This window comes from Metapseudomonas otitidis (assembly GCF_900111835.1).
In the GTDB taxonomy this organism is placed as follows: Bacteria; Pseudomonadota; Gammaproteobacteria; order Pseudomonadales; family Pseudomonadaceae; genus Metapseudomonas; species Metapseudomonas otitidis.
Genome location: NZ_FOJP01000022.1, coordinates 1 through 53561, shown reverse-complemented (window position 1 = coordinate 53561; position 53561 = coordinate 1). Strand labels below are relative to the sequence as shown.

Annotated in this window: 71 protein-coding genes and 1 pseudogene (1 of these 72 running past the window's edge); 54 read left to right on the top strand and 18 right to left on the bottom strand. The window is 65.3% G+C overall.

The annotated features are described in order from the left end of the window. The 25 genes and pseudogenes from BM198_RS25165 to BM198_RS29880 form a co-directional block, all read left to right on the top strand. A protein-coding gene (locus BM198_RS25165; RefSeq protein ID WP_074973353.1) for a phage major capsid protein, P2 family crosses the window boundary here: on the top strand, positions 1-119 show its 3' portion. 901 nt of this gene lie to the left of the window's left edge; the window shows 119 of its 1020 coding nt (coding positions 902-1020); its start codon lies beyond the left edge, outside the window; it ends in the stop codon at positions 117-119. A 5-nt stretch (positions 120-124) separates the two neighbouring features. Continuing rightward, positions 125-829: a phage terminase small subunit gene (locus tag BM198_RS25160; RefSeq protein ID WP_074973351.1), complete on the top strand. Its 705-nt coding sequence runs from the start codon at positions 125-127 to the stop codon at positions 827-829. Positions 830-929: 100 nt separating this feature from the next. Then, positions 930-1394 (top strand): head completion/stabilization protein, encoded by a 465-nt coding sequence (locus BM198_RS25155; protein ID WP_074973348.1) that lies wholly within the window; start codon positions 930-932, stop codon positions 1392-1394. Beyond that, on the top strand, positions 1394-1600 hold the full coding sequence (locus BM198_RS25150) for a tail protein X (RefSeq protein ID WP_074973346.1): 207 nt from the start codon (positions 1394-1396) through the stop codon (positions 1598-1600). Before BM198_RS25155 ends, BM198_RS25150 begins: the two co-directional genes overlap by 1 nt. Then, positions 1591-2046, top strand: coding sequence for a hypothetical protein (locus BM198_RS25145; protein ID WP_074973344.1), 456 nt, complete (start codon positions 1591-1593; stop codon positions 2044-2046). The genes BM198_RS25150 and BM198_RS25145 overlap by 10 nt, the downstream gene beginning before the upstream one ends. Further along, positions 2030-2353, top strand: coding sequence for a phage holin, lambda family (locus tag BM198_RS25140; RefSeq protein WP_208610383.1), 324 nt, complete (start codon positions 2030-2032; stop codon positions 2351-2353). The genes BM198_RS25145 and BM198_RS25140 overlap by 17 nt, the downstream gene beginning before the upstream one ends. Then, positions 2350-3174, top strand: a complete 825-nt coding sequence (locus BM198_RS25135) for an N-acetylmuramidase domain-containing protein (RefSeq protein WP_074973339.1) — start codon at positions 2350-2352, stop codon at positions 3172-3174. The genes BM198_RS25140 and BM198_RS25135 overlap by 4 nt, the downstream gene beginning before the upstream one ends. Next, a pseudogene (locus BM198_RS25130) lies at positions 3069-3536 on the top strand (hypothetical protein); the annotation flags it as partial. The gene BM198_RS25135 and the pseudogene BM198_RS25130, both read left to right, overlap by 106 nt. Continuing rightward, entirely contained in the window at positions 3457-3714 is a 258-nt protein-coding gene (gene lysC / locus BM198_RS30580; RefSeq protein ID WP_240924787.1) for an Rz1-like lysis system protein LysC, read from the top strand. The pseudogene BM198_RS25130 and the gene lysC, both read left to right, overlap by 80 nt. Continuing rightward, on the top strand, positions 3711-4244 hold the full coding sequence (locus BM198_RS25125) for a phage tail protein (RefSeq protein WP_074973335.1): 534 nt from the start codon (positions 3711-3713) through the stop codon (positions 4242-4244). Before lysC ends, BM198_RS25125 begins: the two co-directional genes overlap by 4 nt. Further along, on the top strand, positions 4237-4695 hold the full coding sequence (locus BM198_RS25120; protein ID WP_074973333.1) for a phage virion morphogenesis protein: 459 nt from the start codon (positions 4237-4239) through the stop codon (positions 4693-4695). The genes BM198_RS25125 and BM198_RS25120 overlap by 8 nt, the downstream gene beginning before the upstream one ends. Positions 4696-4756: 61 nt before the next feature. Continuing rightward, on the top strand, positions 4757-5323 hold the full coding sequence (locus BM198_RS25115) for a phage baseplate assembly protein V (RefSeq protein WP_074973430.1): 567 nt from the start codon (positions 4757-4759) through the stop codon (positions 5321-5323). Further along, entirely contained in the window at positions 5320-5664 is a 345-nt protein-coding gene (locus BM198_RS25110) for a GPW/gp25 family protein (RefSeq protein WP_074973331.1), read from the top strand. Before BM198_RS25115 ends, BM198_RS25110 begins: the two co-directional genes overlap by 4 nt. Beyond that, positions 5661-6563: a baseplate J/gp47 family protein gene (locus BM198_RS25105; RefSeq protein WP_074973329.1), complete on the top strand. Its 903-nt coding sequence runs from the start codon at positions 5661-5663 to the stop codon at positions 6561-6563. The genes BM198_RS25110 and BM198_RS25105 overlap by 4 nt, the downstream gene beginning before the upstream one ends. Next, positions 6560-7177: a phage tail protein I gene (locus BM198_RS25100; RefSeq protein ID WP_074973327.1), complete on the top strand. Its 618-nt coding sequence runs from the start codon at positions 6560-6562 to the stop codon at positions 7175-7177. Before BM198_RS25105 ends, BM198_RS25100 begins: the two co-directional genes overlap by 4 nt. Next, positions 7174-8739 (top strand): phage tail protein, encoded by a 1566-nt coding sequence (locus BM198_RS25095; protein ID WP_074973325.1) that lies wholly within the window; start codon positions 7174-7176, stop codon positions 8737-8739. The genes BM198_RS25100 and BM198_RS25095 overlap by 4 nt, the downstream gene beginning before the upstream one ends. Before the next feature lie 2 nt (positions 8740-8741). Continuing rightward, positions 8742-9329, top strand: coding sequence for a hypothetical protein (locus BM198_RS30255; protein WP_083422477.1), 588 nt, complete (start codon positions 8742-8744; stop codon positions 9327-9329). A 144-nt stretch (positions 9330-9473) separates the two neighbouring features. Further along, on the top strand, positions 9474-10661 hold the full coding sequence (locus BM198_RS25085) for a phage tail sheath protein (RefSeq protein ID WP_074973323.1): 1188 nt from the start codon (positions 9474-9476) through the stop codon (positions 10659-10661). A 44-nt stretch (positions 10662-10705) separates the two neighbouring features. Continuing rightward, positions 10706-11221: a phage major tail tube protein gene (locus BM198_RS25080; protein WP_074973321.1), complete on the top strand. Its 516-nt coding sequence runs from the start codon at positions 10706-10708 to the stop codon at positions 11219-11221. Between the two features lie 45 nt (positions 11222-11266). Then, a complete protein-coding gene (locus tag BM198_RS25075) occupies positions 11267-11569 on the top strand; it encodes a phage tail assembly protein (RefSeq protein WP_074973318.1) in 303 nt (100 codons plus the stop codon). 8 nt (positions 11570-11577) lie between these two features. Further along, positions 11578-11694, top strand: coding sequence for a GpE family phage tail protein (locus BM198_RS25070; protein WP_074973316.1), 117 nt, complete (start codon positions 11578-11580; stop codon positions 11692-11694). After that, positions 11687-14266 carry a phage tail tape measure protein gene (locus BM198_RS25065; protein WP_074973314.1) on the top strand — a complete coding sequence of 860 codons (2580 nt, stop codon included), beginning with the start codon at positions 11687-11689 and terminating at the stop codon, positions 14264-14266. Before BM198_RS25070 ends, BM198_RS25065 begins: the two co-directional genes overlap by 8 nt. A 7-nt stretch (positions 14267-14273) precedes the next feature. After that, complete coding sequence (locus BM198_RS25060; RefSeq protein ID WP_074973312.1) at positions 14274-14717, top strand: phage tail protein; 444 nt, start codon at positions 14274-14276, stop codon at positions 14715-14717. 8 nt (positions 14718-14725) lie between these two features. After that, the gene (locus BM198_RS25055) at positions 14726-15997 is read left to right on the top strand and encodes a phage late control D family protein (protein ID WP_083422478.1); all 1272 of its coding nucleotides are present in this window, start codon (positions 14726-14728) and stop codon (positions 15995-15997) included. 36 nt (positions 15998-16033) lie between these two features. Continuing rightward, on the top strand, positions 16034-16744 hold the full coding sequence (locus BM198_RS29880; RefSeq protein ID WP_139233707.1) for a hypothetical protein: 711 nt from the start codon (positions 16034-16036) through the stop codon (positions 16742-16744). Here BM198_RS29880 and umuC read toward each other — a convergent pair. The 6 genes from umuC to BM198_RS25020 all read right to left on the bottom strand — a co-directional run bounded on the left by umuC (position 16692) and on the right by BM198_RS25020 (position 20227). After that, a complete protein-coding gene (umuC, locus tag BM198_RS25050) occupies positions 16692-17954 on the bottom strand; it encodes a translesion error-prone DNA polymerase V subunit UmuC (protein ID WP_074973308.1) in 1263 nt (420 codons plus the stop codon). The genes BM198_RS29880 and umuC overlap by 53 nt on opposite strands. Position 17955: 1 nt before the next feature. Further along, positions 17956-18387 carry a LexA family protein gene (locus BM198_RS25045; RefSeq protein ID WP_074973306.1) on the bottom strand — a complete coding sequence of 144 codons (432 nt, stop codon included), beginning with the start codon at positions 18385-18387 and terminating at the stop codon, positions 17956-17958. Between the two features lie 320 nt (positions 18388-18707). Next, positions 18708-18923, bottom strand: coding sequence for a helix-turn-helix domain-containing protein (locus BM198_RS25035; RefSeq protein ID WP_074973302.1), 216 nt, complete (start codon positions 18921-18923; stop codon positions 18708-18710). Then, positions 18920-19117 (bottom strand): hypothetical protein, encoded by a 198-nt coding sequence (locus BM198_RS25030; RefSeq protein WP_074973300.1) that lies wholly within the window; start codon positions 19115-19117, stop codon positions 18920-18922. Before BM198_RS25030 ends, BM198_RS25035 begins: the two co-directional genes overlap by 4 nt. 106 nt (positions 19118-19223) lie before the next feature. Beyond that, on the bottom strand, positions 19224-19865 hold the full coding sequence (locus BM198_RS25025; protein WP_139233706.1) for a hypothetical protein: 642 nt from the start codon (positions 19863-19865) through the stop codon (positions 19224-19226). A gap of 17 nt (positions 19866-19882) precedes the next feature. Further along, positions 19883-20227: a helix-turn-helix domain-containing protein gene (locus BM198_RS25020; protein ID WP_074973426.1), complete on the bottom strand. Its 345-nt coding sequence runs from the start codon at positions 20225-20227 to the stop codon at positions 19883-19885. Between the two features lie 84 nt (positions 20228-20311). Here BM198_RS25020 and BM198_RS25015 point away from each other — a divergent pair, with 84 nt between their 5' ends. From BM198_RS25015 to BM198_RS24940, 17 genes are all read left to right on the top strand, one after another. Next, on the top strand, positions 20312-20512 hold the full coding sequence (locus BM198_RS25015; protein WP_074973296.1) for a DNA-binding protein: 201 nt from the start codon (positions 20312-20314) through the stop codon (positions 20510-20512). Continuing rightward, positions 20512-21012 carry a YmfL family putative regulatory protein gene (locus BM198_RS25010; RefSeq protein ID WP_074973294.1) on the top strand — a complete coding sequence of 167 codons (501 nt, stop codon included), beginning with the start codon at positions 20512-20514 and terminating at the stop codon, positions 21010-21012. Before BM198_RS25015 ends, BM198_RS25010 begins: the two co-directional genes overlap by 1 nt. Next, positions 21009-21287 carry an Ogr/Delta-like zinc finger protein gene (locus BM198_RS25005; protein ID WP_074973292.1) on the top strand — a complete coding sequence of 93 codons (279 nt, stop codon included), beginning with the start codon at positions 21009-21011 and terminating at the stop codon, positions 21285-21287. Before BM198_RS25010 ends, BM198_RS25005 begins: the two co-directional genes overlap by 4 nt. Next, positions 21284-21637: a hypothetical protein gene (locus tag BM198_RS25000; protein ID WP_074973290.1), complete on the top strand. Its 354-nt coding sequence runs from the start codon at positions 21284-21286 to the stop codon at positions 21635-21637. The genes BM198_RS25005 and BM198_RS25000 overlap by 4 nt, the downstream gene beginning before the upstream one ends. Before the next feature lie 143 nt (positions 21638-21780). After that, complete coding sequence (locus tag BM198_RS30730) at positions 21781-21924, top strand: hypothetical protein (protein WP_341865225.1); 144 nt, start codon at positions 21781-21783, stop codon at positions 21922-21924. Between the two features lie 11 nt (positions 21925-21935). Next, positions 21936-22187 (top strand): hypothetical protein, encoded by a 252-nt coding sequence (locus BM198_RS24990; protein ID WP_074973286.1) that lies wholly within the window; start codon positions 21936-21938, stop codon positions 22185-22187. Positions 22188-22192: 5 nt separating this feature from the next. Then, positions 22193-24907 carry a toprim domain-containing protein gene (locus tag BM198_RS24985; RefSeq protein WP_074973423.1) on the top strand — a complete coding sequence of 905 codons (2715 nt, stop codon included), beginning with the start codon at positions 22193-22195 and terminating at the stop codon, positions 24905-24907. 49 nt (positions 24908-24956) lie between these two features. Beyond that, a complete protein-coding gene (locus tag BM198_RS30700; RefSeq protein ID WP_279626059.1) occupies positions 24957-25088 on the top strand; it encodes a hypothetical protein in 132 nt (43 codons plus the stop codon). Between the two features lie 58 nt (positions 25089-25146). Further along, positions 25147-25419 carry a hypothetical protein gene (locus tag BM198_RS24980; protein ID WP_074973284.1) on the top strand — a complete coding sequence of 91 codons (273 nt, stop codon included), beginning with the start codon at positions 25147-25149 and terminating at the stop codon, positions 25417-25419. A gap of 10 nt (positions 25420-25429) precedes the next feature. Next, positions 25430-26020 (top strand): hypothetical protein, encoded by a 591-nt coding sequence (locus tag BM198_RS24975; protein WP_074973282.1) that lies wholly within the window; start codon positions 25430-25432, stop codon positions 26018-26020. Then, complete coding sequence (locus BM198_RS24970; protein WP_074973281.1) at positions 26017-26370, top strand: hypothetical protein; 354 nt, start codon at positions 26017-26019, stop codon at positions 26368-26370. Before BM198_RS24975 ends, BM198_RS24970 begins: the two co-directional genes overlap by 4 nt. A gap of 68 nt (positions 26371-26438) precedes the next feature. Next, positions 26439-26921: a hypothetical protein gene (locus tag BM198_RS24965; protein ID WP_074973279.1), complete on the top strand. Its 483-nt coding sequence runs from the start codon at positions 26439-26441 to the stop codon at positions 26919-26921. After that, positions 26911-27201: a hypothetical protein gene (locus BM198_RS24960; protein WP_074973277.1), complete on the top strand. Its 291-nt coding sequence runs from the start codon at positions 26911-26913 to the stop codon at positions 27199-27201. The genes BM198_RS24965 and BM198_RS24960 overlap by 11 nt, the downstream gene beginning before the upstream one ends. Next, the gene (locus BM198_RS24955; protein ID WP_074973275.1) at positions 27194-29113 is read left to right on the top strand and encodes a DNA cytosine methyltransferase; all 1920 of its coding nucleotides are present in this window, start codon (positions 27194-27196) and stop codon (positions 29111-29113) included. Before BM198_RS24960 ends, BM198_RS24955 begins: the two co-directional genes overlap by 8 nt. Beyond that, a complete protein-coding gene (locus tag BM198_RS24950) occupies positions 29110-29490 on the top strand; it encodes an ASCH domain-containing protein (protein WP_074973273.1) in 381 nt (126 codons plus the stop codon). Before BM198_RS24955 ends, BM198_RS24950 begins: the two co-directional genes overlap by 4 nt. Continuing rightward, positions 29483-29686 (top strand): DUF7696 family protein, encoded by a 204-nt coding sequence (locus BM198_RS24945; protein ID WP_074973272.1) that lies wholly within the window; start codon positions 29483-29485, stop codon positions 29684-29686. The genes BM198_RS24950 and BM198_RS24945 overlap by 8 nt, the downstream gene beginning before the upstream one ends. Beyond that, on the top strand, positions 29679-29876 hold the full coding sequence (locus BM198_RS24940) for a helix-turn-helix transcriptional regulator (RefSeq protein ID WP_074973270.1): 198 nt from the start codon (positions 29679-29681) through the stop codon (positions 29874-29876). Before BM198_RS24945 ends, BM198_RS24940 begins: the two co-directional genes overlap by 8 nt. A gap of 6 nt (positions 29877-29882) precedes the next feature. Here BM198_RS24940 and BM198_RS24935 read toward each other — a convergent pair whose 3' ends face one another. Then, entirely contained in the window at positions 29883-31085 is a 1203-nt protein-coding gene (locus BM198_RS24935) for a tyrosine-type recombinase/integrase (protein ID WP_074973268.1), read from the bottom strand. 329 nt (positions 31086-31414) lie between these two features. Between BM198_RS24935 and BM198_RS24930 the strand changes: the two genes are divergently transcribed. After that, a complete protein-coding gene (locus tag BM198_RS24930) occupies positions 31415-31957 on the top strand; it encodes a GNAT family N-acetyltransferase (RefSeq protein WP_341865224.1) in 543 nt (180 codons plus the stop codon). Positions 31958-32130: 173 nt separating this feature from the next. Here BM198_RS24930 and BM198_RS24925 read toward each other — a convergent pair whose 3' ends face one another. Both BM198_RS24925 and BM198_RS24920 read right to left on the bottom strand, forming a co-directional pair. Then, positions 32131-32334 (bottom strand): hypothetical protein, encoded by a 204-nt coding sequence (locus BM198_RS24925; RefSeq protein WP_044400124.1) that lies wholly within the window; start codon positions 32332-32334, stop codon positions 32131-32133. Positions 32335-32337: 3 nt separating this feature from the next. Further along, a complete protein-coding gene (locus BM198_RS24920) occupies positions 32338-32517 on the bottom strand; it encodes a hypothetical protein (protein ID WP_139134056.1) in 180 nt (59 codons plus the stop codon). 271 nt (positions 32518-32788) lie between these two features. On the opposite strand from BM198_RS24920, the gene BM198_RS24915 reads away from it, so the two are divergent. Both BM198_RS24915 and BM198_RS24910 read left to right on the top strand, forming a co-directional pair. Beyond that, entirely contained in the window at positions 32789-33046 is a 258-nt protein-coding gene (locus BM198_RS24915) for a helix-turn-helix domain-containing protein (RefSeq protein WP_044400120.1), read from the top strand. Between the two features lie 184 nt (positions 33047-33230). Next, the gene (locus BM198_RS24910) at positions 33231-33485 is read left to right on the top strand and encodes a DNA-binding protein (RefSeq protein WP_074973263.1); all 255 of its coding nucleotides are present in this window, start codon (positions 33231-33233) and stop codon (positions 33483-33485) included. Between the two features lie 75 nt (positions 33486-33560). Here BM198_RS24910 and BM198_RS24905 read toward each other — a convergent pair whose 3' ends face one another. Further along, entirely contained in the window at positions 33561-33767 is a 207-nt protein-coding gene (locus BM198_RS24905) for a hypothetical protein (protein WP_044400114.1), read from the bottom strand. A gap of 218 nt (positions 33768-33985) precedes the next feature. On the opposite strand from BM198_RS24905, the gene BM198_RS24900 reads away from it, so the two are divergent. The 4 genes from BM198_RS24900 (at position 33986) to BM198_RS24885 (ending at position 38570) form a co-directional block, all read left to right on the top strand. Continuing rightward, on the top strand, positions 33986-34702 hold the full coding sequence (locus tag BM198_RS24900; protein ID WP_074973261.1) for a hypothetical protein: 717 nt from the start codon (positions 33986-33988) through the stop codon (positions 34700-34702). Between the two features lie 150 nt (positions 34703-34852). Then, positions 34853-36298 (top strand): 3'-5' exonuclease, encoded by a 1446-nt coding sequence (locus tag BM198_RS24895; RefSeq protein WP_083422475.1) that lies wholly within the window; start codon positions 34853-34855, stop codon positions 36296-36298. Then, positions 36295-36945 (top strand): DarT ssDNA thymidine ADP-ribosyltransferase family protein, encoded by a 651-nt coding sequence (locus BM198_RS24890; protein WP_074973259.1) that lies wholly within the window; start codon positions 36295-36297, stop codon positions 36943-36945. Before BM198_RS24895 ends, BM198_RS24890 begins: the two co-directional genes overlap by 4 nt. A gap of 5 nt (positions 36946-36950) precedes the next feature. Further along, complete coding sequence (locus BM198_RS24885; RefSeq protein ID WP_074973418.1) at positions 36951-38570, top strand: ADP-ribosylglycohydrolase family protein; 1620 nt, start codon at positions 36951-36953, stop codon at positions 38568-38570. 195 nt (positions 38571-38765) lie between these two features. Here the strand turns inward: BM198_RS24885 and BM198_RS24880 are convergent, their stop codons facing one another. Continuing rightward, positions 38766-39056 carry a hypothetical protein gene (locus BM198_RS24880; protein WP_074973257.1) on the bottom strand — a complete coding sequence of 97 codons (291 nt, stop codon included), beginning with the start codon at positions 39054-39056 and terminating at the stop codon, positions 38766-38768. 213 nt (positions 39057-39269) lie between these two features. On the opposite strand from BM198_RS24880, the gene BM198_RS24875 reads away from it, so the two are divergent. The 3 genes from BM198_RS24875 to BM198_RS24865 all read left to right on the top strand — a co-directional run bounded on the left by BM198_RS24875 (position 39270) and on the right by BM198_RS24865 (position 41660). Then, entirely contained in the window at positions 39270-39713 is a 444-nt protein-coding gene (locus BM198_RS24875) for a hypothetical protein (RefSeq protein WP_074973255.1), read from the top strand. Between the two features lie 163 nt (positions 39714-39876). Then, complete coding sequence (locus BM198_RS24870) at positions 39877-40587, top strand: response regulator (protein ID WP_074973253.1); 711 nt, start codon at positions 39877-39879, stop codon at positions 40585-40587. Beyond that, a complete protein-coding gene (locus tag BM198_RS24865; RefSeq protein ID WP_074973251.1) occupies positions 40584-41660 on the top strand; it encodes an ATP-binding protein in 1077 nt (358 codons plus the stop codon). Before BM198_RS24870 ends, BM198_RS24865 begins: the two co-directional genes overlap by 4 nt. Here the strand turns inward: BM198_RS24865 and BM198_RS24860 are convergent. The 7 genes from BM198_RS24860 to BM198_RS24830 form a co-directional block, all read right to left on the bottom strand. After that, the gene (locus BM198_RS24860; RefSeq protein ID WP_074973249.1) at positions 41626-42189 is read right to left on the bottom strand and encodes a PDDEXK-like family protein; all 564 of its coding nucleotides are present in this window, start codon (positions 42187-42189) and stop codon (positions 41626-41628) included. The genes BM198_RS24865 and BM198_RS24860 overlap by 35 nt on opposite strands. A 56-nt stretch (positions 42190-42245) precedes the next feature. After that, entirely contained in the window at positions 42246-43322 is a 1077-nt protein-coding gene (locus BM198_RS24855; protein WP_074973247.1) for a polyamine ABC transporter substrate-binding protein, read from the bottom strand. 192 nt (positions 43323-43514) lie between these two features. Beyond that, a complete protein-coding gene (locus BM198_RS24850) occupies positions 43515-44339 on the bottom strand; it encodes a helix-turn-helix transcriptional regulator (protein WP_074973245.1) in 825 nt (274 codons plus the stop codon). A gap of 109 nt (positions 44340-44448) precedes the next feature. Further along, complete coding sequence (locus tag BM198_RS24845) at positions 44449-45849, bottom strand: FAD-dependent oxidoreductase (protein WP_074973243.1); 1401 nt, start codon at positions 45847-45849, stop codon at positions 44449-44451. A gap of 187 nt (positions 45850-46036) precedes the next feature. Further along, on the bottom strand, positions 46037-47482 hold the full coding sequence (locus BM198_RS24840) for an efflux transporter outer membrane subunit (protein ID WP_074973241.1): 1446 nt from the start codon (positions 47480-47482) through the stop codon (positions 46037-46039). A gap of 1 nt (position 47483) precedes the next feature. After that, positions 47484-50621 (bottom strand): efflux RND transporter permease subunit, encoded by a 3138-nt coding sequence (locus tag BM198_RS24835; RefSeq protein ID WP_074973239.1) that lies wholly within the window; start codon positions 50619-50621, stop codon positions 47484-47486. 15 nt (positions 50622-50636) lie between these two features. Next, positions 50637-51704: an efflux RND transporter periplasmic adaptor subunit gene (locus BM198_RS24830; RefSeq protein WP_244165739.1), complete on the bottom strand. Its 1068-nt coding sequence runs from the start codon at positions 51702-51704 to the stop codon at positions 50637-50639. A gap of 602 nt (positions 51705-52306) precedes the next feature. Between BM198_RS24830 and BM198_RS24825 the strand changes: the two genes are divergently transcribed. Continuing rightward, positions 52307-52684: a hypothetical protein gene (locus tag BM198_RS24825; protein WP_074973235.1), complete on the top strand. Its 378-nt coding sequence runs from the start codon at positions 52307-52309 to the stop codon at positions 52682-52684. A 39-nt stretch (positions 52685-52723) separates the two neighbouring features. After that, entirely contained in the window at positions 52724-53095 is a 372-nt protein-coding gene (locus tag BM198_RS24820) for a hypothetical protein (protein WP_074973233.1), read from the top strand. Positions 53096-53561: the final 466 nt, after the last annotated feature.

Below are 53561 nucleotides of genomic sequence, written 5' to 3'. Positions count from 1 at the left end.
TCCAGGAGAACCCGGCCAAGAACCGCATCGACAACTTCGAATCGAGCAACGACGCCTACGTCGTCGAGGACTACGGCCTCGGCTGCCTGGTCGAGAACATCGAGCTGCTGGAGGCCTGACCGCCATGGCCCTGAGCCCCGCCAAACGCCACTTCATCAAGACCTCGGCCGCCATGGCGGCCGAGGCCACCCCCCACGGCGACACCGTCGAAGGCCTGCCGGCCTACGAACAGCAGCTCGCCCAGCTGCACCAGGACCGCCTGCGCCTGAGCCAGGTCCAGGGCAACGAGCGCAAGGCCGAACTCAAGCGCCAACTGGTCCCCGCGTACGCGCCGTACATCGAGGGCGTGCTGGAGGCGGGGCAAGGCGCCCAGGACGACGTGCTCGGCTACCTCATGGTCTGGCGCATCGACACCGGCGACTACCAGGGCGCTCTCGACATCGCCGAGTACGTCTTGCGGCACGGGCTCGCCCTGCCGGATCGCTTCGAGCGCTCCAGCGGCTGCCTGGTCGCCGAAGAAATCGCCGAGGCCGCCCTCAAGGCGCAGAAGACCAAGGACAGCTTCGACCTCGACGTGCTGCACCGAACCATCGCCCTCACCGACGACCAGGACATGCCCGACGAGGCTCGCGCCAAGCTCTACCTCGCCGCCGGCCGCGCCACCCTCGAAGGGCTCACCCAAGACAACCCAGGCCCGCCCGGCAAGCTCCAGGCCGGCGCCGACCTGCTCAAGCGCGCCATCGAGCTGCACAGCATGTGCGGCGGCAAGCAAGCCTTCGACGCAGCCACCAAGCTGCTCAACAAACTCGCCGCCCAGCAGGGCGGCTAACCGAGCGGTCCCCCGCAACCCGGGCGGCTCGGGGCCGATCAGCAGGACCTCCTCCCTTGCTGTGACGCCCCGACCACCGCCCTCCACGCGAGAGCAGCACATGAGCGGTTTCGTCGGCGGCGACACCACCCCCAAGGCCTTTACCCTGGTCAATGACGGTTTCTGGCCGGACATCGACGCCGACCACCTGCGCGAAGCCCAGCGCATCGCCGGCACCATCACCAACGCCCGCCTGGAGCTGGCCACCGTCAACGCCATGCTCAGCGTCAACAGCGACCTGGTCACCCGCCGGGCCGAATGGATCGCCAAGGGCTACGCCACCCTCGCCGACGTGCCCAGCCCGACGATCAACGGCATCAGCGCCAAGGTCCACGCCTACCAGCGCGCCGTGTACTGCGCCACCAGCGCCGAGATCGCCGAGCGGTACCGCAGCTACGACGCCACCAACAGCGGCGAGCAGAAGGCCGCCGAAGAGGTGGACAGCATCGCCGAGTACCGCCGCGACCAGCGCTGGGCCATCCGCGACCTGCTGGGCATCGGCCGCACCACCGTGGAGCTGATCTGATGAACAGCGTCCGCGCGCTCCAGGGCGACACCGTCGACGCCATCTGCTGGCGGGTCTACGGGCGCACCGCCGGCCTCACCGAGGCGGTGCTGGAGGCCAACCCCGGCCTGGCCGACCTCGGCCCGGTCATCCCCCAGGGCCACCGGGTCACCCTCCCCGCCCAGGCCCCGCAACCCCAACGTCAAACGGTGAACCTATGGGACTGATCTACCTCGCCCTGTACAAGGCGCGGGGCAGCCTGTTCAACCGCCTCATCCGCGTATGGACACGCTCGCCCTACAGCCACTGTGAACTGGTGATGCCCGACGGCCGCTGGCTGTCCGCCTCCGGCCGGGACGGCGGCGTGCGCGCCAAGCGCATCGAGCTCGACCTCGCCCACTGGGACCTGATCCCGCTGCCCTGGGCTGACGCCCAGCTCATCGAGCAGGTATTCACCGCGCACCAGGGCAAAGGCTACGACTGGCTCGGCCTGCTCGGCAGCCAGCTGGTCCCGCTCACCATCGACAACCCCCGCCGCATGTTCTGCAGCGAGTTCTGTGCCGCCGCCCTGGGCTTCCCCCTGGCCCAGCGCTACAGCCCCGCCCTCCTCGGCGAGGTCGTACGGCGGATCCACGCCATCCACGCCGGACACTGGAATGAAGCGCATGCCTGACCGCCCCGAAACCTGGGCCTGGTTCTTCGCCTGGCTCGAACACAACTGGCCCGGCCTCTACGCCGGCCTGCTGGCCGCCCTCATCGCCGGCCTGCGCGTCATCTACGGCGGCGGCACCCTGCGCCGGGTGCTGCTGGAGGCCCCGCTGTGCGGCCTGCTGGCCCTGTCCGTGAGCCACGGCCTGGGCCTGGTAGGCATCCCGCCCGGATCCGCGCCCTTCTTCGGCGGCGCCATCGGCCTGCTGGGGGTCGAAGGCGTCCGCGCCCTCGCCCGCCGCTTCTTCAACCGCAAGGTGGACACCCTATGACCCCGCTCAAACACGGCGACCGCTCCCAGGCCGTCGCCCAGTTGCAGAAAGCCCTCGTCGCCCAAGGCGCCACCCTCGCCGTGGATGGCGACTACGGCGACGCCACCGAGCAGGCCGTGCGCGCCTACCAGACCCGCATCGGCCTGGTGGCCGACGGCATCGCCGGCGACAAGACCCTCGCCGCCCTCGCCGGGCAGGACACCGGCCGCCTGCTCAGGCACGCCGACCTGGTGGCCGCCGCCAAACGCCTCGGCATCGAGCTGGCCGCGCTCTACGCCGTCAACGAGGTGGAGAGCCGGGGCCAGGGCTTCCTCGCCAACGGCCGCCCGGTGATCCTCTTCGAGCGCCACGTCATGCTCGCCCGCCTCAAGCTGACCCGCGCCCCGAGTGACGACGTACAGCAGCTGGAGCAGCGCGCCATGGAGCTGGCCGCCAAATTCCCCAACCTGGTCAACGCCGCACCCGGCGGCTACGCCGGCGGCACCGCCGAACACCAACGCCTGGCCAGTGCCCGCCAGCTGGACGACACCTGCGCCCTGGAGTCCGCCAGCTGGGGCCTGTTCCAGATCATGGGCTACCACGCCACCGCCCTCGGCTACCCCAGCGTCCAGGCCTTCGCCGAGGCCATGCAGCGCAGCGAGGCCGAGCAGCTCGACGCCTTCGTCCGCTTCATCGAAGCCGACCCGGCCCTGCACAAGGCCCTCAAGGGGAAAAAGTGGCCCGAGTTCGCCCGCCGCTACAACGGCCCCGCCTACGCCCGCAACCTCTACGACGTGAAGCTCGAACGCGCCTACGCCCGGCACATCGAGGCCGCCGCGTGAGTCCCCTGCGCCAGGCCCTCTACGGCCTCGCCCTGCTGGCCGCCCTGGGCGTGCTGCTGTGGACCCAGCACCTGCGCACCCAGGCCGAGGACGCCCGCGCCGAGCTGGACGACCAGCGCCTGCAGCAGGCCGAGCAGCGCATCGAGCGCCAGGCGCAGACCATCACCCAGCTGGACCAGGCCCTGCAGGCCGAACGCACCGCCCAGGCACAGCTGCGCACCCTCCAGGCCCAACTGCGCCAGGGCCTGGCCCAGCGCGAGCGCACCCTCAAGGAGCTGACCCATGCCGACCCCGACCTGCGGACCTGGTCCGCTCTGCCTCTGCCTGCTGCTGCTCGCCGGCTGCGCGAGCGCCCCGCCCTCAGCGGAGCGGACGCTTACCGTGACTGGCTGTCCCGCAGTGGTGCCGTGCCAATTGCCGGCGACGGCACCGACCGCTAACGGCGACCTGCTCAGCGACAGCGAACGCCTCGAAGCCGCCTGGGCCGACTGCGCCGCCCAGGTGGATATGGTCTACCGCCACCAACAGGGCCAGCCATGAACAAACCCACCAGCCTGCGCCGGCACCTGATCGACGCCGTGGCCGAGCTGCGCAACGACCCCGACCGGATCCTGGTGTTCATCGACAACGGCAACGTCCGTTGCACCCTGGCCGCCAGCCTCTCCTTCGAGTACGCCTACGAGCTGCAGGTCATCATCACCGACTTCGCCGGCCACCCCGACGCCATCTTCCTGCCCCTGCTGGCCTGGCTACGGGTCAACCAGTCGGAGCTGCTCGCCAACCTGGAGCGGAACAAGGAAGCCATCGGCTTCGAGGTGGACGTCCTGGCCAACGACAAGGTGGACCTGGCCATCAAGCTCCCCCTCACCGAGCGGGTGGTGGTCAAGCGCCAGGACGACGGCCGCCTCGACATCAGCCACCCCGAGGAACCGCAATACTCCGAACAGATCGAAACCGACGCCGTGCAGGTCTTCGCCAACGGCCAGTTGCTGGCCAGCTGGCCCGCCGTGAAGCCGGCGGATGTCCTGCTGCTGGATGTCCCGCACCCCAAGGTGCCCGCGCGTGGCTGATACCCTCGACGACCTGAGCGACTGGCTCACCCCGCTCATCACCCGCCTGCAACCCAACGAGCGCAGTCGCCTCGCCCGCCAGGTCGCCCAGGGCCTGCGCCGCAGCCAGCAGCAGCGGATCCTCGCCCAGCGCAACCCGGACGGCTCCGCCTACGCCCCCCGCAAAGCGCAGGACCTGCGCGGCAAGGCCGGACGCATCAAGCGCAAGGCCAAGATGTTCACCAAGCTGCGCACCGCCCGCTACGTCAAGGCCAAGGGCGGCGCCGAGGGCGCCACCGTGGGCTTCGCCGGCCGCATTGCCCGCATCGCCCGCGTCCACCAGTACGGCCTGCGGGACCGCCCCGCCCCCGGCGCCCGCGACGTGCAGTACGCCAAGCGCGAGCTGCTCGGCCTCACCGATGCCGAGCGCGACCTCATCCGCGACCAGGTCCTGGCCCACCTCAGCCTGTAACAGCCCGCCCTACAACACCGCGCGGCTGCATCACGCGCGCGTGGCCGCCACCATCGGCGGCATGAACGATCTCGCCACCCTCGCCCGCCTGCTGGAAAACCTCATCCGCCTCGGCACCGTCGCCGAGGTGGACCATGCCGCCGCGCGCGTGCGGGTGCAGAGCGGGCAGCTGCTTACCGGCTGGCTGCCCTGGCTGGCCCCTCGCGCCGGAGCCGACCGGGAATGGAACCCGCCCACCCCGGGCGAGCAGGTCGTGCTCTTCAGCCCCTCCGGCCAGACCGCCAACGGCGTGGCCATCGTCGGCCTGTTCAGTGACCAGCACCCTGCCAATGGCGACCGCCCAGGCCTGCACCGGCGCACCTACCGCGACGGCGCGGTGATCGAGTACGACAGCGTCGCCCACCACCTGCGCGCCATCCTGCCGGCTGGCGGCAGCACCGAGCTGGTGAGCACCGGCGGCATCAGCATCACCGGCGACATCACCCACCAGGGCAACTACACCCAGACCGGCAACCAGAACGTCACCGGCACCGTCACCGTGAGCACCGACGTGGTCGCCGCCGGCATCAGCCTGGTCAAGCACAAGCACATCGGGAACCTCGGTGCCCCCACGAGTCCGCCACTATGAACCGTGAAACCGGCGCCGCCATCGATAACCTGGAGCACATCCGCCAGAGCGTGGCGGACATCCTCACCACCCGGCTCGGCACCCGCATCATGCGCCGCGAGTACGGCAGCCAGCTGGTGGACCTGCTCGACCAGCCGGCCAACCTCACCACCCGCCTGCTCGCCTATGCCGCCATCACCATGAGCCTCATGCGCTGGGAGCCCCGGCTGCGCATCAGCCGCGTGCAGCTGAGCGACGTCAACCTGGCCGGCCAGGTCGTGCTCACCCTCGACGCCACCGTCATCGACACCAACGAAGCGCACAACCTGAGCATCCCCCTGAGCCTGGGGGCGTCCGTATGAAGGTCTGGACACCCATCGACCTGGCCGCCCTGCCCGATCCGGCGGTCATCGAGCAGCTGGACTACGAGCAGATCCTGGAGCAGCGCAAGGCCACCCTGCTGGCCCTGTGGCCCGAGGCCGAGCGCGCGGAGATTGCCGCTCGCCTGGCGCTGGAGTCCGACCCACTCAACAAGCTGCTGCAGGAGAACGCCTACCGCGAGCTGGTCTGGCGGCAGCGGGTCAACGAGGCCGCCCTGGCCACCCTCCTGGCCAAGGCCCGTGGCGCCGACCTGGACCAGGTGGCCGCCAACTACAACGTGCGCCGCCTGGTGGTGACGCCCGCCACCGACCAGGCCCCGGCGGTGATGGAGGGTGACGACGCCCTGCGCGAGCGCGCCCAGATGGCCTTCGAGGGCCTGAGCACCGCAGGCCCGCGAAATTCCTACATCTTCCACGCCCGCAGCGCCGACGGCCGGGTGGCCGATGCCACCGCGGAGAGTCCCAGCCCGGCCGTGGTGGTGGTCACCATCCAGGCCCTGGCCGGCGACGGCACCGCCCCGGCGGACCTGGTGGCCGCTGTGCAGGCCTACCTGTCCGACGACGACCGCCGTCCCGTCGCGGATCGCCTCACCGTACAGGGCGCCCAGGTGCTGCCCTACAGCATCAACGCCGTGCTCCACCTGGCCACCACCGGCGCCGAGGCCGAGCCCATCCGCACTGCCGCCCTGGCGCGGCTCAACACCCTGGTGCGAACCCGCCGCCGCCTCGGCGTGGAGGTCTCCGCCTCGGCTATCTACGCCGCCCTCCACGTGGAAGGCGTGCGCAAGGTCAGCCTGAGCAATTGGACCGACATCGTCCCCACCCCCGCCCAGGCCGCCTACTGCACCGCCATCCACCTCACCACCCAGGAGGCGCAGTGAGCCGGCCCCTGGTACCCGGCAACTCGACCCTGCTGGAACGCAGGGCCACGCAAGCCCTCGCGCAGATCGAAGCGGTGCCCATCCCCCTCCGCACCCTGGCCGATCCCGATGCCTGCCCGGTGGAGCTGCTGCCCTACCTGGCCTGGGCGTTCTCCGTGGACCGCTGGGACGCCAACTGGCCCGAGAGCGTCAAGCGCAAGGTGATTCGTGCGTCCTGGTACGTGCACGCCCACAAGGGCACCATCGGCGCCCTGCGCCGCGTGGTGGAGCCCCTGGGCTACCTGATCCGCGTCATCGAGTGGTGGCAGCTCGCCCCCAACGGTGTGCCGGGCACCTTCGCCCTGGACATCGGCGTGCTCGACTCCGGCATCACCGACGAGATGTACCAGGACCTCAACCGCCTGATCGACGACGCCAAGCCGGTCAGCCGGCACCTGGTAGGCCTGGCCATCAGCCTGGAGACCCGCGCCGAGATCCACGTGGGTGCCGCCGCCCTGCTGGGCGACACCCTCACCGTCTACCCGTACGACCCCGGCCCCATCGTGGTCGGCAGCGAGGCCGTGCGCTTCGCCGCCGCCGAACACTCCATCGACACCATGAGCGTCTACCCATGACCCAGACCTACTACGCCGTGCTCACGGAAGTGGGCGAAGCCAAGCTCGCCAACGCCACCGCACTCGGCACGCCCCTGCAGCTCACCCGCATGGCCGTGGGCGACGGCGGCGGCAGCGTGCCGGTGCCCAACCGCAGCGCCAAGAACCTGGTGGGCGAACGCTACCGGGCCAACCTCAACACCCTGCAGAAGGACCCGCTCAACGGCAGCCAGGTGATTGCCGAGCTGGTCCTGCCGGAGACCGTCGGCGGCTGGTGGATCCGCGAGATCGGCCTCTTCGACGCCGCCGGCGACCTGATCGCCTACAGCAACGCCCCCGAGACCTACAAGCCGCAGATGGCTGAAGGGTCCGCGCGTACCCAGGTGGTGCGGATGGTGCTGCTGGTCAGCAGCGTCGCCGCCGTGGAATTGAAGGTGGACCCGTCCGTCGTGCTGGCCACCCGCGAGTTCGTGACCACCACCGTGGCCGCCGAACTGGCCAAGCTCGACGCCAAGCAATCGGTGCGCTACGCCACCACCGGCAACGTCGTCCTCTCCGGCCTGGCGGTGCAGGCCAACGGCGACTGGCCCTCGGCTCTCAGCGCAGGCGACCGCATCCTGGTGAAGAACCAGAACAGCGCCAAGGACAACGGCCTGTGGGCCGCCTCCAGCGGCGCCTGGACCCGCACCGCCGATGCCGACATCGACGCCAAGGTGACCCCCGCCCTCACCGTATCGGTGGAGAGCGGCACCACCCTGGCCGACACGGTCTGGCAACTGGTCACCGATGCCCCCATCGTGGTGGGCACCACCGCCCTGGCCTTCCAGGACATCACCAACGGCCTGGCGCGCCTGGCCTCCCCCGCGTTCACCGGCAACCCCACGGCGCCCACCCCGGCGCAGTTCGACAACGACACCAGCCTGGCCACGACGGCCTTCGTGCAGCGGGCAATGGGTAACTTCTCCGGGCAGACCAGCTACAGCGCCAGTACACAGCTCACCGCTGCAGATGCGGGCAAGCTGATCCTCATCTCGGCCGCCAGCACCACCCCCACACTCACCTTGCCGGACGCTGCAAGCGTCCCTGTGGGCACGGCGTTCTGGTTCTGCGGCAATGCCCAGAACTTCCCCCCGATCATCGCCGCGAAAGGGACTGATAGCCTGGTTCGGCCAGACTCCAGCGTGGGCAGCATTCAAATGTCCGCCCACGGGACGCTACTTGTGCGCAAGGCCGCGAGTGGAGCGTGGTTCATCTCGGATGGCACGGACGCATTCAGGTACATGCATTCACTCTTTGGGGCCTCGCTCGGCGCCACTGGCTACCGCCGCACCCCCAGCGGCGACATCGAGCAATGGGGCCTGGTTGTGGCTGCGCCGAGCGGGTCGAACACCGTGATCACCCTCCCGACTGCCTACACCGTCGGCGTGCACCACATCGGCATCGCCTTCGCCAACTTCACCAACGACGAAGCCGTCGGCTCGGCGCCGGTCATGCAGGCACGCGCCAGTGGTCTAGGGACGATCACCGTGCGCAACCTGCACACCGGCTCGGCCAGCTTCTTCTGGACCACCAAGGGGAAATGAGCATGCTCACCTACTTCAGCCCATCCACCTGTTTTCTCTACCGCATGGATGTCTACGAGGGGCACCTTCCCGAGGATGCCGTGGCCGTGTCCGACCACGAGTACGCAGCCCTCCAGGCCGGCATATCGGCCCGGAAAATCCTGGTACCCGGCCCCGATGGGCGCCCGCTTCTGCAAGATCCGCCGGTTGTTCCAGCCACCGCCGCAACGCTCTGCAGCAGGGTGGACATGGCCGCCGACGCGGCCCGCCGCACCGTGGCAGGCGACCCGCTGCGCGCCGTGGAGTACGAACGCGCCGCCGCCGAGGCCCAGGCCTTCGCCGCCGCCGACTACCAGGGCGAGGTACCGCGCAGCGTCGCCGCCTGGGCCATCAACGGGCGCACCCCGCGCCAGGCTGCCGACAGCATCCTGGCCGAGGCCGCCGCCTACGCCGAGGCGCTGTACCAGATCCGCGAGACGCGCCTGCAGGCCAAGGAGCTGATCCGCCAGGCAATGGCCGAAGGCGACAGCGCCCGGGCCGAGGACATCGCCGCCGAGACCATCGCCGCCATCGAGGCCGCCATCCACGGCGTCGGAAACGCCGGCCGCTGATTTCCCAGGGGTGGGTTGGCCCCGCTTCGGCGGGGCTTTTTTATGCGCGCCTTGTAGCCCGGCCCGCTACAAAGCCCGCCTGTCGCCGCGCCGTCGCGCGCGCGGCAGCCTGTGCACTGTCATTCAACCGAACAGGCACAGACCATGGCCGACTACCTCCACGGCGTCCGCGTTCTCGAAATCAACGAGGGCGTGCGCCCCATCCGCACCGTTTCCACCGCCGTCATCGGCATGGTCTGCACCGGCGCCGACGCCGACGACGCGACCTTCCCCCTCAACACCCCGGTGCTCATCACCAACGTGCAGACCGCCGTCGGCAAGGCCGGTACCCAGGGCACCCTGGCCGCCAGCCTGCAGGCCATCGCCAACCAGACCAAGCCGCTGACCATCGTGGTGCGCGTGGCGGACGGCACCGGCGAGACCGAGGCGCAGAAGGCCGCCTCGCTCAAGTCCAACCTCATCGGCACCACCACCCCCGACGGCAAGTACACCGGCATGAAGGCCTTGCTATCGGCCAAGGGACGATTGGGCGTGGTGCCGCGCATCCTCGGGGTGCCGGGGCTGGACAGCCAGGAGGTGGCCGCCGCCCTGGTGAGCATCGCCAAGGACCTGCGGGCCTTCGCCTACGTCAGCGCCCACGGCTGCAAGACCAAGGAAGAGGCCGTCGCCTACCGCAACAACTTCGGCGCCCGTGAATGCATGGTGATCTGGCCCGACTTCCAGAGCTGGGACACCACCGCCAACGCCACCGCCGTCTCGCCCGCCGTGGCCATCGCCCTGGGCCTGCGCGCCAAGCTCGACCAGGAGGTGGGCTGGCACAAGACCCTTTCCAACGTCGCCGTCAACGGCGTCACCGGCATCAGCGCCGACGTCTGGTGGGACCTGCAGAACCCCGCCACCGACGCCAACTACCTCAACAGCAACGAAGTCACCACCCTCATCCAGGAGGCCGGCTTCCGCTTCTGGGGCTCGCGCACCTGCAGCGAGGATCCGCTGTTCGCGTTCGAGAACTACACCCGCACCGCCCAGGTGCTGGCCGACACCATGGCCGAGGGCCAGTTCTGGGCCATCGACAAGCCCATGCACAGCAGCCTCATCCGCGACATCGTCGAGGGCATCAACGCCAAGTTCCGCGAGCTGAAGGCCCAGGGCTACATCATCGACGGTGCCTGCTGGTACGACCCCGCCGCCAACGACGAGACCACCCTCAAGGCCGGCAAATGCTTCCTCGACTACGACTACACCCCCGTGCCGCCGCTGGAGGACCTGACCCTGCGTCAGCGCATCACCGACCGCTACCTCGCCACCTTCGCCGCGCAGATCAGCGGCTGACCCATTGCACGCGCGGCCCCGCCGCGCCGTAGGAGATCCCCAGCATGGCCATGCCCAGCAAGCTCAAGAACATGATGCTGTTCAACGATGGCGTCGCCTACGGCGGCCTCGCCAAGACCGTCACCCTGCCGCCCCTGAGCCGCAAGATGGAGGGTTATCGCGGCGGCGGCATGCACGGCACCGTCAAGGCCGACCTCGGCCTCAGCGACGACGGCATCGTCGTCGAGTGGACCGCCGGCGGCCTGGTCACCCACGCCATCCGCCAGTTCGGCGCCACCTCCGCCTCGGCCGTCCCGTTGCGCTTCGCCGGCGCCTACCAGGCCGACGACACCGGCACCGTCAACACCGTGGAGGTGGTCCTGCGTGGCCGGCACGAAACCGTCGAGATGGGCGACGCCACCCCCGGCGAAGACACCGAGCAGAAGGTCACCACCACCTGCAGCTACTACAAGCTCACCGTCGACGGTGAGGTCCTGGTCGAGATCGATCTCCTCAACTTCATCGAGATCATCGACGGCAAGGACATGCTCGAAGCCCAGCGCAAGGCCATCGGCCTCTAACCCCGGCGCCCGGCCCAGGGCGCCCCACCCCAGAAGGACCCCACCATGAAGATCGACAACGACAACCTGGTACCGCTCGACACCGCCATCAAGCGCGGCGAACAGAAGATCACCAGCCTGGAGCTGCGCAAGCCCTCCGCCGGCGAGCTGCGCGGCGTGCACCTGGGCGAGCTGCTGCAGCTGGACGTCAACAGCCTGATCAAGGTCATCCCGCGCATCAGCATCCCGACCCTCACCGAGCACGAAGTGGCCGCCATGGACCCGGCCGACCTGCTGGCCGTGGGCACCAAGGTCGCCGGTTTTTTGCTCTCGAATGCGGCGAAGAAGGAAGCATCCCTCGCCGTGTAGAGGACGCCATGGCGGATCTCGCCGTGGTGTTCCACTGGGCGCCGGCCGACATGGACCGGCTGCACCTGCGGGAATTGATGGAATGGCGCGAGCGCGCCCGTGTAAGGAGCCAGGCCGATGGCTGACAACCTGATACTCAAGGTCACGCTGTCGGCCCTGGACAAGGCAGCGGCGCCCCTGCGGCGCATCCAGGGCGGCGCCATCGGCGCCGGCCGGGAGCTGAAGGCTGCCCGCGACCGTCTCAAGGAATTGAACGCCCAGCAGCGCGACGTCTCTGCCTGGCGCGCCCAGTTCAACGCCGCCCAGGACACCGAGCGCGCCCTGGGCGCCGCCCGCGCCCGCGTGCAGGCCCTGAGCCGGGAGATGGCCAACACCACCGTGCCCACCCGGCAGATGACCCGCGACCTGCGCGGTGCCATCCGCGAGGCCACGGCCCTCAAACGCCAGCACGGCGAGAACCAGGTGCAGCTCCAGGGCCTGCGCAGCAAACTGGCCGCCGCCGGCATCGACACCCGCAAGCTGGGCAGCGCCGAGCGCGAGCTGCGCGGGCAGGTCGCGGCCACCACCCGCGCCATCGGCCAGCAGGAGGAACGGCTCAAGCGCATCACCACCCAGCAGAAGCGCCTGGCCGCCGCACGTGGCCAGTACGACGCCTCCCAGGCCCTGGCCGGCAGCATGGCCGGCGTGGGTGCCGGCTCCGCCGCTGCAGGCGCCGCCATGGGCGCGCCCGTGGTGGCCACCGCCAAGGCCTACATCGACTTCGAGGACGCCATGCTGGGCGTGGCCAAGCAGGTGGAAGGCGCGCGGGACGATAGCGGCAAGCTCACCTCGGTGTATTTCGAGATGGGCGACTCCATCAAGGCCCTGGCCGAGCGCATCCCCATGGCCACCACCGAGATCGCCGCCCTGGTGGAAGGCGCCGCTCGCATGGGCATCCAGGGCAAGGACAACCTGCTGGGCTTCACCCAGGTGGCCGCCAACGCCGCCACCGCCTTCGAGCTGCCGGCCGACCAGATCGGCGAGAACCTGGCGCGTATCGCCAACCTCTACAAGCTGCCGATCAAGAACGTCGACCAGCTGGGCGACGCCATCAACTACCTGGACGACAACGCCCAATCGAAGGGTGCCGACATCATCGAGGTCATGCAGCGCACAGCCGGCATCACCGCCTCGGTGGGCATGAGCTTCAAGGACGCGGCCGCCCTCGGCTCCACCTTCCTGACCCTGGGCGCCTCGGCCGAGGTGGCCGCCACGGCCACCAACGCCATGATCCGCGAGCTGGCGATCGCCCAGTCGCAGCCCAAGCGCTTCCAGCAGGGCCTCAAGGCGCTGAAGATGTCCGCCAAGGACATCCAGCTCGGTATGTCCAAGGACTCCACCGGCACGATCCAGAAGGTTCTGGAGGCCATCAAGAAGCTGCCCAAGAACGAGCAGCTCACCGTCAGCACCCAGCTGTTCGGCAAGGAGTACGGCGACGACGCCGCCAAGCTCGGCGCCAACATCGAGGAGTACCGCCGCCAGCTCGCCCTGGCCAACTCCGAAGCCGCCAAGGGCTCCATGCAGCGCGAGGCGGACATCCGCGCCGAATCCCTCTCGGCCCGCCTGGAGATGGCCAAGAACCGCGCCTTCAACCTCTCCGCCACCCTGGGCGAGACCCTGCGCCCGGCCATCGTGCGGCTGGTGGAGGGCTTCAACCGCATCCTGGAGCGCGTCACCACGTGGGTGAAGGCCAACCCCGAGCTGGCCTACACCATCCTCAAGGTGGTGGCGGGCCTGGCGGGCCTGGCCACGGTGTTCGGCACCCTCACCCTGGGCATGGCGTCCCTGCTGGGGCCGTTCGCCATGTTCCGCTACGCCATGATGCTGGTAGGCATCAAGGGCGGCGGCCTGGCCAGCGTACTGCTCAACCTCGGCCGCACCGTGCTGCCCATCGTCGGCCAGGCCATCCTGTGGATCGGCCGCGCGCTGATGATGAACCCCATCGGCCTGGCCATCACCGCCATCGCCGTGGCGGCACTGCTGATCTACAAGTACTGGGACCCGATCAAGGCGTACGTGATGAGCCTGTGGGCCGAGATCAAGGCCGGCTTCGACGGCGGCATCGGCGGCATCACCCAGCTCATCATCAATTTCAGCCCCCTGGGCCTGTTCTACCGGGCCTTCGCCGGCGTGATGAACTACTTCGGCGTGGAGATGCCGGGCAAGTTCTCCGAATTCGGCAGCATGCTCATGCAGGGCATGGTCAACGGCATCACCAACGGCCTCGCCGCCGTGAAGGACAGCATCACCGGCGCCGCCGACAGCACCATCACCTGGTTCAAGGAGAAGCTCGGCATTCACAGCCCCTCACGGGTCTTCGCCAGCCTGGGCGGCTTCACCATGGCCGGCCTGGTGCAGGGCCTGGCCGGTGGCGAGGGCGACGTGCTGGGGCAGATCAGCAGCACCGCCCGGCGCCTCACCGAGGCCGGTGCCGGCATGCTGGGCATGGGCAGCGGCATCCGCCTGGACACCCGTGCCCCGGTCCAGGCTGCCGGGGGCGGCGGCACCGTCGTCCAGGGCGACACCATCCACATCACCATCCACGCTGCCCCCGGAACCGACGTGGCCGGCCTGCGGCAGCAGATCAACCAACTGCTCGACGAGCGCGAGCGCAGCAAGGCCGCCCGGGTGCGCTCCCGCCTGAGCGACCGGGAGTAAACGCACCATGATGATGGCCCTCGGCATGTTCGTGTTCAGCCTGCACACCCTCGCCTACCAGGAGCTGCAGCGGCAGACCGAATGGCGCCACCCCAGCAGCAGCCGGGTGGGCACCAACCCGGCCCGGCAGTTCGCCGGCCGGGGCGACGACACCCTCACCCTGCCCGGGATCCTGCTGCCCGAGCTGGCCGGCAGCCTGCTCAGCCTCGACGCCCTGCGGGAGATGGCCAACACCGGCAAGGCCTACCCCATGGTGGAGGGCAGCGGGCGGATCCTCGGGCTGTGGGTGATCGAGCGGGTGAGCGAGACGCGCACGCTGTTTTTCCCCGACGGCACCCCGCGCCGCATCGAGTTCAGCCTGGGCCTGACGCGGGTGGACGACGGCCGCACCGACCTGCTCGGCGCCGCCAGCGCCATGGGCGTGAACATCCTGCGGAGAATCCTGCTGTGATCGAGAGCCTGGTGGATTCCGCCCTGGGCATCCTGCGCGATGCCGCCCGCAGCGCCCTGGGCGACAACGACTACCCCGCGCCGATCTTCCGCCTGAGCGTGGACGGCCTCGACATCGCCCAGCAGGTGAGCCCGCGCCTGATCAGCCTCAGCCTCACCGACAACCGGGGCCTGGAGGCGGACCAGCTGGACATCAGCCTCAGCGACCACGACGGCCTGCTGGCCATCCCGCCCAAGGGCGCCGTGCTGCGCCTGTGGCTGGGCTGGACCGATACCGGCCTGGTGGACAAAGGCACCTTCACCGTGGACGAGACCGAGCACAGCGGCATGCCCGACGTGCTCAACATCCGAGGCCGCAGCGCGGATCTGCGCAAGCAACTCAAGGTCAAGCGCGAGCTGAGCTACAGCGGCACCACCCTGGGCGAGGTGATCCGCCAGATCGCCCAACGCCAGGGCCTGGTGCCCGTGGTGGCCGAGGCCCTGGACGCCCAGCCGGTGCTGCAGCTGGACCAGGCCAACGAGTCCGACGCCAACATCCTCACCCGCCTGGGCGAGGACTACGACGCCGTGGCCACGGTGAAGGCCGGCCGCCTGCTGTTCCTCGGCGGCAACGGCGGCAAGACCGCCAGCGGCGCCGAGCTGCCCCACATCACCCTCACCCGCGCCGACGGCGACCAGCACCGCTACCTGGTGGCCGACCGCGAGGCCTACGACGGCGTGCGCGCCTACTACTACAACGTCAACAGCGCCAAGAAGGAGGAGGCCATCGCCGGCGGCGGCGACAACCTCAAGGACCTGCGCCACACCTACAGCGACCAGGCCAGCGCCCTCCGCGCCGCCCGCAGCGAGTGGAACCGCCTGCAGCGCGGCAGCGCCACCCTCAGCTACAGCCTGGCCAAGGGCCGCCCGGACCTCATCCCCGAACTCACCTACACCCTGCAGGGCGTGAAGGACGAGATCGACGCCATCGTCTGGCACGGCGGCAACGTGCAGCACAGCCTCACCGCCGACGGCGGCTACACCACCAGCCTGGAGCTGGAGAGCAAACTGCCCGAAGACCTGGTGGATGCGCTGTACGAGGAAGTGCCCGGCGACTACACCGGCGTGATCGCCTACTACCGGGACAAGAAGACGGGGAAGGAAGCCAGCGTTACCGCTGGCGACCAGAGCAAACCGAAGCGCCTACGGCACCTGTATGCGAGCAAGGCGAATGCGAAGCGGGCGGTGGAGATGGAGTGGAACAAGTTGCATCAGGTGAACGCAACGCCTCAGAGTTCCTAGTAGTATTAAGCCTCAACATCAGGCGCGGAACTCCCTATGAAGGACATAGCCACCCAACTCATAAGCGGCGACTTTTCTAGCATCTGGCTTATTCTAGTTGTCGGAGCCTTAACTTTAGTGTCTAACTATTTAGGCACTAGAGTCACGAAAACTGCAGAATTCAAATCTCTCAAGGAGCAATTCAGCACAATTCTTGATCAACAAAAATCGATTGCCTCCAGCATAGGCAGTATTAACCATGACTTCAATATTCAAGCGACAGCCTTCCAAATCAAATTAAATCACTACGAAGAAAAATCCATAGTAGCAATAACATCCTGTTATGAGGGCGCCATTGCGCTCCGCGTAAGCATTATGGAGTTTTTCGAAACAAGCAAAACAGATGAAGACATTGAGAGAGCTCGCCAAAAAATAGCCGACTTCAGTACCTTACTGCTCACACAGACGATATGGTTGCCGCCACCAGTTCTGGAGCTTTTTAATGATTTACATGAGGAGTTGAAGAGACAAACTTCTGTTTATCTCCGTACATTTAGGTCATTACGCAAGAGTGCAACCACTGATGCGGTTGAACTGGAAGTTATCCGTCAGATTCAGAGTGATTTTTTTGACTTGGCAGTTGTGCTAAGCGAGCGATTGGCTGATCTAGGAGGGCAAATCTCCGACTACATACACGCAACTATGCAGAAAGCCTCTAGTCAACTAAGCGAAGTTCCCCCCACCGACTCACATACCCCGGCGACTTGAGCGCCTGTTTCATCGCCCACCCCGCCTCGTAGGGCACCGCTGCCAAGCGCACGGTGCCGCGCCCCATTCGCTGATTGATCCGGTCCAGCGTTGCCATCAGCTCTGCGCTGCGCGGCCGTGGGCTGGGGGCGAACAGGTCGGCCTGGATCTGCCCGGGCCGCACGAAGTCCATCAGCAGCACCCCCGCCTTCTGGTACCGGTAGCCGGGCTGGTAGATCGCCTCCAGCCCGGCCAGGGCGGCGCGCACCAGCTCGCGGGTGTCGTGGGTGGGGTACGGCAGCGGCACGCTGGCAGTGCGCGCGTACTGGCGTTCGGTGGGGTTGAACACCCCGGTGCGGATGTACACCTGCAGGCGCTGGCAGTAGTCGCCCTGGCTGCGCAGCTTCTCGCCGGCGCGGCTGGCGTAGGTGGCCACCGCCTCGCGCAGCGGCTCCAGGGCGGTGAGGCGTTCGGAGAACGAACGGCTGCAGGCGATCATCTGTTTCGGCTCGGGACCGTCGTCCAGGGCGTAGCAGGCCTCCCCGCGCAGCTCGCGGATGGTCTTCTCCACCACCACGCTGAACAGCTTGCGCATGGTAGTGGCGTCCTGCTGGGCCAGGTCCCAGGCGGTGCGTATGCCCATGGCCTCGAAGTGCCCGAGCAGCTTGCGGCCGACGCCCCACACCTCGCTCACCGGCGCATCGCGCAGCAGGGCCTCGCGCTGCTCCGGCCGGGTGGCCACCACCACGCCGCTGCGCGATCGCTTCTTCGCCGCCCAGTTGGCCAGCTTGGTGAGGGTCTTGGTGGTGGAGATGCCGATGCCCACGGGCATGCCCACCAGGCGCGCCACCTCGGCCTTGACGTGGCGGCCGTAGGCGGCCAGGGGCTGGTTGAGGCCGGTGAGATCCAGGAAGGCCTCATCGATGCTGTACACCTCTACGCGCGGCGCCAGGCCGCGCAGCACGTGCACCACCCGCGCGGAGATGTTGCCGTACAGGGCGTAGTTGGAGCTGAACACCTCGATGCCGTGCAGGGCGATGCGTTCGCGCAGCTTGAAGTAAGGCTCGCCCATGGCGATGCCCAGCGCCTTGGCCTCGTTGCTGCGGCTGATCACGCAGCCGTCGTTGTTGGACAGCACCACCACCGGCAGGCCGCGCAGATCGGGGCGGAACAGCCGCTCGCAACTGACGTAGAAGTTGTTGCAGTCCACCAGGGCGAAGACGCGGGGCATGTCAGGCGCCGGCGAGGGCGTGAATGTTGTGGGTGACCACGCCGAACACCTCCAGCTCGTCCTCGGCGGCGAGGCGGATGTCCGGGTAGGCGGGGTTGGCCGAGCGCAGCACGGGCAGGCCGTTCTCCAGCTCCAGGCGCTTGCAGGTGAAGTCCCCGCGCACGATGGCCACCACCACCTGGCCCGGGCGCGGGGTGAGGGAGCGGTCCACCACCAGGGTATCGCCCCGGTAGATGCCGGCGCCGGTCATGCTGTCCCCGCCTACGCGCAGGTAGAACGTCGCCGCCGGGTGGCGCACGAACAGGTCGAGCACGTCCAGCTCGGCCTCGATGTGGTCATCCGCCGGCGAGGGGAAGCCGGCGGACACCAGGCAGGAGAACAGGGGCAAGCGCACGAGGCCGGGCTTGTATCGGCCAAGCAGGGTGAGGGGCATTACGTCGACTCCGGAACGGCCGCAGGGCGTTCGGCGTGTCGTGTCAGAGCCAGGGCAGAGATGAAACGGATGGCGGTGGCGCGATCGGCCCCCTCCAACTGCTTGAACCACCGCAGCACGAGCACATCCTCCGCCGTGAGGGGGATGGTCTGGGGCTCTACGGGGAGAGTCTGCACGCTCGACAACATACGCCAACTCCTTGCGCAAATACTGTATACGCATACAGTATATCCAGCCGAAGGCGTTGCCAACTGGGTCTCATACCAATGGCCAGACAGCAAAAGCCCGGCGCTTGGCCGGGCTTCTGGTGAACGCTGCTGTCAGGTACCTGGCGCGGCCAGGCACTCCAGGGCGAACTGCACCCGGTAGTCCGCCACCCGGTACCCGGGAGCATCGACGTCCCGCAGGTACCGGCGGAAGCCCTCCCAGGACATGCCGATCAACTCGGCCGCCTGGCGCTGGCTGACCCCGGCCCGCTCGATCAGCTCGCGCAGGTAGCGCGGGTCCGGGTTGTGGTTGGAGGCGTCGGGCTTCATTCGATTTCAGCCGCAACAGCCATCAGGTCTACGTCTTCGCGGATCAACAAGCCTTGGCGGTCAAGGCCGACGCTGTCGTCAAAGTAGATCCGGTCATCAGCGCGCAATTCTTCGTAGATGCGCTCTGCGTGGTCGCGGTCGGTTCCGGTGTAGTCAATGATCTGGTTGATGATGCCGTTGCGGTCATTGCTCATGATGTCGTTCCCTGGTGGTCGCCTCGCCGTTGTGGCTGGCATGGGCTTAGAGTAATGGGGTCCAATGGACCCCACAACTACCATTCGTCGCCTCTCCATGGGGAGATCAGCCGGCCTTTTGCACCTTGGCACCTGCAGCGCTCAGCGCCTTGAGCAGCTCGGCCTGGCCGGCATCGCCGAAGTAGACCTTCTCGAAATCCTTGCGCCAGTTGTCCAGCTGGATCTCGCCGGCCTGCTCGGGCACCACCAGGTCGCTGAGCTGTTCGGCCGGTACCAGGGAGCGCACGGCGGCGAGGGCCTGCTCGCGGGTGGCGCTGACCACCAGCTGCGGGCTTTTCTGCAACTCGTACTTCGAGGGATTGATGGTCACCAGCATGGGCACCACGGTGACGGTAACCGCCTGGGCCGGGGTGTGGATCAGGGTGCGGTAGACGCCATACAGCGCAGCACGACGTTGCTCGCTCTGGAGGTTCTCCGCCGGCTCGCCCTTGATGATCCTCGGCGCCAGACGAATGTGCAGCGGCTCAGCGGCCAGCAGCGCGAAGGTGCCATCCTCGGCACTGTAGTCGGCCATGTCTTCGATCATGGCGGCCACGTCGGAGAACTGGGACGCCTTGAGGGCACTGGCGGCCTGGGTCGGCGCCGGGGCGCTGGCCTGGGCCTGTTCGGTGGGTGGGGTGCCGCCATCACAGCCGGCCAATGACAGAAGCGCTGCCGCGAGCAGCGCCAGGGGCATTCCCTTGGACATCCTTGTTTCTCCGCTGGTTACTTGATCATCGCGTGCGTGATCGACAAGGCAGCGGCCATCCGGCGAACAGAGTTGCGGTCTTCTTCGGGGAGCTGGCGGAACTGTTCGACCAGTTGCGCCTCGTCCTCGCTCAGAGTGCCGGCATCGGTCGATACGCGGCTTCCCGTCAGGACGTAGTGCACGTCCACCCCCAAGCCCTGGAGCGACATCAGGTAGCGCACATCGGGGGAGCTGGTTTCCAGTTCGTAGGCCTTTTGGGTGCCACGGCTAACCCCCGCAGCCGTGCCGAAATCCGTCTGGTTCAGTCCCAGGCGGTCGCGTTCTTCCCGCAGGCGTTCGCCTGTCCCAGCAGCAATGAGCACTTTTCTGATCAATACCAGTTGACTTGACCAGTTTTCTGGCCAAGAATCCTTGTCGTCAAACACGATTAAACACGGATAAACACTATGCACGGCCCTTTGACCCCCGAGCAAGCCCGCGCGGCGCTTGACCGCAAAGGCATCTCCATTGCCGACTTCTGCCGGCGACATGAGTTGAACAGAAATCTGGTCAGCGACTTGCTCAACGGCCGCAAGAAGGGCCGTCGCGGGCAAGCCCACCGGGCTGCCGTTCTCCTTGGCATCAAGATCGGCGAGGTTGAACAGTAATGCGCCCGCCGAAGACCGAAAACGAGAACAGCGAGCCGCTGATTCTTGAGACCCGCCGCCAGGTGATGAGCGCGGTGATCAGCGCCCTGCCCCAGGGCCGCGAGGGTGCTGCCCAGGCCCTGGGCCTGGACCTCAAGCGCTTCGACAATCAGGTCTACGAGAACAACGGCCACCGGCCGCTGAACGACGCCCAGGTGCGCCAGCTGGAGCGCCTGAGCGGCACCCACTACCTGGCGGACTACATCTGCCGGCTGTACGGCGGGGTGTTCGTGCCGATGCCCGAGGCCACCGACCTGGACAACATGGACCTCTACCAGCGGGCGCTGATGACCGACGTGGCCGAGGGCCGGGTGGACCAGGCCATTTCCCGGGCGCTGGCCAATGGCGAGATCGACGAGGGCGAGCTGGCGGAGATCATCGCCAAGCACCGCATCCACATCGCGGCGCGGCATGCCGAGGTGGGTGCGGTGATCACCCTGCACCGGAGGGCACGCCCGTGAGCACCTACAAGCTGGTTTGCCCCCATTGCGCGGGCCGCATGCGCATCCGCACCAGTGAGGGGACCCATGTGTTCCTGCGGGTGGCCTACCTGCAATGCACCAACGAGGCCTGCGGCTGGTCGGCCCGGGCCGAATTCGAGATGACCCACGAGATGAGCCCCTCGGGCATGCCCAACCCGTCCGTGCGCCTGCCGGTGGCTCCGGTGGCGCTGCGCCGGGAGGCCATGCGCCAGGCCGGTGATAACCAGATGGACCTGCTGGAGGTGACGGCATGAGCACTGCACCGCAACGCACCCTGGACACCCAGGAATACCGCGACCAGATGCAGCGGGCGGCCACTGCCTACCTGCAGCGCCATGCGCAGGAGCACCTGGAGGACGCCCAGCTGCTGGAGCGCGCCACCCTGCACCTGACCCAGGCCCTGGAGGTGCCGGTGTTCATGGCGCAGCGGCTGGTGGAGCTGGCCTTCACCCGCTTGCGCGAGTCGCACTGGCTGCAGGTGAACCTGGCGGACGCGCCCAGCCCGGACGCGATCTGCCTGGTGGACTGCCGCAACGGGCAGGCCATTTTCGTGCACCGGCGGATCCTGCCGGACGCCTTCCTCGCGCGCTTCACCACTCCCTGATCACTGACACGCCCAGCCCACGCTGTGGGTTTGGGGAAGTTGCATCCGAAATTCGAGGTTCACGCCATGCCCGAAGCCGTTGCGATCCACGTGGACATGCCCAGGCGCTGCTGGAAAGCCTGCGCTGCGAGCTGCGCCGGGGGATGGTGGAGCACTGGTACGACGACCGCTACCGCGCGGTGCCGGAGGGTCTGCGGGCCCGCCACATCCTCGACGACTACCCGGCCCTGGCCGGCCACAAACGCACCATCGGCGCGCTCAAGGCCGCCCTTGACGCCCACCTGTAAGGCCCTGACTGATGAAGACCCCCTCCCCTACCCCTGAACACCTGCCCCTGAGCCATGCGCTGGCGGCTGATGGCGCGCGCTTCCTGTTCGCCATGAAGCTGGCGGACCTCGCCAACGGCACGAACCTGGAGCAGCGCCTGCAGCTCACCGAGCGCCTGCAGGGCATGCTCGATGCGTACTTCGAGACGGGTGCAATCACGTCCGCCCAGTACCACGGCGTTTCCTACGAGCTGGCCGGCTACTGCCTGAGGGCGAACGCATGAGCCAGATGCAAGAGAAGCTGCGCCTGGAGGTGCTGCGCCGTATCCAGACCGACTACGGCCTGCAGCACATGGCGCGCACCAACTACATGCGCAAGGGCGAGTGCCCGGCGTGCCACAAGAAGACGCTGTACACCTTCTTCGATTCGCCCTGGATGCTGATCTGCGGGCGGGTGGAGAAGTGCAACGCGCGCTTCCACGTGAAGGACCTCTACGGCGACCTGTTCAACGACTGGAGCGCGCAGGCGCCGGCCACGGCCGAGGACCCGACGGCGACGGCGCGGGCCTACCTGGAGTTTGCCCGGGGCTTTCGGGTGGAGCTGCTGCAGGGCTGGTACACCCAGGAGAACTACTGGAGCCGGGACCTGGGCATCGGCAGTGCGACGGTGCGCTTTGCCCTGGAGAAGGGCGGCTACTGGGAGCGGCTGATCGACCGGCCGGAGCGCTTCGGCAAGCAGAAGGCGCGCTTCAAGCCGGGCGAGAGCTACCGGGGCATGTGGTGGTGCCCGCCCTCGGTCAACCCGGTGGAGGTGGAGGAGCTGTGGATCGTCGAGGGGATCTTCGACGCCATCGCGCTGCTGCACAACGAGGTGGCGGCGGTTTCGATGATGAGCAGCGCGCCCTTCCCGGCCGAGTCGCTCCGCCAGTTGAAGAAGGCCTGCGAGGAGGCGGATAAGCGCCTGCCGCGCCTGGTGTGGGCGCTGGATAACGAGCCGGTGGCCAAAGCCAACATGCGCCGCTGGGCCAAGGAGGCGCGGGCACTGGGCTTCACCTGCGAGGCGGCGGTCATTGCGCAGCGCTCGGCGAAGAAGGTGGATTGGAACGACCTGCATCAGCAGTGGAGCTTCATCGAGGACGCGGCCGAGCGCGCGCACCGCATCCAGCGGGACCTGGAGCAGGCACGCCACCAGGGCGCCCTGCTGCTGGCGGAGTCGGCCGAGGAGAAGGGCCTGCTGATGTACTGCTGGGAGGAGCGCAAGGAGTTCCACTTCAGCTTCAACCAGCGCCTGTACTGGTTCCGCCTGGACCAGGAGCGCTACGAGAAGGCCATCCAGGAGCTGGAGAGCAGCGACAGCCACGATGCGGCACTGCTCAACGACAAGCAGCGCCGGGAGAAGGCGCTGCGCCTGAGCGGGACGGTTTCGCGCATCGGCAATTGCTACTTCCAGGCGCTGTACTTCATGCGCAACGAGCTGACGGACGAGGCCTGGTACTACTTCCGCGTGGAGCGCCCGGACGCGCCGACGGTGAAGGCCACCTTCACCGCGGCTCAGATCACGGCGGCGCCGGAGTTCAAGAAGCGCTTGCTTAACGTGTGCAACGGGGCGCTGTTCAGTGGTACGCCGCAGCAGCTGGAGCGGATGCTGGAGGGCCAGCTCGACACGCTGAAACAGGTGAACACCATCAACTGGATCGGCTACAGCCGGGACCACGAGGTGTACGTGTTCAACGACCTGGCCATCGCCGGCGGCCGGGTGTATCAGCGCAACGAGGAAGACTTCTTCGATGTGGGCAAGCTGAGCATCAAGAGCCAGAGCCAGAGCCCGCTGCTGCACGTGAATACGGACCTGACGGAGTACCGGGCCGATTGGTTCGAGCTGTTCTGGCGGTGCTTCGGGGTGCGCGGGACGGTGGTGCTGGCGTGGTGGCTGGGGGCGCTGTACGCGGAGCAGATCCGCCAGGTGCAGAAGTCCTTCCTGTTCATGGAGCTGATCGGCGAGGCGGGCGCGGGCAAGACGACGCTGATCGAGTTCCTGTGGAAGCTGGTGGGCCGCTCGGAGTACGAGGGCTTCGACCCCTCGAAGTCCACCCAGGCGGCGCGGGCGCGGATCCTCTCGCAGGTGGCCAACCTGCCGACGGTGCTGATCGAGTCGGACCGCGAGCAGGCCGATGGCGGCCCGGTGCGGCACTTCGATTGGGACGAGTTCAAGAGTGCGTACAACGGCCGGGGCCTGCGCAGCACGGGGGTGAAGAACGGCGGCAACGACACCAACGATCCCCCCTTCCGTTCGGCGCTGCTGATCGGCCAGAACAATGCGATCAACGCCTCCGAGGCAATGCTGCAGCGCCTCTCCCACGTAAACCTGACCCGGGCGCACCACACGCCGGAGACCAAGCGTTTTGCCGAGCAGCTGGAGCGCATGCCGATCGAGCGCCTGAGCGGCTTCCTGATCAAGGCGCTGCAGCCGGAGGCGGACCTGCTGGCGCTCATCGATGAGCGCACGTCGGGCTACGAGCAGCAGCTGCTGGCCCTGCCCGGGATCCGCACGGTGCGCATCGCGAAGAACCACGCGCAGCTGCGCAGCCTGGTGGATTGCCTGCAGCGGGTGGTGCCGATGAGCGACGAGCAGCGCGACCTGGTGCACGAGGAGATCGCGGCGATGGCCCTGGAGCGGCAACGGGCGATCGACTCCGACCACCCGATGGTCCGCGAATTCTGGGACCTGGTGGAGTACCTCAACGGCATGCCGCTGCGCGAGCCGGGCGGGGCGCTCAACCACTCGCGCAAGGCGGCCTTCGTGGCCATCAACCTCAACGAGTTCGTGGAGATGGCGGCCAACAAGCGCCAGCAGGTGCCGAACCTGACGGAGCTGAAGCGGGTGCTGCCGACCAGCAAGAGCCCGAAGTTCATCGAGAAGAACAAGCCCATCAACTCAATCCGAGCGACGGACATCGCAGGGCAACCGAAAACGGTGCGCTGCTGGCTGTTCCAGCTCGTTTGACCCGCCCGGGCGCTGCAACGCCCAGGCCCTCACCCCAAGGAGAAGCACCATGCAAAACGAAAACCTCAACCCTCCTGGCCTGCCGCTGGCCCTGGCCGTTACCGGCACCGCCCTGGCCCTGCTGGTGGCCCTGGGCCTGGTCGGCACCGACGCGCTGCTGGCCCTGGTGGCCACGCTGTAACCCACCCCCCTACACCCGGGCGCTGCAACGCCCGGGACCATGACCGAGGAGAAGCACCATGCAACTGAACATCGAACGCGGCGAGCCCATGACCGGCAAGACCGTCCGCCTGCGGCAGGTCGCCGAGGCCGACGGGCAGAGCGAGCGCCAGATCCTGGTGGGCCGCCACTGCACCACGGCTGCCCTGGAGCGCTCGATCCGCCGACTCGCCATGCGGGGCGCCAACGTCATCTGCATTGACGAATGCAGCGAGGAACAAATCGCGCGCCTGCAGGCCCTGCAGGAACGCCTGCCGTCCAACCTGACCATCCACGCCGTTGTGGCGAGCTGAGGGGGCTGCCGTGCAGAACTACTTCTACAAGTCCGAGGCCCCCGGGGTGGTGGCCATCGTCCAGGAATTCCACCAGGCCAAGGCCCGTTGGTACGAGCAGGCGGAAGCCCTGGGCAAGCTGTTCGGCGGGCAGGTTGCGCCCATGGGCGACGGCGACTCGCTCTACGCGGGCGGCGTGAAGCTCGCCGAAGAGCCTGGGTTGGATGTGCACTGGCGTCGCCCCGACAAGTACGGGTTCAGAGCCCTGCGCGAGTCGGCGGTGGCGCCCAAGGGCTCCTCGAAGGAGTACCGCGCGGCCATCCGTGCCGAGCATGAACGCCTGGTCCAGCTGTGGAAGGACAACTGTCCGCTACGCCTGAAAACCCACGGCTACTGGAGCCGGCTCAACGTGAACACCGGCAACCTTTGGCTGTGCGGCGGCGTGAAGTTCGAGCACCAGGGCGTGGCCTACTTCCACCTCGGGTTCCCGATCAACCAGGCAGCACACGAGGCTCGCGTAGCCAATGGGGAGCCTACTTCCGGGTGGATCGAGGGGGCTGTGGAGATCCTGCCGAGCGAGTACGAGAACGCCCGGCAGGCCAAGGTGGGGGCGCCGGCATGAACCTCCTGACCATGGACCTGGTGCTCGGCTTCATCGCCTGGGCCCAGCCGCGCGGCTACGACCTGGCCCGCACTGCCGAAGGCGACTTCACCAACCTGGAAACCCGCAACGCCTGGCTGGGCTACGAGGCCGCCCACGGTGAGGAGGTGAACACCACCGGCCAGCAGCTGTACGCGCGGATCCGCAAGAGCAGCCAGTACGCCCACCAGAGCAAGGACCTGTTCCCCGTGCGGATAGCGCCGGCTCCGTACGGCGACTTCGTGGTGCACGGCGGCCCGGGCGGCCTGTACGGCCTGCGGGACGTGCACCTGTTCGTCCTGGTGGACGACCAGCCCATGCGGCTGGCCTGACCCACAAACAAGAAGGCGCCGAGGTGCTGCAACACCCCGGCGCCTGACCAACCCCAAGGAGAAGCACCATGCAAGTACAAACCCAAGAAGTTGGCACTGAGAAGGCTACCACGGCCACCGCGCAGTGCCTTGTTTCCGTCGAGCAGCTCAAGCAGATCCACCGCTCCCTGGACGCTTGCCAAAAGGTGATTTGGCTGGCGGGTTGCGGGGAGCGCGGCTACGGCTTCGACCCGGCCTACGTCAACGAGGCCCAGGAACAGCTCAAGGTGATCGAGGATTTACTCGCCAGCGCTCAGCCTGCTGTTCTGGATGACACGGCCCGCCTCAACTTCATGCTGGAGAAGCACCGCAAGGTAGTGATCGAGCTGCTCCCCGGTCGACGCCATGAGGTCTACGTCGAAGAAGGATTTATGGCCGACAAGCAGTACCCCGCCGTTACCCATGCAGGGGACTGGGCGGATGGTTACGCAGCCGCGAAAGAGGTGAAACGCAAGGCAATCGATGCCGCCATCGCGGCGCAGACACTGGGAGGTCGCCGCGATGCGCGTTGAAATCATCGATACCGCTCGCCGTTCGGCGAGCAAGCTGCGCCAGGGCCTGGCCGCCCAGGGCCGCCCGCTGGTAGAGCTGGAGGCCGGCTTCTACAGCTCCTTCGGTGGGCTGCTGGCCAAGCTCCAGGATCTGCGCGGGGAGTACGAGGAGGCCCCGGCGGTGCTGATCACCGACTGCCACCCCGCCAACCTGGACGGCATCAAGCGCCTGGTCGGCGTGGACCGCGCCGGCCTGGAGGATGTGACCGTGTACGCGATGGTGGAGGTGGCTCATGGCTAACCGCCGAACGCTCTACCATTTCCACTTCTGCTGTGGCCTGGGCGGTGGCGCCAAGGGCTTCAACCGCGCCCGGCCCCGGGTTGGCAGCGTCGAGGCCAGGTGGGAGTGCCTGGGCGGGATCGATGTGGATCCCGCCGGGCTTGCCGACTTCGAGCGCCTGGCCGGCGTGCCTGGGACGCTGCTCGACCTGTTCACCCGCGACCAGTACATCCGTTTCCACGGGAAGGAGCCGCCGCAAGGGTGGCGCGAGGCAACGCCGGAAGACGTGCGCCGCGCCGCGCGCGGCCGTCGCCCTGACGCGGTGTTCATCTCCAGCCCCTGCAAAGGTGCCAGCGGGCTGCTCTCGGAGAAGATGAGCCAGACCCCGAAATACCAGTCCCTGAACGAGCTGACCCTTCGTTGCATCTGGCTGATGGGCGAGGCCTGGGCGGATGATCCGGTGCCGCTGATCGTGTTCGAGAACGTCCCGCGCCTGGCCACCCGTGGCCGGCACCTGCTGGACCAGATCAACAGCCTGCTGGGCGGGTTCGGCTACGCCGTGGCCGAGACCACCCACGACTGCGGCGAGCTGGGCGGCCTGGCGCAGAGCAGGAAGCGCTTTCTGCTGGTGGCGCGCCACGTGGCGAAGGTCCCGCCGTTCCTCTACGAGCCGGAGAAGAAGAGTCTGCGCGCCGTGGGCGACATCCTCGGCCGCATGCCGCTGCCGGGGGACATCGAGGCCGCCGGGCCGATGCACCGGGTTCCGGCCCTGCAGTGGAAAACCTGGGTTCGGCTGGCCCTTGTGCGCGCCGGCAGCGACTGGCGCAGCCTCAACGAGCTGGCGATCGAGGACGGCTACCTGCGCGACCTGGTGATCGTGCCGGAGTACCGCAGCGGCTACATGGGCGTACATGGCTGGCACGAAAGCATGGGGACCATCGCCGGACGCTCCAGTCCGACCAATGGGGCGTTTTCCGTGGCAGATCCACGTGCTCCGGCGGGGGCACTCCAATACCAGCAGTACGGGGTGCGTCGCTGGACGGACACCTCGGGGGCCATCATCGGGGTCAAGTCGCCGGGCCAGGGCGCCTACTCGGTCGCGGATCCACGCGGCCAGAGCTTCGGCAAGTACCCGGTAACGGACTGGGAGGACCACGCCGGCACCGTCATCGCGGCCAGCACCACCGGACAGGGTGCTTTCGCTGTAGCGGATCCTCGGCCGGGCGGTGTGCGTCATAACAACGTGTTCCGGGTGATCCGCATGGACCAGGCCGCCGGCACGGTCACCAGCGGACACGGGCCCAGCTCCGGCGGACAGGCGGTGGCCGATCCCCGATACCTCAACTGGCACCCTGGGGCATCGAGCCGCAAGCTGCACGTCGGCACCTGGAACAGCCCCACGGGTACCGTGACCGGTTCCCAGCAGGTGGCCAGCGGCGCGCTGTCGATCGCGGATCCGCGCGCCATCCATCGCACCAAGGGGGATGCCTACCTCACGGGCGGCCACTACGGCGTAGTGGGTTTCGACCAGGCCGCTGGGGCCGTCTCCGCCAGCGCCCGCTATGACAACGGCCGCTGGAGCGTCGCGGATCCCCGCATGCCGGCGGCGGATGAGCGCCTCACCTGCATCATCCAATCGCTCGACGGGACCTGGCACAGGCCTTTCACCACCCTGGAGCTGGCCGCCCTGCAGAGCCTGGTGGACCCCGAGGAGCAGCTGGTCCTAGACGGGCTCAGCGACAGCGACTGGCGTGAGCGGATTGGCAACGCCGTCCCGCCAGCAGCGGCCGAGGCGATCGCCCACGTGATGGGTACCACCCTGCTGCTGGCCGAGCTGGGCGAGACGTTCATGCTCAGCAGCATGCCGATATGGGTTCGGCCGGTGGCGGTGGGGTTGAGCGTGGCGCAGCTGGAGCAAGGGGGTGGGGCATGAAAGCACTGAGTATCCGCCAGCCCTGGGCCTGGCTGATCGTCAATGGCTACAAGGACATCGAGAATCGCAGCTGGCCGACCCGCTTTCGCGGGCCGGTCTTGATCCACGCGGCGAAGGGCATGACTGGCGTCGAGTACAACGACGCCTACTTCTTCGCGCTCGACCAGGGCATCACCCTCCCACATTTCAACGAGCTGGAGCGCGGTGGGATCGTAGGCCAAGCCACTATCACGAGCTGTGGTGACGACTACCTGTCGCCCTGGTTCTTCGGCAAATTCGGTTTCGAGCTGGCCGAGGCAAAGCCGCTACCGTTCCAGCCATGCAAAGGGCGGCTCGGCTTCTTCGAGGTGGAGCTTAAGGGGGTAGTCAATGCCTGAGCAGGATCAGAGCCAGCGGATGCTGGAGTGCGAAGCCAGGTATTGGCTCCGGCGTGGGTACACCACGCCGGAGCGCCTGGTAGATCTGCGGGAGGTCCTCAAGAAACGTGGAGATGCTGCGATCGAGACGCTGATCGAGGAGATGCGCAGACAATGGAAGCGGCGCCTGGAATGGCTGGAGGTGGAGGATGCTTGATCGCTTCTTGCGGGAGGCCGAAGTAATCGAAGCCACCAGTCTCGCGCGTAGCACCCTGCGCCGAGAGGTGAAGGCTGGGAGGTTCCCGAGTCCCGTGCAGATCACCCCGGGGCGTGTGGGCTGGAGGCAGTCCGAGGTCAACAGGTGGTTGGCAGATCCAACCAGGTGGGAGCCCCAAAGGGTCGCTTAGGCGGCCCTATTTTTTTGTCCCGATCACGTGCTTTTCCAGCCAGGCCGCCCAGCGATCAAGGCCTTTCTTCTTCTCGTCGAAGTAGTCGTACCGGTCGTAGTGCTTTGACGCCACATCGTTGAAGGCATGGCCCTGGATCCGATCACGCAGCTCCTTGCTCAACTTGGCCTTGGCCATCAGGGTCTTGCAGGTCCGACGGATGTCCCGGAGCGTGAACGGGCCGGTGAACTTGTCAGGGTGCCGCTCACACAGCTTACGGACCGCCCTGGACAGCGACTGTGGATTGAGCGGTTTGCCATCCTGCTGGCCCTGGAAGGGGTAGGCGCTGGTTTCGCTGATGCAATCCATCTCCTTCAGGCATTGCCGCATGAGCTTGTTGTACGGAACGACGTGCAGTAGGCGCTCCCCCTCGCCGCCCTTGCCATTACGGACCACTAGGTGATCGCGGTGGTACATGGTCCGGTCCGACCGCAGCACCTGCTCAGGCCGTTGCCCGCCGGCAGCTATCAGAAACTTGAGCAACTCGGCGGTGGTGAGCGAGAGCTTTTCGGGCAGAAGGTTCCAGAGGGCAGCCAGCTCCACCTCGCTGAGGGCGCGGTCGCCCGGCTGCTCCCAATCCTCCTGCACCGGTACGCTTCCCACGGGGTTGCTGGTGAGGCCAAAGCTGATTGACTGCTGTAGGTAGGCCCGGGGGTTGTAGGCCTGCTGCAGGGCACTCTGGAACGCGGCATGTAGCCGGGATCGCACCCGGTTGGTCATGGTGGTGACGCCGTCGTCGATCATCTTGGCCAGGATGTCGCGTATATCCGCAGGGCCGATCAGGACGGCCGGACGCTCAACCAATGACGGGAACGGTTTGGAGACGTAGCGCTCGAAGCTCCACTCGACGTGGTCGGCACTGACGGCGCCTTCCTCCTTCAGCTTCGCCACGTAGGCGGCCATCAGTTCCTTGAACGTGCCGGCTGCGACCTGGATCTCCTTCTCCTCGCGGCACTGGTCCCGCGCCTCGCTGAGAGACATGCCCGGCCAGGTACCGAGCTTGGTCTTGAGCTTCCGACCGTTCTTCCTACGCTGGAAGTAGAACTCCTTGGTCCCGTTGGGGCGTACCCGCAGCAGCAGGACGCCCTCCCCTCTCGCACTACGCCCGTCGCTGACGGTGAATTCCTTCTCGGCCGGCTTGAGCGCGCGGATCTGACGTTCGGTGAGCACCTGCTGGCATTCCTTGGAGTTGGGGGCCGTTTCTGGGGGCCGTTTGCACGAAGCAAGGGGAATCAACCTGGAACAACCTGAGACATCCCCCTTAGCCTGGAGACCCCGAAGTAGAAGGCCTCGGCGGGCAATTCTGCATTACCTCGGACACACTTGGACAGTCTACTGCAGAGCTTCCCAAGCTCATGACGAGGGTTCGATTCCCTTCGCCCGCTCCAGACATCAAAAGCTAAGCCCCTGAATAACCTCGGTTTTCAGGGGCTTAGTCGTTTCTGGGGGTTGGGAAGTGTGAAAGAACTCAGCAAATCCCGCTGCCACTCCAGCCATCGATGCAAGCGCCATTGAATCGAGGTGTGCCCAAGATGCCGAGTCCCCTTACCTGCGATGAAACGTCAGTGCATTCACGTATTCGTCTAACACCGCTATGCCCTGCAGATGCCGCAGATCTCGTGAGGTTGTATACCGACCCTGTGGTGCGCGCTTACTTGGGAGGCCCGCTCAGCAAAGAGGCGGCAGTGAAGCGGGCGGAACTTGAGGTAGGTGCTCACAGAGAAACCCCTTTATGGGTCATCCGAACCCAGCGAGCTGGGCAGTTCGCTGGCGTTGTTTCGTTCGACCAGCATCATGATGGCGTTGATATTGAGGTGAGTTACGAACTGCTCCCGGAGCACTTCGGCAAGGGATACGCCACCGAGGCGTTAACCCTCGCGCTGCACTACGGGAAAAACGTGATGGGGCTTAGAAGAGTGATTGCCGAAACGCAGAGCAGAAATCTCGCCTCCATACGCTTGCTTAAGAGAATCGGGATGACCCTTGAGCGTGAGCTGACGCGTTTCAATGAGCCTCAAAGCATCTACGCAATCACCTGGTGATGACAGACCGTCACGTCCTTCCTCGCAAATGCCAGCTGGCTCGCCCTGAAAAGCCCGGATCGACTGGCGGTGGTAGGTGCTGCCATCAAGAGCCAAGCCCCTGAACCCCATACTTCCAGGGGCTTGGTCGTTTCCAGGGCTTGCAAGTGTCGGCGTCACCCGCCCTCCCCTGCCTACGGATCGGGCTCCCGCTCCAGCATCTGCTGGGTCAGCAGCGCCACGTTGACCATCACGTACTTGCCCACCTTGCGGGACGGTAGGTAGCCGTTGCGAATCCAGCCCCACACCACGTCGTGTTCGTCGCCCATGCGAATCCAGTTGGCGAACTGGCGCCATGGCATCAGCGGTGGCGGCGCCAGGAAGTCATCACGGTCCATGGCTTAGCTATCCTTCACGGATTCTGAACGGTGGCGGGTCCAGAAGTCGGCACGGGCGCGATGGAGCGCGGCGCGCAGGCCGTAGTACAGGGCGTTGTCCCCCAGTTTGTTGAGGCGGCTGACCTGCAGGTCGTCCACGAAGCCGGCGACGTGGAACAGCAGCACCAGTTGGCGAAACCTCATGGCAGCCGCGTTGGGATCGCGGTGCAGGTCGAAGCGGATGATCCGGAGCAGTCGGAACAGCAAGCTGGTAGCGGCGCGGTAAGGGCTCCGGGCTTTACGGCATGACATAAGAACAAGGTAGTTTTCTTCCATCTCCCTGGCCTTTGTTGCACTATGTTGGTCTTTATTGGGAAATGATGATTTGCATTTAATGCAAATCACATAATGCAAGAATAACCACCATTGCAGATAGTTAGTAGCACTATTTGCTAATTACTAAGAACAAATTGGAATGATCAGAGAGCGGCTTATAGCCATATGGGACGCGAAGAGCTTCACAGCCAAGAAGCTGCAGGAGCTGAGCGGGATCGACCGCGAGAAGTGGTACGCCCTAAGAAATGGAAAGCGCCGTGCGAACGAAGACGACATCGAAGCAATGGCCAACATCACGCCGGAGTACGCGCTGTGGCTTGTGAGCGGAAAGATCGCTCCTGAGTGCGGCCAGACCAGCCCCGAGTACGATCAGGCGAATGCCACGGATACCGAATAGGCCCTCTATATAGAAGCGGCCCGCCAATCCCCTCGGCGAGCCGCCCGTAACACCCAGCCCTCAACCCGCACCATCACGGAGGAAACGTCAGCTCCTCTACGGTGAGCATCCCACCCGATACCCTCACTGCCAGCTTCACCGCCCCCTCCAGAACCTCCAGCACCTCCAAAGGCGAATTGAGAATATGAGAGAGCGAATCGTCGCAATACTTGAGCATAAGAAGCTCACGGCCAAGAAGCTGGAAGAGCTGAGCGGCGTCGACCGCGAGAAGTGGTATGCGCTCAGAAAGGGCGGAAGGAGGGTCAACGAGGACGACATCAAGGTCATCGTCGAACTGGCCCCGGAGTACGCGCTGTGGCTCGTTAGCGGAAAGATCGCTCCCGAGTGCGGCCAGACCAGCCCCGAGTACGACCGGGCTAATGCTACAGATACCGAATAGGCCCTCTATATATAGAAGCGGCCCGCCAGTTCCCCGGCGAGCCGCTCGTATCACCCAGCCCTCCCCCCCCCAGCATCACGGAGGAAACGTCAGCTCCTCCACGATGAGCATCCCACCCGGTGCCCTCACCGCCAGCTTCACCGCCCCCTCCAGAACCTCCAGCACTTCCACCTCGATCCCCTGGGTCAGCAGCAACCGCATCACCCGCTCGTCCGGCTCCCCATCAAGGATGTTGATCGACACCACATCGCCCGCACGGCAGACACCTTCATGTAATTGCATGTGTGACACACCTCACATTTTCACGAGGTGAAGAACAGCACAGGGGCCGGGTTCGCGCGAGGGTGGCCAGATGGATTCAGACGTCTCCTAGGAAACTTCGGCATCCCAGCTACCCCTGCATGCGTAGGCCCCCTACCAACGGGCATGGACACCGGCGTTGATAACGGCGCCCTGGCTGAATAGGATTCAGCGGCTTGCCGATCAAAGGAGTGATGGCCATGAAAGCCGACTGGGATGACGCCCCCCGCCACGTAAGGCGGGACGGGAAAAGCGCATGGGTTCGCTGGCTGGTGCCAGGGCTCGCAGGCTGTGCCCTGGTGTTTGGCTTGCTCAACCTGGCAGGCACCCACTTCTCCTTCCCCCGCTTCAACGATCAACCCGCCGAGCCGCCAGCGGAATACGTGCATACCGACCCGTACGGCAACGGGGCTGAACGGCAACCGCAAACCGCCACCGCCGAAGAGCAGTTCTGGGCCGATCAACGCCGCAAGGAAGAACAGCGCCGAGCACAGGCCCAAGCCCAGCAGCGGCAGACCGACTTCAACGACCACAACTACACGCCCCGGCAGCCCGACAACGTGGTGAGCATGGAAGGCGTGCGGCAGTCGCTCGCCTATCAGCAGCCCAACCAGCAAACGTCCACCCGCCGCCGATCCATTGAGAAGGACGGCCAGATGGTCAGGAAATGGGACGGCGGCGGCAGCTACTACGCAACCTGGACCATCGTGAACAACTACATCGACAACGGCAGCGTGTGCGACAACCACAAACGCGGCTCGATCAATTACCGGGAGTGCCGCAAAGGCGCGAAGCAGTTCTTCAAAGCCGAGTGCAGGGGCTGGGGAGAGCGCTGGCAGCAAGACCGAGAACCAAGCAGCGAGCTTATGAAGCAGCGCTACTGCTCCGCCGCCAGCAGCTTTAGCCCGATGATGTAGCTGTGTAGTCAGAATCAATGACTTCAAGAGTGGTAAATAGGAATTTTTTAAAAAATACAGAAATTTCTGTTTTTTAGAGCCGAATACTAATAGTACGTGGAGAACACACTAACCATAGGGAACAATGCCTTAAAGCCGCAACCATACTTAATGAAAATCCAGACAATCACCAGAATTTCTATTAGCGAGAAAGGAATCTTGAAAAAATTAAAGCAGGTAACACCATCACCAGAACAACTTAAAGTAATAAGGCGCGTCAAACCCGGCTTCGAAATAATAAGAGGGGTAGCTGGTAGCGGAAAAACCACAACAGCGATATTAAAACTTAAATTATTCCTTATCTGGGCCAATAGCAGACGTCAGAGAGAAGAAAGTGACGAACCTGTCAGAGCCTTAGTTTTGACTTTCAACAAGACTCTTCGCGGCTACATTGGGGAGCTTGTAGAAGAAAACCTTATAAGTGGAAACATTGAAGTCACCGTCGATACATTTAGCCATTGGGCCTTTGACTCACTGAGCAAGCCTCAGATTTGTGAACACAATGTGCTAGAAAGCTTTGCAAACCAATTCGCATATAAAATGAATCTCCCCGCCGACTTCATAAAAGGAGAGGTTGAGTATGCTATCGGCCGATTTCTTCCAGAAAACATAGAAGAATACCTAACTTGTCGACGAGATGGTCGGGGCGCAGCGCCAAGAGTTGAAAAATCACTTCGCCAAGAGATATTAAACCAGATTATAACCCCCTACTTCGAGCACAAAAAAAACCATCAATTACGAGATTGGAATGACCTTGCCATTGAACTTTCCAAAACAAAGCTATTCAATTACGACATAATTATCGCAGATGAGTCACAAGATTTTTCAGCGAACGTATTGCGCGCAATTATAAAACAACTTTCAAGCGCAGGTGCTGCATCCTTTATTATTGACACCGCACAGAGAATATATGCTCGCGGCTTTACTTGGAACGAAGTCGGACTGACAATTAGACCAGAGAACAGCCACAGACTCACTGTTAACTATAGAAACCCTCCGCGCATAGCACGACTTGCAGCATGTCTATTAGAACGCGTGGCATTAGATGATGACGGCACCGCACCAAGCCTTTTCGACTCAACTGAAGAAGTAAGCCCTTTTATCTTGAAGGGATTATTCAAAAACCAAGCAAAATGGTGCATTGACTATATAAAGAATAAAATTGACTTATCTGTAGAATCCGTTGCTTTTCTTCACCCCAAGGGCGGTGGATGGTTTACGTACCTCAACCAATTACTCGATGAAGCCAAGATCAGCTACATCGATATAAGCAGGCGCTCAGAATGGCCAACTGATTCCAACAAAGTTCTCTTGAGCACGCTTCACTCTGCCAAAGGCTTAGATTTTGACTATGTATTTATAATTGGACTTAGCAGGGACTGCTTTCCTTCTGGAAATTTTGAGGAAGGAGATGAACGCCTTGAAAATACATGCCGAATTTTAGCAATGGCTATCGCTAGAGCACGGCGAAATGCAGTACTGGGATACAAAATAGGTGAACAACCCGAAATTTTAAACTCATTGGATAGATCCCTATGTATTGAGGTAGATGTATGAGCCTTGAAGATATTGGAGAGGCTATTAATCGCCGCGGCATTCAGGAGATTCTCCATTTCACAACTTCAAACGGCTTAGTCGGAATAGTTAGCAGCGGCTATTTATTAGCTCACTCCGAACTTCCCAAGACAAAAACCCTAAGCCATATAACTCAATTAAACTGTCCAGACAGAAGTCGCGACATAGACTGGCATCACTATGTAAATTTATCCATCTCTAGAGTAAATGGGTCCTTCTTCTCAATCTCTAGAAATCGCTGGCATGCGAAGGATGATATCTATTGGTGTGTTTTAGGATTTTCCCCGGAAATTCTAATGCACGAAGGAGTTCACTTTTCGACAACAAACAACGCTTACAATACTACTAAGAGAGGCACAGGCCTTCCGGGCCTTGAAGCACTATTTGCCCAAAGGGTAAAGGTTTTTCCTGATAGGGATGCAACACGAGACGCGACAACTCCCTTAAATTTTGCCACGTGTAGCCAAGCCGAGGTTCTTTACCCTATTAGAGTGTCCCTTGATTATCTAAAATCTATTTACGTACCTACTGAAGACTATTATTACGAGGCAAAAGCCCAAGTTGAGGTTTGCGACTCGGAACTATCTAAGCGCGTCGATATCAAAGTAGCCCCTGAGTATTTTGAGTAAAAAAAATGCCTACAGCTATCGAAGAAAAAATTATACGTTCTGCACTTTGGGCTGCTTATGGAGACATTCTAGGCTTCCCATCTGAGCTACTGTCTGCCGCCGAATTTGAGCGCAGACGCTCAAAACATAAAATCACTGAACCGATTGCTTGGAAAAAACGACAAGGAGGATTGTTCGGGGCCGAAATCGAATTCAAACCTGGTTGTTATTCGGATGATACACAGCTAAGACTTAGCACTTGCCGTGCCATTCGAGGAAACGGTTACTTTGATGTAGAGAGCTTTGCAAAAATTGAGTTGCCGGTTTGGCTAAGCTACGCCCTTGGCGCGGGTCGCGGAACAAAGGCGGCGGCTGGAAACCTTGCATTGAAAGAAACCACATGGTCGCAAAATTTCTTCAGCACAGATCGCTCTACTTATTGGAATGGCGGTGGTAACGGTGCGGCAATGCGTATACAGCCTCACGTTTGGGCTAACTATAAAAAAGGAATCTCTTCGTTTTTGCCGGACGTAGTTAGGAACTCGATTTGCACTCACGGCCATCCTCGCGCAATTATTGGTGCAGCTATACACGCCAGCTTACTTTTACATTCAATAAACAACAAAGCCCCCGCTGACCCAAAAGATTGGGATAGTTTGGGCAGTGATGCAGCATCCGTGGCATATGAGAGCATTCTAGAGGATGAAGAACTATCACTTATATGGATACCCAAATGGGAAATAGCCTCAGGAAAAAAACTAAAAGAGGTATGGGGTACAACAATAGCTGAATGGGTTGGAGCCGCACAGTGGGCAATGTCAAAGTGCCGAAATATTTCTAATAGAGAGGAGTTGTATCACCTCATCTTAAGGGAGCTAGGTGGTTTTTCTAATGAAGAAAGGGGATCAGGTCTAAAAACTTGCCTTTTTGCATCGGTATTAGCGTGGCTTTATAAAGATGACGACCCTGTAGCAGCTCTCCTCCTATCAGCGAACACATTCAAAAGTGACACAGATACAATTGCATCAATGGCAGGAGCCATAATAGGAGTAAATGCCCAGACCAACCCCGCGACCACGATACAAGACGAGCAGTACATTCGCGAAGAAGCACTACGACTAGCTCGAATAGCAGAAGGGGCAAGGGAAACTAGCTTTAACTATCCAGACTTAATGTGTTGGAGCGCCCCCAAAGCTCAGGGCGATACATGGATAGCAGATGAAAAACTTGGTGAAATATCTGGCCTGGGTAAATTAATCTCCATCGGAAAGGAGTTTACCCCTAGAAAAGACAGCAAGTACTTATGGCAATGGTGCGAGCTAGAGTTCGGCCAAACCATACTAGCCAAGCGTAGGAATTATACAATTGAGGCGACAAGCCCCCAACTCTCAAGTACACATGAACCTACTGAACCATCAAATCTTGTAGAGACAACCTGCAAAGCCCCTTTAGAGAAAAAAGAGCTGCCCCATCGCCCAACAATTAACGAGCTAACTCAATCCTGCATAAAATCCGGATTCGACCCACTGACAATTGGAAAAGCACTCATTTACTTAGCTCAAGGAGAGGATGGAATAGAAAGGGCAATCGCGTTTTCAGCAATTATCGCAAAAGCAAAAATCACTAGAGACAGTAAGATTTCTTAGATTTATTAACCTGAATCCCAACAAAAACTGGGAATTCATTTAAAATGGCAACCATAAAAACAATGCAACATAAAGCTTCATACCGCCCCGCAGAGCGGGGGTACGCCTCAACTATATTTCACAGTTTTTCACTACGCTCAAAAATAGAACTTCATTACTTACTTAATCGCAGTGGCTTTAAAAATATTGTTTTTTTCAAAGCTCTTTACACCCTTCCAACTCCGCCTGCGTCTCCAGCCGCGTTTCAATACCCAGGCGGTACTTGCAGTACGCACGCACCGTGTCCCGCTCTTCGGCGGTCAGTTGCTCCAGGGGTTTGTCGTCTCGGTCACTGGCGAAAATGTTGGGGAATTCCAGCGTGAGGGAGGGGTACTGCTTGATGAAGAACACCAGTCGGTTGTCTTCCGCCCAGCGTGTCTCGTAGTAGCCGGTGTAGAGGTAGGCCACGCAAAGCAGGGGCATCAGCAGGAGGGTGGCTTTCTTCATGGTCTCGGTCGCAAGGCGGCATCCCATGTGGGTGGCGGATAGTGCATGGCGGGCGCTGGTATGCCAACCCAGGCACCCCCTTGCCGCCCCCCGGCACACACCTGCCGCCCTCCTCCACCCGCACGCACCTGCAAGCCGCGCCATCCGGCACCTGCAGGGCTCGGCATGGAATCTGCTAATGACGGGCCTAGCCCAACCTGAAGGAGCAGAACCATGAGGATCGATACCCAGTTGATGCAGGGGGCCGGCGCCTCCAGCACGCAGAAAGCCGGCCGGGGCACGGCGCAGGGCACGGGGGATTTCGCCGGGGACTACGCCGCCGCGCTGGCTGGCGAGAAGGCGGGGCAGCCGCCCAAGGCCGACTTCAGCCACATGAACCGTGGCGAGCTGATGGAGTGGATCAACGCCCAGGTCAAGGCGACGGGCACGCTGGATGGCACCGAGTCGCTGGTGTCCATGACCCTCAACGGCGTGTCGGCGGTGGATGGCAGCGCCGACAACAGCCGCAGCTTCGATTACCTGAAGCTGCTGCGCGACGGCATCGACGGGGCGCAGCAGCGCAACGACATGAAGGAAGCCGAGCGCCTGCGCTCCACCCTGGACCTGCTCGGCCGCTACCAGGAAGACGGCGCCTCCAACAGCCACTGGCAGGCGTAACGCCGACCACCCCAAGCGAACCGCCGCCCCTGGGCGGCGGCCCGCAGCACCTTGAGATCGGCGTGACGCCGTTGGTGTCCGCCCCCGTGTTTGGCGCGATAATGCGCCGCTGAACACACAGGGGCCTTCCATGAACCAGCGAGCTACGGACTCGACCGCCGCGATGCGGAGCAAACCGGCCGACGCCCTCATTCTCATTGCCGAAGACGAAGTGGAGATTGCCGAGATCCTCGCGGCCTACCTCCAGCGCAGCGGCTTGCGCACCGTCCACGCCAGGGACGGGCAGGACGCACTGGCCCGGCACCACAGCCAGAAGCCCGACCTGGTGCTGCTGGACGTGCAGATGCCGCTGCTGGACGGCTGGCAGGTGCTCAGCGAGATCCGCCATCGCGGCGACACCCCGGTGATCCTGCTCACCGCACTGGACCAGGACATCGACAAGCTGACCGGGCTACGCATCGGCGCGGACGACTACGTGGTCAAGCCCTTCAACCCGGCGGAAGTGGTGGCGCGGGTGCAGGCCGTGCTGCGGCGGGCGAAGGCCACCCGCGCCGAGGGCTCGCGGGTGCTCAGTGTCGGCGCCTTCCGTATCGACCTGGACAACCACGAAGCGAGCGTGGAGTGCGCCGGCCAGCGGCACCTGCTGGACCTCACCCTCACCGAGTTCAAGCTGCTCACCAGCCTGATGCGCGCCCCCCGACGGGTGTTCAGCCGTGGCGAACTGCTGGAGGCCTGCCTGCCCGAGGGCGACACCCAGGAGCGCACGGTGGACAGCCACATCAGCAAGCTGCGCAAGAAGCTGGAGCTGCTGGGCATCCAGGGCGTACCCACCAGCGTGCGTGGCGTCGGCTACCGCTTCGGTGGCGAAGCATGAGCCGCACCCCAGGCCTGCGCCGGCAGATCATCCTGTCCCTGTGCACCATGGCGCTGGGCATCATGCTCATCTCCATCGTCGGCACCTATGCCTTCTACGAAGTGCTCTATGCCTACGAGCCCAGCAGCATCTCGGAGACCTGGCCGCCGACGCGCACCGAACTGGCCTGGGTGCTGGCCACGATCCTCGCTGCGCTGGTGATCGCCGGCTACGTGGCCTTCCAGCTCTCCCGGCGCATCCTCACCCCGCTGAACTCGGTGGCCCACAGCCTGCGGGAGGTGGCCCAGGGCAACCTGCAGGCCCGCGCCACGCTGGACGAACACGCCATGGGGGAAACCGCCCAATTGGTGCACGACTTCAACACCATGGCCGAACGCCTGGAGGGCATGACCCGCGAGCAGCAGTTCTGGAATGCTGCCGTAGCCCACGAGCTGCGAACCCCGGTCACCATCCTCCGTGGCCGCCTGCAAGGGCTGACCGAAGGCGTCTTCACCCCCAGCAACGAGATATTCGAAGGGCTGCTGCGCCAGGTGGAAGGGCTTGGCCGGCTCATCGAAGACCTGCGCGTGGTGAGCCTCAATGACAGCGGCCACCTGGAGATGGAGCTGGCCCCGACCGACCTGGCACAGGAGGTCACCAGCATCGCCCAGGCCTTCACCTCCAGCCTGGAGGCCAAGGGCTTCGTGCTGCAGCTGGAGGTGCCCGCCCGCGCCCAGGTGGAGTGCGATGCCTTCCGCATCCGCCAGGCGCTGATGGCCCTGCTGGAGAACGCCCTGAAGTACGCCGAGCCGGGCGCGCTGAAGATCCACGCCCACATCGAGGACGGCACCTGCCGGGTGAGCGTCGAGGACAGCGGCCCGGGCCTGCCGGCCGAAACCGCCGCGCTGGTGTTCGAGGCCTTTCGCCGGGGCGACCCCTCCCGCTCGCGGAAGAGCGGCGGCAGCGGCCTTGGCCTGTCCGTGGTCCGGGCCATCGTCGAAGCCCACGGCGGCCACGCCACCTGCCACCCCTCATCGCTCGGCGGCACCGCCTTCAGCCTCAGCTGGCCGGTGCGGGGTGGCGTGAGCGGCTGATGCGTCCCCCAGGCAGGTAGTCACCCCGCGTTTCCATCAGGCTGAACGCCACCCGCGCCAGATGCCGTGCCAACCCCTTGAGTGCCTGGGTTTCGGTGCGGCCGTGCCGTCTGCACAGTTGGTAGCGCTCGCGCCAGGCCACCGAGCGGCGGGCGGTCCGTGCCGCCGTCAGCAACAGGTGGTGGGTTTGGCCGTGGAGCGGCGCCTCCCGGAGCGGGCTGGCGCGCCCGCTGTTGACGAAGGCGATGTAGGCGCCGGCACTCTTGAATTCGCCCTGCCCATAGGCGCCGGCCAGCAGCGCGGCGGTGACGATATCCATCCCCTCGATCGCCAGGCAGCGCAGGGCCTGTTCACGGGGGCCCTGCGTCCGCAGCAAGCGCCGGACCTGCCGCCGGAGCGCGAGCCGGGGGGAAGCCTGGCACGGCTCGAGCAGCGCCAGCAGGCGCGGGTAGAACAGCGGCGCCTCACACGCCGCAGCGGTCCCGTGCCCAGTGGCCTCCGCCGGCGTGGCGGGGTGTTGTGTGTGCATCGCGCTACACCTGTTGCAAATGTGGCCCCAACCTCGCGCGGAGCGGGGCCTGGCGGTCAGTGCCCAGTGATCACGCTGTTCCAGATCCGCGTGCGGAGCCGGTCGATACGCGGCGGAACGGCCTCGAGCGCAAACAACGTGCCGAAGACCTCCGGCGAGGGGTACACCTTGTTGTCCGCACGGATGGCCGGGTCCACCAGGGCGTCCGCCGCCTGGTTGCCATTGGCGTACTTGATGGCATTGGTGACCGAGGCCATCACCTCGGGTTGCAGCAGGTAGTTCATGAAGGCGTAGCCGGCATCCTCATCCTTGGCGTCCACGGGCATGGCCACCATGTCGAACCAGGTCGTCGAGCCCTCCTTCGGCACCATGTATTCGATGTGGATGCCGTTCTTCGCTTCATTGGCGCTGGCCGCCGCCTGCAGCACATCCCCGGAGAAACCCACCACCAGGCACACATCGCCATTGGCCAGGTCGGTGACGTACTTCGAGGAGTGGAAGTAGGTGACGTGCTTGCGCATCTGCTTGAGCAAGGCCTCGGCCTTCTTGTAGTCCTCCGGCTCCGTGCTGTGGTGCGGCAGCCCCAGGTAGTGCAAGGCGATAGGCAGCAGCTCCGGCGCGTTATCCAGCACCGCCACGCCGCAGGTGGAAAGCTTGGCGAGGGTTTCCGGCTTGAAGATCAGGTCCCAGCTGTCGATCGGGTGATCGGCGCCGAGTACCGCGCGCACCTTGTCCACGTTGTAGCCGATGCCGGTGGTGCCCCAGACGTAGGGAAAGCCGTACTGGTTGCCCGGGTCGTTCACCGCCGTGGCCTTGAGCAGCCGGGGGTCGAGGTTCGTCCAGTTCGGCAGCTTGGAGCGGTCCAGCTTCTTCAGCGCACCGCCCTGGATCTGCCGGACCATGAAGTGGTTGGAGGGGAACACCACGTCATAGCCGGAGTGCCCGGCCATCAGCTTCGCATCGAGGATCTCGTTGCTGTCGTAGACGTCGTAGTGCACACCGATCGACGTCTGGGCGGTGAACCTGGCCAACGTATCGTCGGCCACGTAGGCGCTCCAGTTGTACACGCGGACTTCCTCGGCTGCCTGGCTTGCGCTGGCCAGCAGCAGGAGGGGAATGAGTTTTTTCAGCATGACGCCACCTCGGGGGAGTTTTCTTGTTGTCTGCAGTCACTGAAAAGCCGGCTGCAACACGCCGCGAAGCCGGTCTGCAAAGACCGCCTAGCGCATCGCGCCGACGAAGAGAGCACCCTGGATACGAGCGGGCACGGGCCCGGAACGGCACCGGCGCGACTGGCCCGGCGCGTTCGAGGCTAATGAAGCCGCTCAGGGCTTGTCTTGCGCGCGGGCCCGCGTGGAAAGCTGCGCCTGGTAGGCCTTGGGGGTCATGCCCATGCGCTCGCGAAAGCACTTGTAGAAGGCCGAAAGGGAGTTGAACCCCGCCGCGAAGGCCCAGTCGTCGACACGCCCGCTCTCGGGGCTCTGGTGCAAGCGCTCCAGCAGGTGGTTCAGGCGTGCCTGGTTGACGTAGCGATAGAAGCTCTGCCCCAGCACCTGGTTGAGCAGGTGGGATATCTGGTTACGCGTGTAGCCGGTGGCGGCGGCCACCTGCTGCAGGTCCAGGTCGGGGTCGAGGTAGGGGCGCTGGTGCTGGAAGTAGTTCTCCAGGTCGCACGCCATGATCCCGATCTGCCGGGGCGAGAGCCCCAGACGGCTCAGCGCCGGGCGGCTGTCCGATGCGGTGGAACCATCCGGCTCGATGCGCTCCAGGTTGGCGTACTCGTTCACCCGCCAGACCAGGCCATCGCACACGGTGATCGCCTCGCTGGATCGAAAGGCCACCAGGCCACGGCTGCCATGCAGGCAGATGCGGTACTGGATGAACGCGGTGTGGCCGTCGATGCGGATGCGGTCGGTGTGCTCCAGCAGCTCGCCGCTCAGGCGCGGCAGGCTCTCGTAGACGAACGCCCTCAGCTCCGACAGGCGCATCAGGCGGTTGCTGGAGTAGTCGTGGTACTCCACGTCGGGGTGGTAGAGCTTCAGGAGCCCTTCCAGGTCACCGGTCCGCCAGCCTTCGCGGTAGAGCAGGATGGTCTTGCGCGTCAGCTCGGTCTGCTCGGCGTCGTCCGGCAGGTGGGTCGTGGCAGTCATGGCGGGTGACTCGTGATGGCGGACAGTTCGCGCGGATGATAGTCAACGGAGTCCATCCCGGTCAGCGGCCGCCCCGTTGCAGGGGCGGCCTGTTGACCAGCGGCGCGGCTCAGCTCGCCTGCATCAGCTCGTTCGCCGCCCGCAGGCCCGAGGCATAGGCGCCATGCACCGTCTGGTAGAAGGACTCGTCGGTGGCCTCGCCGGCGAAGAACAGCTTGCCGTCGACGGGCGACGCCAGGTCGTTGCGCATCGGCACCGTGGAACCCACCACGTTGCAGGAGTAGGAGCCCAGCGCATGGGGATCGCTCGCCCAGCGGGTGATCGCCCAGTCGCTGGGCTGCGGGATGTCCGGGCCGTACACCGCTCGCAGGCGCGTCATCGCGTCCTCCACGATCGCCTCGTCGGTCCAGCCCTCGATCTCGCGCCCGAAGTCCGCCGCGTTGAAGCCGATCAGGATCGGCGCACCGGTCGCCCGCGCCAGGCTCACCCACTCAGCCCACTGCCCATGCTGCTCCGGCACCATGTTGATCCAGTCCGTCCGGGTGTCCCAGAAGGCCTCGGGGAACTTCAGGCAGCACTTGTTCAGCACCCCGACCCCCAGTCCTTCGATGGCCCGGGTCTTCTCGGGCGGAAGCGCCGGGGAGAAGTCGATCGCCCCGCTCTTGAGCACGCCCAGCGGCACGCTCAGCAACACCTGAGCAGCCTGGTAGCTGCGCCCACCGACGCGGACGGTAACGCCTTCGTCCTCGCTGTCGATGGCGCTGACGACCTGGCCCAGACGGATGTCCAACCCCTTGGCCAGGTGCTCCACCAGCACCCGGTAGCCGTCCAGGAACAATGCCTCGTCGCCGGCGTACTCACCGCCGCTGTCGAAGGTGTGCAGGGAAAGCGCCTGGACGCTCTCGCCGTACTCGTGTTCGTAGGTGGTGTTGAGCAGGAAGTCGACCTGCCGACGCTGGGCCAGCCCCAGGGACCGGTAGTCCATCTCCTCGCGCACGGCATCACCCAGCGGACGGTCCTCGTCGCTGTCCTGCGTCTGCTCGATGGCTTCCTCGATGGCTTCCCGCAGCGCCTCCAGCGCCTCCTCCTCATCGTCGTCGTAGCGATGGCCGTCGCTGCCGAAGGTCTCGGTGCGATCGGTACTGGTGGTAGCCAACCGCGCGCCAAGCTGCTTGGCCAGCCGCGCAATGGGGTTGTTGGGGCCGGCCCCGTGGATCCAGGTCGCCCCAAGGTCGACATTGATCCCGTCCCACGCCTGGTGGGTCATCAACCGTCCACCCAGGCGGTCGCGCGCCTCGAGGACGATCACCCGGTACCCGGCATCGTGCAGTTTGCGAGCGGCGGCCAGCCCGGCGATGCCGGCGCCGATCACCAGCACATCGGCCTGCCCCGGGTCCGCCCGCCCTGCGCGCTGGCCCTGGGTTCCCAGGCCATTGGCCAACACGGGGGACAGGGGCAGGGACGCCCCCAGCAAACTGCCTGCAGCCAGAATGAAATGTCGACGCTTCATGTATCACCTCAAGAATTCAACTTGCGGCCTCACACCGCCATGGCCCCCGCATAGGCAGGCACCGGACCGGGCGAGGCCGATCGGTGCCAGTCTGAGGGGCCTGCATTGCCATTCGTTCGAGCTTGTGTGGAGAACAGGTGGAGCGCATCAGTAAAGCGCAAACCGGCGCGAGCGCCGGCCGCGCCACTCAGCCACGCCCGGCATACACCCCCGCCAGCGACGCCGGCGCGTCCCCGTCCTGCGCGTTCAGGCCACCGCCCAGGGCCTTGTAGAGGGCCACGGCGTTGCTGGTCTTCTCCCGGCGCAACTCCAGCAGTGCCTGGCGCGCGGCATACAGCTGACGCTGGGCATCGAGCAATTCCAGCCGGCCATCGAGCCCCGCGCGGTAGCGCTGGCCGGAGAGGTCCAGCCGGCGCTCGGCAGCGCTGACGGCCTGCAGCTGAGCGTCGATCTGCCGGTCGAAGGTGGCCGTGCCCGCCAGGGCGTCCGCCACCTCGCGGAAGGCGATCTGGATGGCCCGCTCGTACTGCGCCACCGCCTCGGACTTGCGCACCTTGGCCAGGCGCAGTTCCGCCCGCAAGCGCCCGCCCTGGAACAGCGGCAACGTCAGTTGCGGGGCGAAGCGCCAGACCTGCCGGGACGGGTCGAACAACCCGTCCAGCGAGGTGCTGGCATAACCGAACGACGCCGTCAGGGAGATCTGTGGGAAGAACGCCGCCCGCGCCGCGCCGACATCCGCGTTCGCCGCTTCCAGCACCTGCTCGGCCTGGCGCAGGTCGGGCCGGGCCAGCAGCAGCTCCGACGGCAACCCCGCCGGCAGGCGGCCGAGCAACGGCTGCTGCGCCAGGGACAGGGCCGGCGGCAGGTCTGCCGGCAGTTCACCGCCCACCAGCAGCTGCAGGGCGTTATCCGCCTGGACGCGGGCGCGTCGGCGTGCCTCCAGGTCGGCCTGGGCGGTGGCCACCTGGCCTTCGGCCTGGGCCACGTCCAGCGCGCTGTTCTGGTCGGCCTGCTTCAACAGGCGCGCCAGGGCCAGGGATTGCTCCCAGTCCGCCAGGGTCTGCTCGGCCAGTTGCTGCTGCTCGGCGGCCAGTTGCTGGGCGAAGTAGGCATCGGCCACCGCCCCCACCAGCGCCACCTGCGCAGCGTCACGCCCCTCTTCGCTGGCGAAGTAGCGCGCCAGCGCGGCATCGGAGAGCGCCCGCACGCGGCCGAACAGGTCCAGCTCGAACGCGCTGACGCCCAGGTTCACCCCCACCTGCTTGCTCACCGTGCGGCTGGAGCGCTCGCTGGAATCGGCCGCCAGGGCCCGTTCACGGGTCTGGTTGGCCTCCAGCGCCACCGAGGGCAGGCGCGCGGAAGACTGGATGCGGAACATCGCCTGGGTCGCCTCCACATTGAGGGCCGCCAGGCGCAGGTCGCGGTTCTGCTCCAGCGCCCGTTCGATCAGGCGTTGCAGGCGCGGGTCGCCGAACATGCGGCGCCAGCCCGGCAACGGCGCGGCCGCGACGGACGGAGCGCCCGCCAGCTGCGGGAACTGCGCCGGCACCGGCGGTGCGGGCCGCTCCAGGGGCGGCACCAGGGAACAGGCGCCAAGGCTCGCGGCCAGGGCCAGCGGGATCAACAGGCGCATCTCAGGCCTCCTCGCGCGGGGATTGGGGGGCGGTGCGTCGGGCCCGCCGGGCGCCGAGGCGCTCCTGCAGGCCGATGACGAACACGAAGAACGCCGGCACGAAGCACACCGCCAGCAGCGTGCCGCTGAGCATGCCGCCGAACACCCCGGTGCCGATGGCGTGCTGGGTCTCGGCGCTGGCGCCGGACGCGAGCATCAGCGGCACCACGCCGAGGGTGAAGGCCAGCGAGGTCATCAGGATCGGCCGCAGGCGCAGGCGCGCCGCCATCACCGCCGCCTCCGCCAGGCTGCGGCCTTCGGCGTGCAACTGGCGGGCGAACTCGACGATGAGGATCGCGTTCTTCGCCGAGAGGCCGATGATGGTGATCATCCCCACCTTGAAGAACACGTCGTTGGGCAGGCCGCGCAGCATCACCGCCGCCACCGCGCCCAGCAGGCCCAGCGGCACCACCAGCATCACCGACAGCGGGATGGACCAGCTCTCGTACAGCGCCGCCAGCACCAGGAACACCACCAGCGCGGAGAGCAGCATCAGCAGCGGCGCCTGGGCCGCCGACTGGCGCTCCTGCAGGGACTGCCCGGTCCAGGCCACGGCGAAGCCCGCCGGCAGCTGCGCCACCAGCCGCTCCATCTCCGCCATGGCATCGCCACTGGACACGCCCGGCGCGGGGCCGCCGGCGATGCGCACCGCCGGGAAACCCTGGAAGCGCATCATCTGCTGCGGCGACTCGGTCCAGATCGGCGTCACCACCTCGCGCAGCGGCACCATGCCGCCGGCGGCGTTGCGCACCCGCAGGCCGAGCACATCGTCCAGCTGCATGCGCGCGGCGGCGTCCGCCTGGAGGATGACCTGCTGCATGCGCCCGGCATTGGGGAAGTCATTGACGTAGAGCGAGCCCATGGCCGCCGACAGGGTGCTGCTCACCGCCGCGAACGACACGCCCATGGCCTCGGCCTTGCGCCGGTCGATCTCCAGGCGAATGCTCGGCCCCGGCGGCAGGCCGTCCGGGTACACGTCGCTGACCACGCTGCTCTGCGCCGCCAGCTTGAGCAGTTGCGCCTGGGCCTCGCGCAGCGCCGCCTCGCCCCGGCCGGCGCGGTCCTGGAGGAACAGGGTGAAACCGGAGGAGGTGCCCAGCTCGTCGATGGCCGGCGGCAGCAGGCTCATCACCGTGCCCTCGGGAATCTCCGCCATCGCCGCCTGGGCCAGGGTCGACTCCTCGCCGGCCGTGGCGCCGTCGCGCTGGTCCCAGTCCTTGAGCATGGTGAAGGCCATGGCGGCGTTGGGGCCGGAGCCGGAGAAGCTGAAGCCCAGCACCACCAGGTTCGCCTCCAGCGCCGGGCGGCTGGCCACGTGGGCCTCGAAGGTGCGCACCACGTCCAGGGTGCGTTCGGCGGTGGCGCCGGTGGGCAGCTGGATGGAGGTCATGAAGTAGCCCTGGTCCTCCTCCGGCAGGAAGGACGACGGCAACTGGTATGCCGCCAGCGCCAGCACGCCGCAGAGCACGGCGAAGCCCGCCATCATCCGCCCGCTGTGGGCGACCATGCCGGCCACGCCGCCGGTGTAGCGCTCGGTCAGCCGCTCGAAGCCACGGTTGAACGCGCCGAAGAAGCCGCGCCGGGCGTGGTGCCCGGGCGCCACCGGGTGCAGCAGCGTGGCGCACAGCGCCGGGGTCAGGGTCAGCGCGAGGAAGGCCGAGAACAGGATCGACACCGCCATCGACAGGGTGAATTGCTGGTAGATCACCCCCACCGAGCCGGAGCCGAACGCCATGGGGATGAACACCGCAGTGAGCACCAGGGTGATGCCCACCACCGCGCCGCTGATCTCCTTCATGGCCCGCGCGGTGGCCTCCCGCGGCGACAGGCCGTGGCTGGCCATCAGCCGCTCGACGTTCTCCACCACCACGATGGCGTCGTCGACGATGATGCCGATGGCCAGCACCATGCCGAACATGGTCAGGGTGTTGATGGAGAAGCCCGCCACCAGCATCACCGCGAAGGTGCCCAGCAGGGCGATGGGCGCAACGATGGCCGGGATCAGCGTGTAGCGCACGTTCTGCAGGAACAGGTACATGACCAGGAACACCAGCACCATGGCCTCGAACAGCGTCTGCACCACCTTCTCGATGGAGACCTTGACGAAGGGCGCCGTGTCGAACGGGACGGAATAGCCCATGCCCGCCGGCATGCTCGGCGCCAGCTCGGCGAGCCGGTCGCGCACGGCCTGGGCGGTGCGCACGGCGTTGGCCCCGGGCGACAGCTGGATGGCCGCACTGGTGGCCGCCACGCCGTTCTCGCGGTTGGCGAAGCCGTAGGACTGCGCGCCCAGCTCCACCCGCGCGACGTCACCGATCACCACCCGCGAGCCGTCGGCGCCGGCGCGCAGCACGATGGCGGCGAACTGCTCCGGGCTGGACAGTTGCCCCTCCACCGTCAGCGGCACGGTCACCCGCTGGCCGGGCAGCGTCGGCTCGTCGCCGACCCGGCCGGGGGCGATCTGCGCGTTCTGCTGTTCGATGGCCTGGGCCAGGTCGCCCATGGTCAGCCCGTAGGCGGTCAGCTGGTGCGGGTCCACCCAGATGCGCATGGCCTGCTCGGCGCCGAACAGCTGCACGCGCCCGACGCCGTCGATGCGCCGCAGCTCCTGCACAATGTTGCGCGCCAGGTAGTCGTTCAGCGCCACCTCGTCGAAGCGCCCGTCCGGCGAGGTCATGCCCACCATCATCAGGAAGCCGGAGGCCGCGGACTCCACCTGCAAGCCACTCTGCCGCACCACCTGGGGCAGGCGCGGCTCCACCGCCTTGATGCGGTTCTGCACGTCCACCTGGGCCAGCTCGGGGTCGGTGCCGGGCTTGAAGGTGGCGGTGATCTGCGCCGAGCCGGAGGTGTCCACCGAGGACTCGAAATAGAGCAGGTTCTTGACCCCGGACAGCTCGCGCTCGATCAGGCTCACCACCGAGTCGTCCAGGGTCTGCGGCGTGGCGCCGGGGTAGGAGGCGTAGAGCGTCACCGACGGCGGCGCCACCGAGGGGTAGCGGGCAATCGGCAGCTGCGGGATGGCGATCACCCCGAACAGCACGATGAACAAGGCGATCACCCAGGCGAACACCGGGCGCTCGATGAAGAACTGCGGCATGGTCGTCTCCTCGACTCAGTGCGCGGTGGCGGCCAACCCGGCGACCACGCTGGGCTGCCAGGGGCGCGGGTCGACGGCGGCGCCCTCCTCCAGGCGCTCGATGCCTTCCACCACCACCCGCTGGCCGGCACCGAGGCCGGCGGCGATGCGGTAGCGGCGGTCCACCAGCTCGCCCAGCTCGACGGCGATCCGCTTGGCCTGCTGCTGCTCGTCGATCACCCACACGCTGGCCGCCTCGCCAGCGCGCACCACCGCCTGCTGCGGCACGGCCAGGGCCGCCGGGTAATGCGCCCGCACCACCCGCGCCCGCACGAACATGCCTGGCAACAGGCGCCGCTCGGGGTTGTCCACCAGCACGCGCAACAGCACATCGCCGGTGCCGGCATCGACGTTGATGCCGGAGAACAGGATGCGTGCGTGCAGGCCGTAGGGCTTGCCGCTGCTGCCGAGGATCTGCACCGGCAGCCCGCCGTCGCCGGGCCCGCCCCGCGCCTCCAGCGCTTCGCGCAGGCGTTCGAGGGAGGCGGCGGACTGGCGCACGTCCACGTACACCTGGTCGATCTGCTGCAGGGTGGCCATGGGCGAGGCATCGGTCGAAGTCACCAGTGCCCCTTCGGACACCAGGGTCTGGTCGATGCGCCCGGAGATCGGCGCCTCCACCGTGGCGAAGCGCAGGTCCAGCTGCCGTCGCGCCAGCACCGCCTGGGCCTGGGCCACGTCGGCCGCCGCCTGTTCGCGCTGGGACACGGCGTCGTCATACACCTGCCGGCTCACCGCCTCGGCCCGCACCAGCGGCGCCAACCGCTCGGCCTGGATGCGCGCACGCTCCAGCACCGCGCGCGCACGCTGCAGGGCGGCGGCCGCGGTTTCCACCTCGGCCTTGAAGGGCGCCGGGTTGATCTGGAACAGCGCCGTCCCGGCCTGGATCTCGGCGCCCTGGCTGAACAGCGTGCGCTGCAGGATGCCGCTGACCTGGGGGCGGATCTCCGCCGTGCGCAAGGCCGCGACACGCCCAGGCAGGTCCTCGTCGACCACCAGCTCGGACGGCGCCAGGGTCATCACCGTGACCCGCGCCGGCGGCATGCCCTCCTCCGCCGTTGGCGACGGCTCACACCCCGCCAGGCCAAACGCTAATACCCCGACCCACACGGCACGCAGCCGCCCCTTCACCAATCCCATGACCCACTGCCCTCACGGATGAACGGCCCCGGCCAGAACGGCCGAAAGCCCAGAAAACGCGAGTCTGGCGGCCCACCGTTGGGATTGATTCGAGGTTTTGTGGAGATCGTGTGGAGGCGGGGCGGGCACGTCATGAGCCAAGAGGCATACGGCCCTCTTCAGCCATGACCTTGGAGCGGCAAGGGAGGGCGATTGCGCCGCTGTGACGGCCTTCAGATTGTCATACGATTTCCGTTGAATATTTCTTACGCCCCTGTCAGATTCCGCTTCGCTGTACAAGTGTTGCAAAGGATTGCAAGTACAAAGCGACCCAGAAACACCCTCGCGAGTATCTGCAAAATCCCCCTGAATTCCGCTGATCCTGCCGCCAAGTCGTGGCTTTTCGTCGTGGCTGGAAAATAGCGTTCCCGAGCGGGAGTGAACCTCGACCAACAGCTTCTTCTGTGAATTTGCAGTGACAACCAGGCGCTCCACGCCCAACAAGAACCCACATGGATGATTGCGTCATGACTGTTTTCCACGCCCTGAAACGCCGCTCCACCCCTGCCAACCTGCTCCGCTGCGCCGTCGCGGTGGGGCTCGCCGCCGTGCTCGGTGGCTGCAACTCCTCCGAATCCGAAGTCCAGAAGGTGGTGATCGACAACCTGCTGGTGAAGGACGTCTACAAGTTCGGTGAATTCACCGAAATCGACGGCATCGCCGCCTGCCAGACCGTCAACAGCGTCCGGGCCGACGGCCAGGACACCGGCGACATGCAAGGCTTCGCGATGAAGAAGGACGGTGCCTGGCATTTCCTGAGGTTCGTCGACAGCACTCACGAAGAGTGCGTGCAGGCGGCCAAGGAAGTGACCACGGAGTTGGTCGCGAAAGGCTACAAGGGCTGAGCAGCCCGCTGAATTACCGTCACCCTCTGGAGAGATTCAATGCGTACCAAGATCCTGCACATCGGCCTGATCGCCGCCATGGGCCTGCTGGCCGCCTGCGGCTCCTCGCCGCGTGCCCCGCAACAACAGATCATCGGCCAGATCCCGGCGGGCAGCCCCTTTGCCAAGGTCCAGCCCGGCATGTCCATGAAGCAGGTGCATGACCTGATCGGCCAGCCCACCGACAGCTACAACCGCATGACCGGCAAGATGTTCATCCCCTTCTACTTCGGCAGCGACGCCATGCGCATGGAAGAGCTGTACAAGGGCCAGGGCCGCATCACCTACACCGGCGTAGGCGCCACCGGTGCCAACTTCAACGTCTACCAGATCACCTACGACCCGAGCGAAGACGGCTACAACAACCGCTGATCCGTCGCCTCGCCCAACAAGAAGCCCCGCATGATGCGGGGCTTTTTGTTTGAGGAGGGACTGTTGGATGGGTATTCGAGGCCAGGTTGGCTAACGAGACTTGCTCAAGCTTGCCGATTTTCGCTAGCAACGAATCAGAAGCACACGCGGAACTCATGCAATACCGGGAAAGGTGAGGCGAGGACAACGCCCCTTCAGGAGGCCGAGTGGAATCGTCGTGGAAGGGGTTGAGCGACATGGATGTCGCGAGAGCGCTGTCGGGCCATGGATGGCCCGTCAGCGCGTACCCCTGGAATGACGATGAAGCGAGGGAACCCGACGCAGTCGGGCCGGATGCAGGGGCAAGTTTTTTGGTTCCTTTTCAACGATTGTGTACGGACCGGAGACATAGCTGACGGGTGTGCGGAGACATGGTTGACACTTTCCGGCAAGCCAGCCTTGCCGGGTCACCACCATGCCTTGGAAC

Coding starts and splice junctions, on each gene's coding strand:
- BM198_RS25140 (WP_208610383.1), top strand. CDS start 2,030: ATGAAGCGCATGCCTGACCGCCCCGAAACCTGGGCCTGGTTCTTCGCC.
- BM198_RS25110 (WP_074973331.1), top strand. CDS start 5,320: ATGAACCGTGAAACCGGCGCCGCCATCGATAACCTGGAGCACATCCGC.
- BM198_RS24920 (WP_139134056.1), bottom strand. CDS start 32,517: ATGAGGTTTCGCCAACTGGTGCTGCTGTTCCACGTCGCCGGCTTCGTG.
- BM198_RS24950 (WP_074973273.1), top strand. CDS start 29,110: ATGAAAGCACTGAGTATCCGCCAGCCCTGGGCCTGGCTGATCGTCAAT.
- BM198_RS24945 (WP_074973272.1), top strand. CDS start 29,483: ATGCCTGAGCAGGATCAGAGCCAGCGGATGCTGGAGTGCGAAGCCAGG.
- BM198_RS24990 (WP_074973286.1), top strand. CDS start 21,936: ATGAAGACCCCCTCCCCTACCCCTGAACACCTGCCCCTGAGCCATGCG.
- BM198_RS24875 (WP_074973255.1), top strand. CDS start 39,270: ATGAGGATCGATACCCAGTTGATGCAGGGGGCCGGCGCCTCCAGCACG.
- BM198_RS24820 (WP_074973233.1), top strand. CDS start 52,724: ATGCGTACCAAGATCCTGCACATCGGCCTGATCGCCGCCATGGGCCTG.
- umuC (WP_074973308.1), bottom strand. CDS start 17,954: ATGCCCCGCGTCTTCGCCCTGGTGGACTGCAACAACTTCTACGTCAGT.
- BM198_RS24850 (WP_074973245.1), bottom strand. CDS start 44,339: ATGACTGCCACGACCCACCTGCCGGACGACGCCGAGCAGACCGAGCTG.
- BM198_RS29880 (WP_139233707.1), top strand. CDS start 16,034: ATGAAGGACATAGCCACCCAACTCATAAGCGGCGACTTTTCTAGCATC.
- BM198_RS30700 (WP_279626059.1), top strand. CDS start 24,957: ATGCAAAACGAAAACCTCAACCCTCCTGGCCTGCCGCTGGCCCTGGCC.
- BM198_RS25070 (WP_074973316.1), top strand. CDS start 11,578: ATGGCGGATCTCGCCGTGGTGTTCCACTGGGCGCCGGCCGACATGGAC.
- BM198_RS24905 (WP_044400114.1), bottom strand. CDS start 33,767: ATGCAATTACATGAAGGTGTCTGCCGTGCGGGCGATGTGGTGTCGATC.
- BM198_RS24880 (WP_074973257.1), bottom strand. CDS start 39,056: ATGAAGAAAGCCACCCTCCTGCTGATGCCCCTGCTTTGCGTGGCCTAC.
- BM198_RS24890 (WP_074973259.1), top strand. CDS start 36,295: ATGAGCCTTGAAGATATTGGAGAGGCTATTAATCGCCGCGGCATTCAG.
- BM198_RS24860 (WP_074973249.1), bottom strand. CDS start 42,189: ATGCACACACAACACCCCGCCACGCCGGCGGAGGCCACTGGGCACGGG.
- BM198_RS25115 (WP_074973430.1), top strand. CDS start 4,757: ATGAACGATCTCGCCACCCTCGCCCGCCTGCTGGAAAACCTCATCCGC.
- BM198_RS25155 (WP_074973348.1), top strand. CDS start 930: ATGAGCGGTTTCGTCGGCGGCGACACCACCCCCAAGGCCTTTACCCTG.
- BM198_RS24965 (WP_074973279.1), top strand. CDS start 26,439: ATGCAAGTACAAACCCAAGAAGTTGGCACTGAGAAGGCTACCACGGCC.
- BM198_RS24955 (WP_074973275.1), top strand. CDS start 27,194: ATGGCTAACCGCCGAACGCTCTACCATTTCCACTTCTGCTGTGGCCTG.
- lysC (WP_240924787.1), top strand. CDS start 3,457: ATGCCGACCCCGACCTGCGGACCTGGTCCGCTCTGCCTCTGCCTGCTG.
- BM198_RS24830 (WP_244165739.1), bottom strand. CDS start 51,704: ATGCCGCCGGCGCGGGTCACGGTGATGACCCTGGCGCCGTCCGAGCTG.
- BM198_RS24980 (WP_074973284.1), top strand. CDS start 25,147: ATGCAACTGAACATCGAACGCGGCGAGCCCATGACCGGCAAGACCGTC.
- BM198_RS24885 (WP_074973418.1), top strand. CDS start 36,951: ATGCCTACAGCTATCGAAGAAAAAATTATACGTTCTGCACTTTGGGCT.
- BM198_RS24855 (WP_074973247.1), bottom strand. CDS start 43,322: ATGCTGAAAAAACTCATTCCCCTCCTGCTGCTGGCCAGCGCAAGCCAG.
- BM198_RS24845 (WP_074973243.1), bottom strand. CDS start 45,849: ATGAAGCGTCGACATTTCATTCTGGCTGCAGGCAGTTTGCTGGGGGCG.
- BM198_RS24870 (WP_074973253.1), top strand. CDS start 39,877: ATGCGGAGCAAACCGGCCGACGCCCTCATTCTCATTGCCGAAGACGAA.
- BM198_RS24915 (WP_044400120.1), top strand. CDS start 32,789: ATGATCAGAGAGCGGCTTATAGCCATATGGGACGCGAAGAGCTTCACA.
- BM198_RS24835 (WP_074973239.1), bottom strand. CDS start 50,621: ATGCCGCAGTTCTTCATCGAGCGCCCGGTGTTCGCCTGGGTGATCGCC.
- BM198_RS25065 (WP_074973314.1), top strand. CDS start 11,687: ATGGCTGACAACCTGATACTCAAGGTCACGCTGTCGGCCCTGGACAAG.
- BM198_RS25135 (WP_074973339.1), top strand. CDS start 2,350: ATGACCCCGCTCAAACACGGCGACCGCTCCCAGGCCGTCGCCCAGTTG.
- BM198_RS24930 (WP_341865224.1), top strand. CDS start 31,415: ATGCAAGCGCCATTGAATCGAGGTGTGCCCAAGATGCCGAGTCCCCTT.
- BM198_RS25015 (WP_074973296.1), top strand. CDS start 20,312: ATGCACGGCCCTTTGACCCCCGAGCAAGCCCGCGCGGCGCTTGACCGC.
- BM198_RS30255 (WP_083422477.1), top strand. CDS start 8,742: ATGCTCACCTACTTCAGCCCATCCACCTGTTTTCTCTACCGCATGGAT.
- BM198_RS25075 (WP_074973318.1), top strand. CDS start 11,267: ATGAAGATCGACAACGACAACCTGGTACCGCTCGACACCGCCATCAAG.
- BM198_RS30730 (WP_341865225.1), top strand. CDS start 21,781: ATGGTGGAGCACTGGTACGACGACCGCTACCGCGCGGTGCCGGAGGGT.
- BM198_RS24925 (WP_044400124.1), bottom strand. CDS start 32,334: ATGGACCGTGATGACTTCCTGGCGCCGCCACCGCTGATGCCATGGCGC.
- BM198_RS25125 (WP_074973335.1), top strand. CDS start 3,711: ATGAACAAACCCACCAGCCTGCGCCGGCACCTGATCGACGCCGTGGCC.
- BM198_RS25080 (WP_074973321.1), top strand. CDS start 10,706: ATGGCCATGCCCAGCAAGCTCAAGAACATGATGCTGTTCAACGATGGC.
- BM198_RS24970 (WP_074973281.1), top strand. CDS start 26,017: ATGAACCTCCTGACCATGGACCTGGTGCTCGGCTTCATCGCCTGGGCC.
- BM198_RS24895 (WP_083422475.1), top strand. CDS start 34,853: ATGAAAATCCAGACAATCACCAGAATTTCTATTAGCGAGAAAGGAATC.
- BM198_RS24910 (WP_074973263.1), top strand. CDS start 33,231: ATGAGAGAGCGAATCGTCGCAATACTTGAGCATAAGAAGCTCACGGCC.
- BM198_RS25160 (WP_074973351.1), top strand. CDS start 125: ATGGCCCTGAGCCCCGCCAAACGCCACTTCATCAAGACCTCGGCCGCC.
- BM198_RS24900 (WP_074973261.1), top strand. CDS start 33,986: ATGAAAGCCGACTGGGATGACGCCCCCCGCCACGTAAGGCGGGACGGG.
- BM198_RS24960 (WP_074973277.1), top strand. CDS start 26,911: ATGCGCGTTGAAATCATCGATACCGCTCGCCGTTCGGCGAGCAAGCTG.
- BM198_RS25085 (WP_074973323.1), top strand. CDS start 9,474: ATGGCCGACTACCTCCACGGCGTCCGCGTTCTCGAAATCAACGAGGGC.
- BM198_RS25030 (WP_074973300.1), bottom strand. CDS start 19,117: ATGAGCAATGACCGCAACGGCATCATCAACCAGATCATTGACTACACC.
- BM198_RS25000 (WP_074973290.1), top strand. CDS start 21,284: ATGAGCACTGCACCGCAACGCACCCTGGACACCCAGGAATACCGCGAC.
- BM198_RS25035 (WP_074973302.1), bottom strand. CDS start 18,923: ATGAAGCCCGACGCCTCCAACCACAACCCGGACCCGCGCTACCTGCGC.
- BM198_RS24825 (WP_074973235.1), top strand. CDS start 52,307: ATGACTGTTTTCCACGCCCTGAAACGCCGCTCCACCCCTGCCAACCTG.
- BM198_RS24865 (WP_074973251.1), top strand. CDS start 40,584: ATGAGCCGCACCCCAGGCCTGCGCCGGCAGATCATCCTGTCCCTGTGC.
- BM198_RS25010 (WP_074973294.1), top strand. CDS start 20,512: ATGCGCCCGCCGAAGACCGAAAACGAGAACAGCGAGCCGCTGATTCTT.
- BM198_RS25025 (WP_139233706.1), bottom strand. CDS start 19,865: ATGTCCAAGGGAATGCCCCTGGCGCTGCTCGCGGCAGCGCTTCTGTCA.
- BM198_RS25095 (WP_074973325.1), top strand. CDS start 7,174: ATGACCCAGACCTACTACGCCGTGCTCACGGAAGTGGGCGAAGCCAAG.
- BM198_RS25145 (WP_074973344.1), top strand. CDS start 1,591: ATGGGACTGATCTACCTCGCCCTGTACAAGGCGCGGGGCAGCCTGTTC.
- BM198_RS25045 (WP_074973306.1), bottom strand. CDS start 18,387: ATGCCCCTCACCCTGCTTGGCCGATACAAGCCCGGCCTCGTGCGCTTG.
- BM198_RS24985 (WP_074973423.1), top strand. CDS start 22,193: ATGCAAGAGAAGCTGCGCCTGGAGGTGCTGCGCCGTATCCAGACCGAC.
- BM198_RS24840 (WP_074973241.1), bottom strand. CDS start 47,482: ATGCGCCTGTTGATCCCGCTGGCCCTGGCCGCGAGCCTTGGCGCCTGT.
- BM198_RS24940 (WP_074973270.1), top strand. CDS start 29,679: ATGCTTGATCGCTTCTTGCGGGAGGCCGAAGTAATCGAAGCCACCAGT.
- BM198_RS25150 (WP_074973346.1), top strand. CDS start 1,394: ATGAACAGCGTCCGCGCGCTCCAGGGCGACACCGTCGACGCCATCTGC.
- BM198_RS25060 (WP_074973312.1), top strand. CDS start 14,274: ATGATGATGGCCCTCGGCATGTTCGTGTTCAGCCTGCACACCCTCGCC.
- BM198_RS25105 (WP_074973329.1), top strand. CDS start 5,661: ATGAAGGTCTGGACACCCATCGACCTGGCCGCCCTGCCCGATCCGGCG.